General features: G+C 69.0%; 56 protein-coding genes and 1 pseudogene (1 of these 57 cut by a window edge). 22 read left to right on the top strand and 35 right to left on the bottom strand.

The genetic code is table 11. The features are described from left to right. Both AC0662_RS05885 and AC0662_RS05880 read left to right on the top strand, forming a co-directional pair. Positions 1–493 carry the 3' portion of an SDR family NAD(P)-dependent oxidoreductase gene (locus AC0662_RS05885; RefSeq protein ID WP_452202898.1) on the top strand. The gene continues 386 nt to the left of window position 1, outside the view, so only the last 493 of its 879 coding nucleotides appear in the window; its start codon lies beyond the left edge, outside the window; the stop codon is at positions 491–493. Continuing rightward, on the top strand, positions 490–2,091 hold the full coding sequence (locus tag AC0662_RS05880; protein ID WP_452202900.1) for an AMP-binding protein: 1,602 nt from the start codon (positions 490–492) through the stop codon (positions 2,089–2,091). Before AC0662_RS05885 ends, AC0662_RS05880 begins: the two co-directional genes overlap by 4 nt. Here the strand turns inward: AC0662_RS05880 and AC0662_RS05875 are convergent. From AC0662_RS05875 to AC0662_RS05860, 4 genes are read right to left on the bottom strand one after another with little or no spacing between them, the layout of a single operon-like run. Then, positions 2,078–2,860, bottom strand: coding sequence for a TIGR03619 family F420-dependent LLM class oxidoreductase (locus AC0662_RS05875; protein ID WP_478298818.1), 783 nt, complete (start codon positions 2,858–2,860; stop codon positions 2,078–2,080). The genes AC0662_RS05880 and AC0662_RS05875 overlap by 14 nt on opposite strands. A gap of 17 nt (positions 2,861–2,877) precedes the next feature. Beyond that, the gene (locus AC0662_RS05870) at positions 2,878–3,657 is read right to left on the bottom strand and encodes a citryl-CoA lyase (protein ID WP_452202903.1); all 780 of its coding nucleotides are present in this window, start codon (positions 3,655–3,657) and stop codon (positions 2,878–2,880) included. Then, on the bottom strand, positions 3,654–4,865 hold the full coding sequence (locus AC0662_RS05865) for a CaiB/BaiF CoA transferase family protein (protein ID WP_452202905.1): 1,212 nt from the start codon (positions 4,863–4,865) through the stop codon (positions 3,654–3,656). Before AC0662_RS05865 ends, AC0662_RS05870 begins: the two co-directional genes overlap by 4 nt. After that, positions 4,855–5,625: an IclR family transcriptional regulator gene (locus AC0662_RS05860; protein ID WP_478298816.1), complete on the bottom strand. Its 771-nt coding sequence runs from the start codon at positions 5,623–5,625 to the stop codon at positions 4,855–4,857. Before AC0662_RS05860 ends, AC0662_RS05865 begins: the two co-directional genes overlap by 11 nt. Before the next feature lie 117 nt (positions 5,626–5,742). Between AC0662_RS05860 and AC0662_RS05855 the strand changes: the two genes are divergently transcribed. The 5 genes from AC0662_RS05855 (at position 5,743) to hrpA (ending at position 13,539) form a co-directional block, all read left to right on the top strand. Then, positions 5,743–6,756: a Bug family tripartite tricarboxylate transporter substrate binding protein gene (locus AC0662_RS05855; protein ID WP_478298814.1), complete on the top strand. Its 1,014-nt coding sequence runs from the start codon at positions 5,743–5,745 to the stop codon at positions 6,754–6,756. After that, positions 6,753–7,259 carry a tripartite tricarboxylate transporter TctB family protein gene (locus AC0662_RS05850; protein ID WP_452202911.1) on the top strand — a complete coding sequence of 169 codons (507 nt, stop codon included), beginning with the start codon at positions 6,753–6,755 and terminating at the stop codon, positions 7,257–7,259. The genes AC0662_RS05855 and AC0662_RS05850 overlap by 4 nt, the downstream gene beginning before the upstream one ends. Then, a complete protein-coding gene (locus tag AC0662_RS05845; protein ID WP_478298812.1) occupies positions 7,256–8,818 on the top strand; it encodes a tripartite tricarboxylate transporter permease in 1,563 nt (520 codons plus the stop codon). The genes AC0662_RS05850 and AC0662_RS05845 overlap by 4 nt, the downstream gene beginning before the upstream one ends. A 113-nt stretch (positions 8,819–8,931) precedes the next feature. Next, entirely contained in the window at positions 8,932–9,336 is a 405-nt protein-coding gene (locus AC0662_RS05840; protein ID WP_452202915.1) for a universal stress protein, read from the top strand. A 138-nt stretch (positions 9,337–9,474) separates the two neighbouring features. Continuing rightward, positions 9,475–13,539, top strand: a complete 4,065-nt coding sequence (gene hrpA, locus AC0662_RS05835; RefSeq protein WP_478298810.1) for an ATP-dependent RNA helicase HrpA — start codon at positions 9,475–9,477, stop codon at positions 13,537–13,539. A gap of 1 nt (position 13,540) precedes the next feature. On the opposite strand, the gene AC0662_RS05830 is transcribed toward hrpA, so the two are convergent. The 5 genes from AC0662_RS05830 to AC0662_RS05810 are packed head-to-tail and all read right to left on the bottom strand — an operon-like array spanning position 13,541 to position 17,048. After that, entirely contained in the window at positions 13,541–14,161 is a 621-nt protein-coding gene (locus AC0662_RS05830; protein ID WP_478298808.1) for a response regulator, read from the bottom strand. Beyond that, the gene (locus tag AC0662_RS05825) at positions 14,161–15,294 is read right to left on the bottom strand and encodes a sensor histidine kinase (RefSeq protein ID WP_478298806.1); all 1,134 of its coding nucleotides are present in this window, start codon (positions 15,292–15,294) and stop codon (positions 14,161–14,163) included. The genes AC0662_RS05830 and AC0662_RS05825 overlap by 1 nt, the downstream gene beginning before the upstream one ends. Then, positions 15,291–15,731: an ABC transporter permease gene (locus tag AC0662_RS05820; RefSeq protein ID WP_478298804.1), complete on the bottom strand. Its 441-nt coding sequence runs from the start codon at positions 15,729–15,731 to the stop codon at positions 15,291–15,293. The genes AC0662_RS05825 and AC0662_RS05820 overlap by 4 nt, the downstream gene beginning before the upstream one ends. Continuing rightward, positions 15,617–16,054 (bottom strand): ATP-binding cassette domain-containing protein, encoded by a 438-nt coding sequence (locus AC0662_RS05815; RefSeq protein WP_478298802.1) that lies wholly within the window; start codon positions 16,052–16,054, stop codon positions 15,617–15,619. The genes AC0662_RS05820 and AC0662_RS05815 overlap by 115 nt, the downstream gene beginning before the upstream one ends. A gap of 52 nt (positions 16,055–16,106) precedes the next feature. Next, complete coding sequence (locus AC0662_RS05810) at positions 16,107–17,048, bottom strand: helix-turn-helix transcriptional regulator (protein ID WP_452202923.1); 942 nt, start codon at positions 17,046–17,048, stop codon at positions 16,107–16,109. A gap of 64 nt (positions 17,049–17,112) precedes the next feature. On the opposite strand from AC0662_RS05810, the gene AC0662_RS05805 reads away from it, so the two are divergent. Beyond that, positions 17,113–17,967 carry a DinB family protein gene (locus AC0662_RS05805; RefSeq protein ID WP_478298800.1) on the top strand — a complete coding sequence of 285 codons (855 nt, stop codon included), beginning with the start codon at positions 17,113–17,115 and terminating at the stop codon, positions 17,965–17,967. Here the strand turns inward: AC0662_RS05805 and AC0662_RS05800 are convergent. Next, positions 17,946–18,764 (bottom strand): helix-turn-helix transcriptional regulator, encoded by an 819-nt coding sequence (locus tag AC0662_RS05800; protein ID WP_452202927.1) that lies wholly within the window; start codon positions 18,762–18,764, stop codon positions 17,946–17,948. The genes AC0662_RS05805 and AC0662_RS05800 overlap by 22 nt on opposite strands. A gap of 70 nt (positions 18,765–18,834) precedes the next feature. On the opposite strand from AC0662_RS05800, the gene AC0662_RS05795 reads away from it, so the two are divergent. After that, positions 18,835–19,581, top strand: a complete 747-nt coding sequence (locus AC0662_RS05795) for a phytanoyl-CoA dioxygenase family protein (protein ID WP_452202929.1) — start codon at positions 18,835–18,837, stop codon at positions 19,579–19,581. A 59-nt stretch (positions 19,582–19,640) separates the two neighbouring features. Here the strand turns inward: AC0662_RS05795 and AC0662_RS05790 are convergent, their stop codons facing one another. Continuing rightward, positions 19,641–20,057 carry a VOC family protein gene (locus AC0662_RS05790; protein ID WP_452202931.1) on the bottom strand — a complete coding sequence of 139 codons (417 nt, stop codon included), beginning with the start codon at positions 20,055–20,057 and terminating at the stop codon, positions 19,641–19,643. 180 nt (positions 20,058–20,237) lie between these two features. Beyond that, complete coding sequence (locus AC0662_RS05785) at positions 20,238–20,912, bottom strand: CGNR zinc finger domain-containing protein (protein WP_452202933.1); 675 nt, start codon at positions 20,910–20,912, stop codon at positions 20,238–20,240. Between the two features lie 48 nt (positions 20,913–20,960). On the opposite strand from AC0662_RS05785, the gene AC0662_RS05780 reads away from it, so the two are divergent. Further along, positions 20,961–22,181, top strand: coding sequence for an MFS transporter (locus AC0662_RS05780; protein ID WP_452202934.1), 1,221 nt, complete (start codon positions 20,961–20,963; stop codon positions 22,179–22,181). Here AC0662_RS05780 and AC0662_RS05775 read toward each other — a convergent pair. Further along, positions 22,174–23,607, bottom strand: a complete 1,434-nt coding sequence (locus tag AC0662_RS05775; protein WP_478298797.1) for an MFS transporter — start codon at positions 23,605–23,607, stop codon at positions 22,174–22,176. The two genes, AC0662_RS05780 and AC0662_RS05775, sit on opposite strands and share 8 nt — an antisense overlap. Before the next feature lie 110 nt (positions 23,608–23,717). On the opposite strand from AC0662_RS05775, the gene AC0662_RS05770 reads away from it, so the two are divergent. From AC0662_RS05770 to AC0662_RS05760, 3 genes and pseudogenes are all read left to right on the top strand, one after another. Beyond that, entirely contained in the window at positions 23,718–24,287 is a 570-nt protein-coding gene (locus tag AC0662_RS05770; protein WP_452202938.1) for a TetR/AcrR family transcriptional regulator, read from the top strand. Next, positions 24,284–24,805, top strand: a pseudogene (locus tag AC0662_RS05765) (fructosamine kinase family protein); the annotation flags it as partial. The gene AC0662_RS05770 and the pseudogene AC0662_RS05765, both read left to right, overlap by 4 nt. Positions 24,806–24,872: 67 nt before the next feature. Continuing rightward, positions 24,873–25,697 carry a family 20 glycosylhydrolase gene (locus tag AC0662_RS05760; protein ID WP_478298795.1) on the top strand — a complete coding sequence of 275 codons (825 nt, stop codon included), beginning with the start codon at positions 24,873–24,875 and terminating at the stop codon, positions 25,695–25,697. Here AC0662_RS05760 and AC0662_RS05755 read toward each other — a convergent pair. After that, positions 25,694–25,969 carry a protealysin inhibitor emfourin gene (locus tag AC0662_RS05755; RefSeq protein WP_452202943.1) on the bottom strand — a complete coding sequence of 92 codons (276 nt, stop codon included), beginning with the start codon at positions 25,967–25,969 and terminating at the stop codon, positions 25,694–25,696. The two genes, AC0662_RS05760 and AC0662_RS05755, sit on opposite strands and share 4 nt — an antisense overlap. A 421-nt stretch (positions 25,970–26,390) precedes the next feature. Between AC0662_RS05755 and AC0662_RS05750 the strand changes: the two genes are divergently transcribed. Further along, positions 26,391–26,600 (top strand): cold-shock protein, encoded by a 210-nt coding sequence (locus tag AC0662_RS05750; RefSeq protein ID WP_130385526.1) that lies wholly within the window; start codon positions 26,391–26,393, stop codon positions 26,598–26,600. A gap of 87 nt (positions 26,601–26,687) precedes the next feature. Beyond that, on the top strand, positions 26,688–27,176 hold the full coding sequence (locus AC0662_RS05745) for a DUF6328 family protein (protein ID WP_478298792.1): 489 nt from the start codon (positions 26,688–26,690) through the stop codon (positions 27,174–27,176). Here AC0662_RS05745 and AC0662_RS05740 read toward each other — a convergent pair. Continuing rightward, on the bottom strand, positions 27,157–28,011 hold the full coding sequence (locus AC0662_RS05740) for an LLM class flavin-dependent oxidoreductase (protein ID WP_452204802.1): 855 nt from the start codon (positions 28,009–28,011) through the stop codon (positions 27,157–27,159). The genes AC0662_RS05745 and AC0662_RS05740 overlap by 20 nt on opposite strands. Before the next feature lie 241 nt (positions 28,012–28,252). Between AC0662_RS05740 and AC0662_RS05735 the strand changes: the two genes are divergently transcribed. Then, entirely contained in the window at positions 28,253–29,881 is a 1,629-nt protein-coding gene (locus AC0662_RS05735) for a BCCT family transporter (protein ID WP_478298790.1), read from the top strand. On the opposite strand, the gene AC0662_RS05730 is transcribed toward AC0662_RS05735, so the two are convergent. The 8 genes from AC0662_RS05730 to whiA all read right to left on the bottom strand — a co-directional run bounded on the left by AC0662_RS05730 (position 29,871) and on the right by whiA (position 36,308). Beyond that, entirely contained in the window at positions 29,871–30,851 is a 981-nt protein-coding gene (locus AC0662_RS05730) for an SMP-30/gluconolactonase/LRE family protein (RefSeq protein WP_452204804.1), read from the bottom strand. The genes AC0662_RS05735 and AC0662_RS05730 overlap by 11 nt on opposite strands. A gap of 99 nt (positions 30,852–30,950) precedes the next feature. Further along, positions 30,951–31,310, bottom strand: a complete 360-nt coding sequence (locus AC0662_RS05725; protein ID WP_387779667.1) for an RNA polymerase-binding protein RbpA — start codon at positions 31,308–31,310, stop codon at positions 30,951–30,953. Between the two features lie 16 nt (positions 31,311–31,326). Then, on the bottom strand, positions 31,327–31,560 hold the full coding sequence (secG, locus tag AC0662_RS05720; protein ID WP_130448352.1) for a preprotein translocase subunit SecG: 234 nt from the start codon (positions 31,558–31,560) through the stop codon (positions 31,327–31,329). After that, a complete protein-coding gene (gene tpiA, locus AC0662_RS05715; RefSeq protein ID WP_452204805.1) occupies positions 31,557–32,372 on the bottom strand; it encodes a triose-phosphate isomerase in 816 nt (271 codons plus the stop codon). Before tpiA ends, secG begins: the two co-directional genes overlap by 4 nt. A gap of 5 nt (positions 32,373–32,377) precedes the next feature. Continuing rightward, positions 32,378–33,580, bottom strand: a complete 1,203-nt coding sequence (locus tag AC0662_RS05710) for a phosphoglycerate kinase (RefSeq protein WP_478298786.1) — start codon at positions 33,578–33,580, stop codon at positions 32,378–32,380. A gap of 94 nt (positions 33,581–33,674) precedes the next feature. After that, positions 33,675–34,679: a type I glyceraldehyde-3-phosphate dehydrogenase gene (gene gap / locus AC0662_RS05705; protein WP_452204807.1), complete on the bottom strand. Its 1,005-nt coding sequence runs from the start codon at positions 34,677–34,679 to the stop codon at positions 33,675–33,677. Between the two features lie 249 nt (positions 34,680–34,928). Next, entirely contained in the window at positions 34,929–35,321 is a 393-nt protein-coding gene (locus tag AC0662_RS05700) for a hypothetical protein (RefSeq protein WP_452204808.1), read from the bottom strand. Between the two features lie 3 nt (positions 35,322–35,324). Beyond that, positions 35,325–36,308: a DNA-binding protein WhiA gene (whiA, locus tag AC0662_RS05695; protein ID WP_452204809.1), complete on the bottom strand. Its 984-nt coding sequence runs from the start codon at positions 36,306–36,308 to the stop codon at positions 35,325–35,327. Positions 36,309–36,446: 138 nt separating this feature from the next. Between whiA and AC0662_RS05690 the strand changes: the two genes are divergently transcribed. Together AC0662_RS05690 and AC0662_RS05685 are read left to right on the top strand one after the other, a co-directional pair. Continuing rightward, positions 36,447–36,944: a SigE family RNA polymerase sigma factor gene (locus AC0662_RS05690; RefSeq protein ID WP_452204810.1), complete on the top strand. Its 498-nt coding sequence runs from the start codon at positions 36,447–36,449 to the stop codon at positions 36,942–36,944. Continuing rightward, positions 36,941–37,690, top strand: a complete 750-nt coding sequence (locus AC0662_RS05685; protein WP_452204811.1) for a hypothetical protein — start codon at positions 36,941–36,943, stop codon at positions 37,688–37,690. The genes AC0662_RS05690 and AC0662_RS05685 overlap by 4 nt, the downstream gene beginning before the upstream one ends. On the opposite strand, the gene AC0662_RS05680 is transcribed toward AC0662_RS05685, so the two are convergent. Genes AC0662_RS05680 through uvrC form a run of 3 tightly spaced genes read right to left on the bottom strand, consistent with a single transcriptional unit; the run spans position 37,683 to position 41,541 of the window. After that, positions 37,683–38,624 carry a gluconeogenesis factor YvcK family protein gene (locus AC0662_RS05680; protein WP_452204812.1) on the bottom strand — a complete coding sequence of 314 codons (942 nt, stop codon included), beginning with the start codon at positions 38,622–38,624 and terminating at the stop codon, positions 37,683–37,685. The two genes, AC0662_RS05685 and AC0662_RS05680, sit on opposite strands and share 8 nt — an antisense overlap. Next, positions 38,621–39,487 (bottom strand): RNase adapter RapZ, encoded by an 867-nt coding sequence (gene rapZ / locus AC0662_RS05675; RefSeq protein WP_452204813.1) that lies wholly within the window; start codon positions 39,485–39,487, stop codon positions 38,621–38,623. Before rapZ ends, AC0662_RS05680 begins: the two co-directional genes overlap by 4 nt. Beyond that, a complete protein-coding gene (gene uvrC, locus AC0662_RS05670; protein ID WP_452204815.1) occupies positions 39,487–41,541 on the bottom strand; it encodes an excinuclease ABC subunit UvrC in 2,055 nt (684 codons plus the stop codon). Before uvrC ends, rapZ begins: the two co-directional genes overlap by 1 nt. An 82-nt stretch (positions 41,542–41,623) precedes the next feature. Between uvrC and AC0662_RS05665 the strand changes: the two genes are divergently transcribed. Together AC0662_RS05665 and AC0662_RS05660 are read left to right on the top strand one after the other, a co-directional pair. Next, positions 41,624–42,079 carry a DUF6194 family protein gene (locus tag AC0662_RS05665; RefSeq protein WP_478298782.1) on the top strand — a complete coding sequence of 152 codons (456 nt, stop codon included), beginning with the start codon at positions 41,624–41,626 and terminating at the stop codon, positions 42,077–42,079. A gap of 194 nt (positions 42,080–42,273) precedes the next feature. Beyond that, entirely contained in the window at positions 42,274–43,461 is a 1,188-nt protein-coding gene (locus AC0662_RS05660; protein WP_452204818.1) for a S8 family peptidase, read from the top strand. Between the two features lie 85 nt (positions 43,462–43,546). On the opposite strand, the gene AC0662_RS05655 is transcribed toward AC0662_RS05660, so the two are convergent. The 6 genes from AC0662_RS05655 to eccCa all read right to left on the bottom strand — a co-directional run bounded on the left by AC0662_RS05655 (position 43,547) and on the right by eccCa (position 52,619). After that, positions 43,547–44,101 carry a Rieske (2Fe-2S) protein gene (locus AC0662_RS05655; RefSeq protein ID WP_478298779.1) on the bottom strand — a complete coding sequence of 185 codons (555 nt, stop codon included), beginning with the start codon at positions 44,099–44,101 and terminating at the stop codon, positions 43,547–43,549. Between the two features lie 126 nt (positions 44,102–44,227). After that, positions 44,228–45,754, bottom strand: coding sequence for a MinD/ParA family ATP-binding protein (locus AC0662_RS05650; protein ID WP_478298777.1), 1,527 nt, complete (start codon positions 45,752–45,754; stop codon positions 44,228–44,230). A 12-nt stretch (positions 45,755–45,766) separates the two neighbouring features. Further along, positions 45,767–47,089: a type VII secretion integral membrane protein EccD gene (gene eccD, locus AC0662_RS05645; RefSeq protein WP_478298775.1), complete on the bottom strand. Its 1,323-nt coding sequence runs from the start codon at positions 47,087–47,089 to the stop codon at positions 45,767–45,769. Positions 47,090–47,117: 28 nt separating this feature from the next. After that, the gene (locus AC0662_RS05640; RefSeq protein ID WP_452198604.1) at positions 47,118–48,170 is read right to left on the bottom strand and encodes a DUF6177 family protein; all 1,053 of its coding nucleotides are present in this window, start codon (positions 48,168–48,170) and stop codon (positions 47,118–47,120) included. Between the two features lies 1 nt (position 48,171). Then, positions 48,172–48,576 carry a hypothetical protein gene (locus tag AC0662_RS05635; RefSeq protein WP_452198603.1) on the bottom strand — a complete coding sequence of 135 codons (405 nt, stop codon included), beginning with the start codon at positions 48,574–48,576 and terminating at the stop codon, positions 48,172–48,174. Then, entirely contained in the window at positions 48,573–52,619 is a 4,047-nt protein-coding gene (gene eccCa / locus AC0662_RS05630) for a type VII secretion protein EccCa (protein WP_478298773.1), read from the bottom strand. The genes AC0662_RS05635 and eccCa overlap by 4 nt, the downstream gene beginning before the upstream one ends. 101 nt (positions 52,620–52,720) lie before the next feature. Between eccCa and AC0662_RS05625 the strand changes: the two genes are divergently transcribed. Then, a complete protein-coding gene (locus AC0662_RS05625; protein ID WP_478298771.1) occupies positions 52,721–53,629 on the top strand; it encodes a hypothetical protein in 909 nt (302 codons plus the stop codon). Between the two features lies 1 nt (position 53,630). On the opposite strand, the gene AC0662_RS05620 is transcribed toward AC0662_RS05625, so the two are convergent. From AC0662_RS05620 to AC0662_RS05610, 3 genes are read right to left on the bottom strand one after another with little or no spacing between them, the layout of a single operon-like run. Then, the gene (locus tag AC0662_RS05620) at positions 53,631–53,906 is read right to left on the bottom strand and encodes a hypothetical protein (protein ID WP_452198597.1); all 276 of its coding nucleotides are present in this window, start codon (positions 53,904–53,906) and stop codon (positions 53,631–53,633) included. Next, positions 53,907–54,380, bottom strand: a complete 474-nt coding sequence (locus tag AC0662_RS05615; protein ID WP_478298769.1) for a hypothetical protein — start codon at positions 54,378–54,380, stop codon at positions 53,907–53,909. It lies immediately after the preceding gene. Beyond that, positions 54,380–54,787 carry a hypothetical protein gene (locus AC0662_RS05610; protein WP_478298767.1) on the bottom strand — a complete coding sequence of 136 codons (408 nt, stop codon included), beginning with the start codon at positions 54,785–54,787 and terminating at the stop codon, positions 54,380–54,382. The genes AC0662_RS05615 and AC0662_RS05610 overlap by 1 nt, the downstream gene beginning before the upstream one ends. Positions 54,788–56,038: 1,251 nt before the next feature. On the opposite strand from AC0662_RS05610, the gene AC0662_RS05605 reads away from it, so the two are divergent. Further along, positions 56,039–56,660, top strand: a 622-nt coding sequence (locus AC0662_RS05605; protein WP_478298765.1) for a hypothetical protein, incomplete at its 3' end; no start/stop codon positions are given.

The raw sequence follows: 56,660 nt of genomic DNA, 5'->3' as shown, positions 1-56,660 counted from the left end.
CACCTACCAGCGGTTCCACGACATCGAGCGGACCAACGCGGTGAACTATCTGGGCCCCGCGAAGCTCGTGCTCGAGTTACTCCCGTCGATGCGGGAGCACCGGTCCGGTCACATCGTGAACGTGTCGACGGCCGGCGTCCGGACTCCCCCGATGGCGCGCTGGTCGGCGTACCTGGCGTCGAAGAGCGCGTTCGACGTGTGGCTACGTTGCGTGGCGCAGGAGGTGCGCGGCGACGGGGTCACCACCTCGACTGTCTACATGGGGCTGGTACACACGCGGATGAGCGAGCCGACACCACTGCTGAACAAGATGCCCGGGCTGTCGCCTGAGCAGGCCGCCGACCAGGTGTGTACGGCGGTGGCGGAGCGGCCGCACAACATCACGCCACCCTTCGTCCGGCCGGCTGATGCGCTGGGCAATCTGTTGCGCGTCCCGACAGACCGGTTGCTCGAGCAGTACTTCCGGCGTACCGGAGGTGGGAAGAAGCGATGAGGACGATCCGCCCGATCGGGCCGATCCGCCCGCCCGAGTGGTTGGTACAGGGCGCGGCAGAGGTCGCCGGGTTGTCGGTCGCGCTGGTCAAGTCCGGGGTCTGGCGGTCGGCGAGTCCGGCGCAGCTGATCCGGATCGAACGCGCGCTGCGCACCTGGGGTCAGTCGATGGCCGCGCTCGGCGCGATCGCCGCGATCCGCTACCCGGAGCGCGCGGCCGTCATCACCGGCGAGGACTCGATCACGTACGCCGAGCTCGATCGCCGGTGCGAGCGGATCGCGGCCGGGATGCAGGCGCGGTACGGGATCGTTGCCGGGAGCAAGGTCGCGGTGTTGTGCCGGAACCACCGCGGGTTCCTGGAGGCGACGCTCGCGGCATCGCGGATCGGCGCCGACGTGTTGTTCGTGAACACGGAGTTCGCCGCACCGCAGTTGCAGGCCGTGCTCGAACGTCACCGTCCCGACCTGCTGATCCACGACTCCGAGTTCACCCCGCCGAAGGACATCCCCGCCGTCCAGACATTGGACGAGCTGGCCGCGAGCGAGGCGCCTGGGGCCGCGGCGCCCGCGACGACCGGCCACATCACGGTCCTCACCTCGGGGACGACGGGCACGCCGAAGGCGGCGCCCCGGGTGCCGACCGCGCTCGGGCTGGCCGGGCTGACCGGGAGCGCGCTCAACCGTTTCGGGCTGCGGTCGGGTGAGCCGATGATCATCTGCCCGCCGCTGTTCCACGGGCTCGGGCTGCTCACCTCGATGCTCGCACTCTTCCTCGGCTCGCCGCTCGTACTGCGGCAGCGGTTCGACCCGGCCGCCGTGCTCGCGGATGTCGAGGCGACCCGCGCCGGCGCGATCGTCGCCGTACCGGTGATGCTGCGGCGGATGCTCGACCTCGGTCCGACGGCGATCGCGGAGTACGACCTGCGCTCGCTGCGGGCGGTGATCTCCGGGGCGTCGCAGCTCGGCGCGCCACTGGCCGAGCGGTTCATCGAGCGCTTCGGGCCGGTGCTGGCCGACGCGTACGGGTCGAGCGAGGTCGGGATCGCCACGATCGCGACGTCCGCCGACCTGCTCGCCGCGCCCGGGACCGTCGGGCGTCCGTGTTTGGGCAGCTCGCTTCGGATCCTCGACGACCAGGACCGCGAGGTGCCGACGGGATCGACCGGCCGGATCTTCGCCGGCGGCGGGCTGGTGTTCGGCGGGTACTCCGACGGTTCCAGCAAGACCGTGGTCGACGGCCGGATGAGCACCGGCGATCTCGGCCACCTGGACGCGGCCGGTCGCCTGTTCGTCGACGGTCGCGAGGACGACATGATCGTCTCCGGTGGCGAGAACGTGTACCCGGTCGAGGTCGAACAGTGCCTGGCCGCGCATCCAGCCGTCGCCGAGGCGGTCGTCACCGGCGTACCCGATGACGAGTTCGGCCAGCGCCTGGTCGCGTACGTCGTGTTGCGCGAGCCCGCCACCGGGGACGAGTTGATCGAGCACGTGAAGGCGAATCTGGCCCGCTACAAGACGCCGCGGCAGATCGTAATTCTCGACGAGTTCCCGCGGAACGCGACCGGCAAGGTGCTGCGCGGCAAACTCACCCCGCCGTGAACAACCCGTGGAACCGCGTCATCCGCTCCAGCGCGGCACTCTCGTCACCGAAGGACACCGCGACCGTCTCGGCGCCGGCCTCGGCGAGTTCGTGAGCCATTGCCACCACCGGTTCGGGATCGCCACTCGACCAGCCGAGCCTGGTCCCGACCTTGACCGGCCGATCGCCGTACGACCGCAGCTTCGCGACGGCCGCCGCGAACCCGGCGCCGTCCAGGTTCAGGCCCTGCCACTCGTCCCCGAACCGAGCCGCCCGGCGCAGCGCGGGAACCGTCATACCACCGATCATGATCGGCAGCGGCGCGCGCGGCCGCGGCTCGAACACGCCGCCGCGATCCCGGCCCTCGAAGAGGTCGCGGATGATTCCGAGCGACTCGTCCGTCCGCCGCCCGCGCTCCTCGAACACCGCACCGACCGCCGCGAACTCGGCGGCCGCCCATCCCGCTCCGACACCGAGGACGACGCGCTCACCCGAGAGCCGATGCAGTGTCGCGGCTTGTTTCGCGACGACGTACGGGCTCCGCATCGGCAGCACGAGGACCGAGGTACCGAACCTGATCCGGGTCGTGCGCGCGGCGAGGTACCCGATCGTCACGAGCGGCTCGTACACACCGCCGTACGTCGGGCCGAACTCACCCGGCGGCAACAGGTGATCGGGCAACCACGCCGTACCGTAGCCCAGCTCCTCGGCGGCGATCGCCAGCTCGACCAGGCGCTCGGGCGGCATCGACGGCGATTCGTCCGGGAGGACAACCTGCAGCTCGACCATGCGCCGACCCTAACCCGTCAGAGTGAGCGTGGCGGGTGGCCGGTGTACGTCGGGATCACGGACTTGGGCAGCGGACCTTTGATCCGGGTCGGCTCCTGCTGCTGCTCGTGCGCATGCGCGAGCAGGCCGACGGAGCGGGAGAGGATGAACAGGCCACGGGCGAGCTCAGGAGGCAGGCCGAGCTCGGCGTAAATGGTGGCAGTCGCGCCGTCGACGTTCATCGGGATCGGGGCGAGCGCCGCCTCGAGGGCGAGTGCGACTTCGAGATGCTGCCCCTGAATGGTGCCATCGGCAACCGCCTGCTGAGCGGCCGAGATCAGCGGATCGCGCCGCGGGTCCCGCGGATGGAACCGGTGACCGAAACCGGGGACGTACGCCTTACGAGCCTTGTACGACGCGACAAGATCTCGCGCCGCGGTTTCCGGATCGCCCCCTGCGTCGACCAGCTGATACAGCACCTCCAAGCATTGCTGGCCCGCGCCACCGTGCACGTCACCGAGGAGGTTGACGCCCGTCGCGATCGCGTTGTTGAGCGCCAGCCCGCAGGAGGCCGCCATCCGGGCCGCGGCGATCGACGGAGCCTGCGGGCCGTGATCGACCGCGGCGACCAGCGTCTGTTCGAGGAGCTGCGCCTCCCCCGCCGTCGGCAGCTCGCCGCGGATCATCAGCCAGATCATCTGCGGGAAGCTGACTGCCCCGATCAGCTCCTCGATCGGATACCCGTGGAAGCGGATCACCCCCGGCTCGATGTCGGAGATCCCGGTGGCCCACCAGTCCGCAGCCTCGTCCGTCGTCACGTCCCGCCCTCCCGCCGTAGCGTGTCGATCTCGTCCTCGGTGTACCCGAGCTCGCTGAGAATCTCCTCGGTGTGCTCGCCCAGCCGCGGTGGTCGCGACGACGGGCCGACCGAATGACCGTCCACGTGCACGCTGCTCCCGAGCACCCGCAGCTCACGATCCCGCCCGTCCGGCATCTCGACCGTGTGCAACAGCTCCCGCTCCGCCAACTGCGGCATCGTCAGCGCCTGCTCGACCGTCAGCACCGGAGCCACAGGTACGCCGGAATCGGCCAGCAGCTCGTCCCAATGCGCGGCCGGCTGCTGCTCGAGGGTTTTCTCCAGCTCGGCCTTCAACTCCAGCCGGTGCGCCTTCCGCGCCTCCCGCGAGACGAACCGCTCGTCCACGATCAGCTCAGGACGTCCCAGTCGCCGGCACAACTCGACGTACTGCTCCTGTTTGTTGGCCGCGATGTTCAGGCCACCGTCGGCGGTGCGGAACATCCCGGACGGCGCCGACGTCGCGTTCTCGTTGCCGATGGCACCGGGTTTGCGACCGCCGACCAGGTAGTCCGAGACCACCCAGCCCATCGCCGCAACCGCCGTCTCCAGCATCGAGACATCGAGGAAACTTCCCGCCCCGGTGCGGGCCCGCTTGACTAGCGCCGCCGAGATCGCGAACGCCGCGGCGTACCCACCGAGCGTGTCCGCGATCGGGAACCCGGTGCGGATCGGCGCGGTCTCCGGGGTACCGGTGACGCTCATGATGCCCGACAGCCCCTGGATGATCTGGTCGTACGCCGGCCGGCCGCGCATCGGACCGGTCTGGCCGAAGCCCGACACCGCGCAGTACACCAGGCCCGGATTCAGCGACCGCAAGGCGTCGGCCGGGAACCCGAGCCGCTCGAGCACCCCCGGCCGGAAGTTCTCCAGCAGTACGTCGGCCTCGCGCACCAGCCGCTCGAACACCTCGCGGCCGCGCGCGTTCTTCAGGTCCAGCGTGATCGAGCGCTTCCCGCTGTTCTGCGCGAGGAACGAGATGCCCAGACCGTCCTTCGACAGCTCCGGATCACCGCCGAGGTTCCGCGCCAGGTCACCCGACCCGGGCACCTCGACCTTGATCACGTCCGCGCCCATCAACGCCAACTGGTAGCCGGCGAACGGTCCCGCGAGCACGTTGGTGAGGTCCAGCACCCGCACACCGGCGAGCAGATCCGCGTCAGGACGCACTGAACCCGCTCCACCCCGTCCGGACGATCGTCTCCGCGCACCGACGTACGGCGGTGATGTACGACGGCAACCGGTCGTCGCTGAACCGTGTCGTCGGACCGCCGATCGCGATCGCCGCCACGACCCGCCCGTCGGTACGCCGTACCGGGGCCGCGACACCCGAGGCGCCGAGCTCGCGCTCACCGTGACTGACCGCGAACCCGCGCGCTGCCGTGTCGGTCACCGCGGCGCGCAGCGTCTTCGCGTAGCCGGCCTGTCGCGGGGCCTCCAGCGCGAGCTCCTCGATCAGCGACGGGTCGACGTCGAGAACCGGCGGATCCGTGAGCAGCACCTTCGACGCGGCACCGCCCCACAGCGGCATCGAGGACCCGACGACCACCATGTGCCGAACGCTCAGCGAGCCGGGCGCCTGCGCGAGACAAACGCGCGTACGGCCGACGCGGATATAGAGGTTCGCCGTCTCTCCCGTGTCGGCGGCGAGCTTGCCCATCGACGCCCGCACGGCCGGCGGGATCTCCATCGTCGCGCTACTCAGCCGGGACCAGCGCAGGAAGCCCGGACCGATCGAGTACTTGCCCGGGCCGATCGCCGCGACCAGACCGCGCTGCTCGAGGGTCGTGACGAGCCGGAGCACCGTCGTCTTCGGCAGGCCGCTCGCGTTCGTCAACTCGGCCAGCGACCAGGTCGGATGCTCGTCGTCGAACCGCTCGAGCAGGTCCAGCGCCCGGTGCACACTCCGTACTCCGTCACCTTCACTCATGCCCCGACTCTAGCCGTGCGTGCCACAGAACGGAATCTCTGTACCTCCTGGTGGAATGCTGCTACGGTCGCCGGAATTGACCCTGAACTGACTCCGCGCCCACAGGAGGTAGTACTCATGTCGCGACCCCGCTCGGCGCTGGTCGCCGCGGGACTCGCCGGCAGTCTGCTGATCAGCGGCTGCTCGGCACTGGAGAAGACCCTCGACGGGGGCAGCGTCGCCGGCGACTTCCCGAGTCGCAACGTCGAGATCATGGTGCCCGCCGCGCCTGGTGGTGGCTGGGACCTGACCGCTCGGCAGTTCCAGCACGTGATCCAGGAGAAGAAGCTGCTCGGCGAACGAGCGGTCTCGGTGCTGAACGTGACCGGCGCCGGCGGTGCCGTCGGCATCTCCAAGCTCGCCACGAAGAACCGCAAGGACCCGCACACGCTGATGATCACCGGCCTGGTGATGGTCGGCGCGCTGACCCTGAACCAGTCCCAGGTCACCGTCACCGACACCACCTCGATCGCGACCATCACCGCCGAGCAAGAGGTGCTGGTGGTGAAGGCGGACTCGCCGATCAAGTCCCTGAAGGACCTGGTCGACATGTACAAGTCCGACCCGTCGAAGGTCAGCTGGGGCGGCGGCACGATCGGCGGCACCGACCACATCACGGCCGGCACGCTGGTCAAGGCGGCCGGCTCGGACCCGTCGAAAGTGAAGTACATCAGCTACTCCGGCGGCGGTGAGGCGACCGCGGCGATCCTGTCCGGCGACGTGACCGTCGGCATCTCGGGACTCAGCGAGTTCGAGGAGCAGATCAGCGCCGGCAAGATGCGCGTCCTCGCCACCTCCGGCACCGAGCCGATCACGCTGAACGGCAAGCAACTCCCGACGCTGAAGTCCGAGGGGTACGACGCCGAGGTCCAGAACTGGCGCGCGATCGTGGCCCCGCCCGACATCCCGGCCGCCGACCGGCAACGCCTCATCGACTTCGTCACCCAGGTGAACAAGTCCCCGGAGTGGGCCGAGATCCGCAAGAAGAACGGCTGGACCGAGTTCTTCAAGACCGGCGACGACGCCACCAAGTTCATCACCGAGGAAACCACCCGAGTCCAGGCCCTCGAGAAAGAACTGGGAATCCTATGAGTGCCACGGAACAAGAGGCCACCGAGGTCAAGGCCTCGGATGTCGAGGTCGAGGCGTCGCGGACGGTAAGAATCGTTGCCGCGGTCGTCCTGGTCGTGTTGAGTGCGACGTTCCTGGTCGGGGTGTTCGACATCCGGAGTCCGAAGGGGCTCGATCCGGCGGGGCCGCGGTTCTTCCCGCTGCTGGTGACGGTCGCGTGGCTCGTGCTCTCGATCGCGTACCTGATCGAAGGGCTGCGGTCGCCGCGCACCGCTCGGACCAGCGATCGCAGCTGGTTCGAACCGGTAGCCGTGTCCGCGCTACTCGTCCTCTACGCGCTGCTCGTCGTGCCCCTCGGGTACGTCGTCTCGACCGCGTTGCTGTTCTTCGCGGCGGCTCGCGTGCTCGGTAGCCGCCAGTTGGTGCGGGACATCGTCGTGGCCGTCGTGCTCGCGGTCGCCGTCTACGTGGCGTTCACGCAGTTCCTCGACATCTCGCTGCCGGGAGGGGTGCTGGGCCTGTGATCACTCTCAGCGTCTTCGGCGAACTCCTGCACGGGTTCGGCACCGTCCTCGACCCGATGAACCTGCTGTGGGCGGTCCTCGGCGTCACCCTCGGCATGCTCGTCGGCATCCTGCCCGGCATCGGCCCCGCGCTGACGATCGCGCTGCTGCTGCCGATCACCTTCAACTTCTCCGACCCGATCGGCGCCTTCATCATGTTCGCCGGGATCTACTACGGCGCCATGTACGGCGGTTCGACCACGTCGATCCTGATCAACACCCCCGGTGAGTCGGCGTCGGTCGCGACCGCGATCGAGGGCCACAAGATGGCGCTCAACGGACGTGCCCGGGCGGCCCTGGCGACCGCCGCGATCGGCTCGTTCGTCGCCGGCACCATCTCGACCGTCCTGCTGACCTTCGTCGCGAAACCGATCGGCACGCTGGCCGGCCATTTCCAGGCGACCGACTACTTCGCGATCACGCTGCTCGCGATGGTGGCGGTGACCGCGATCGTCGGGCACTCGATGGTCCGCGGTCTGCTCTCACTGGTGGTCGGACTGTTCATCGGGCTGATTGGTCTGGACAGTCTGTCCGGTGCGCCGCGGTACACGTTCGGCACGCTCCGGCTGCTCGATGGGATCGATGTGGTGATCGTCATCGTCGGGCTGTTCGCGATCGGCGAGACGTTGCACGTGGCATCCAAACTCCGGTCGACGCCCGAGCGTCCCGCCGTACTGGAGAAGGGGCGGCTGCGGACCGGGTACCTGAACAAGTCGGACTGGGGTCGGTCGTGGAAGCCCTGGTTGCGGGGTACCGCGCTCGGGTTCCCGTTCGGGGCGATCCCGTCGGGCGGGGCCGAAGTACCGACGTTCCTGTCGTACTCGATCGAGCGGCGGCAGGCGCGGAAGAAGGGCCGGGACGAGTTCGGGGACGGCGCGATCGAGGGCGTCGCCGGACCCGAGGCGGCGAACAACGCGTCGTTCTCCGGCGTGCTCGTGCCGCTGCTCACACTCGGCCTGCCGACCTCCGCGACCGCCGCGGTGATGCTGGCGGCGTTCCAGATCTTCAACGTGCAACCCGGACCGCAGCTGTTCGAGGAGCAGAGCACGCTGGTCTGGACGCTGATCGCCTCGCTGTACATCGGCAACCTGATCCTGCTGATCATGAACCTGCCGCTGATCCAGATCTGGGTCCAGGTCCTCAAGGTCCCGCGCCCGCTGCTGTACTCCGGGATTCTCGTGTTCGCGTGCCTCGGGGTGTATTCGTTGTCCGGCTCCGGGTACGAGGTACTGATGGCGCTGGTGATCGGAGTAGTCGGCTTCTTCATGCGGAAGCTCGACTTCCCGATCGCGCCGGTGATCCTCGGGGTGATTCTCGGGCCGACGATGGAGGAGCAGTTCCGCCGGTCGCTGGTGATCTCCAACGGGGACGCGAGCGTGTTCGTCACCCGCCCGCTGAGCCTGGTGATCATCGTGCTGACCGTGCTCGCGCTGTTCGTGCCGTACCTGCCGCGCATCGTCGCCCGGATCCGGGGTACCGAGCCGGCCCGGGAGCGCCTCAGCTTCGGAGAGGACGACTGAGGCGGACGTGCACCACTCACCAACGGGCCATTCGAGCGCTCGCCCGGGCGGCGACTGGGCGGGGATCGCGTGGTTGGTGAGTGGTGCACGTCCGCCCATGGGAGAGTGAGGCCGTGAAGATTCTCGTCGGATACGTACCAACGCCCGAAGGTGAGGCGGCGCTGACCGCGGCGGCGGCCGAGGCCGAGTTGCGCGGGGCCACGGTGCTGCTGCTGAACACCAGTCGCGGCGACTCCTACATCGACGCCCGCTACGCCAACGCCGACGAGTTGGCGGCCGCCGAGGCGAAGCTCCGCGAGCACGGCGTCGACGTCGTGGTCCAGCAGGCCGTCTCCGAGGGTGACGTGGCCGGCGCGCTCCTGAAGGCGGCCGCGGCAGACGACGTCACGCTGATCGTCCTCGGTCTGCGCCGCCGCAGCCCGGTCGGCAAGCTCATCCTCGGCAGCACCGCGCAGCGCGTCTTGTTGGAGTCCCCGGTGCCGGTGCTCGCGGTGAAGGTGCCGTCGCTCCACGACTGACGGACCTCCAGGCCATCACAATCCGGGTCTGCGGCGCGGCTCCCGCGTGCGCCGAGCGTGACGGAGCGATTGTGATGGCCTGGGCGTTCGGGTAATCCGGGTGAGGTGCTGGTGTCGGCCGCCTAAACTGGTCGGGTTATGCCTGATGCCCGGACCGAGTCCCCGAGTCCCTCCCCCGTCCCCTCCCAGGACCAAGCGCCGCCGCGACGCCGGCGCCGCGGCGGGAAGGGCCGAAAAGCCACCAACCCGCCGGCCGCTCCCCCTGCCGAGTCCTCCGAGGGCGAGCTGAGTCTGTCCGACGTGGCCGCGCGGCTCGAGGATCTGACGGCGTACGATCGGCAGCAGTTGGGCCGCCGGCTGGAGCGGGTTCGGCGGACGGCCGACGCGAAGCGGGGTGCTGAGCTCCGCGGGGTGATCGGCGCGGTCGAGCAGGCCGAGCGACGGGTCGAGGTACGCCGGAACGCCGTACCGGAGATCATCTACCCGGAAGAGTTGCCGGTCAGCCAGCTCAAGGACGAGATCGCCGACGCGATCCGCGAGCACCAGGTCGTGGTCGTCGCGGGTGAGACCGGCTCCGGCAAGACCACGCAGATCCCGAAGATCTGTCTCGAGCTCGGTCGCGGGATCCACGGCATGATCGGCCACACCCAGCCCCGACGGCTCGCCGCGCGCACCGTCGCGGAGCGGATCGCCGAGGAGCTCGGGACCGAGCTGGGCGAGACGATCGGGTTCGCGGTCCGGTTCACCGACAAGGTCAGCGAGCGGTCGCTGGTCAAGTTGATGACCGACGGCATCCTGCTCAACGAGCTGCAGCGCGACCGCGACCTGTCCCGCTACGACACGCTGATCATCGACGAGGCGCACGAGCGCAGCCTGAACATCGACTTCATCCTCGGTTACCTCAAGCGCCTGCTCCCCCGCCGCCCCGACCTCAAGGTGATCATCACCTCGGCCACCATCGACCCGGAGCGCTTCGCGGCGCACTTCGCCGCCGCCGACGGCACGCCGGCGCCGATCGTCGAGGTCTCCGGCCGCACCTACCCGGTCGAGGTCCGGTACCGCCCGGTCAACGACCCCGACGATCCTTCGACCATTGACCGCGACCAGACGCAGGCGATCCTGGACGCCGTCGACGAGCTCGAGTACGAGGCGTCCGGCGACGTACTCGTCTTCCTCAGCGGCGAGCGCGAGATCCGCGACACCGCCGACGCGCTCAACGACAAGTACGCCGCGCAGCGCGGCAAACCCGGCGCGGTCGAGGTCCTCCCGCTGTACGCGCGACTCTCGAACGCCGAGCAGCACCGCGTCTTCCAGCCGCACTCGAACCGCCGCATCGTGCTCGCCACCAACGTCGCCGAGACCTCGCTGACGGTCCCCGGCATCAAGTACGTCGTCGACCCCGGTACGGCGCGCATCTCGCGGTACTCGCACCGCACCAAGGTCCAGCACCTGCCGATCGAACCGGTCTCGCAGGCGAGCGCCAACCAGCGCAAGGGCCGCAGCGGCCGGACCAGCGACGGCATCTGCATCCGGCTGTACTCCGAGGAGGACTTCGAGAACCGCCCCGAGTTCACCGACCCGGAGATCCTCCGCACGAACCTCGCCTCGGTCATCCTGCAGATGACGGCGATCGGGCTCGGCGACATCGCGGCGTTCCCGTTCATCGACGAGCCGGACAAGCGCAGCATCACCGACGGTCTGCAGTTGCTGACCGAGCTCGGCGCGATCGAGTCGCCGAAGGGCGGTCGGCTGACCCCGATCGGGCGGCAGCTCGCACTGATCCCGCTCGACCCGCGGCTGGCCCGGATGGTCGTCGAGGCGGACAAGCACGGCTGCGTCCGCGAGGTGATGGTGATCGCGGCCGCGCTCTCGATCCAGGACCCGCGCGAACGGCCGACGGACGCCGAGGCGCAGGCGCAGCAGGCGCACGCTAGGTTCCGCGACCCGAACAGCGACTTCCTCGGGTACCTGAACCTCTGGGGCTACCTGAAGAAGCAGCAGAAGGAGCTGTCCGGTAACCAGTTCCGCCGGATGTGCCGCAGTGAGTACCTGAACTATCTCCGGGTCCGCGAGTGGCAGGACATCTACGCGCAACTGCGGCAGATCGCGACGCAGATCGGCGTACGGCTGAACAGTGGGGAGCCGGCCGATCCGCAGATCGTGCACGTCTCGCTGATGTCCGGTCTGCTCAGTCACCTGGGGATGAAGGACCCGTCGAACCAGCACCAGTACCTCGGGGCGCGCGGGACGAAGTTCGCGATCTTCCCGGGCTCCGGGCTGTTCAAGAAGCCGCCGCAGTTCGTGATGGCCGCCGAGCTGGTCGAGACGTCCAAACTGTGGGCTCGGGTGAACGCGAAGATCGAGCCCGAGTGGGCCGAGGAGCTCGCGCCGCACCTGATCAAACGGTCGTACTCCGAGCCGCACTGGGAACGCAAGGCCGGTGCCGTGATGGCGTACGAGAAGGTCACGCTGTACGGCGTACCGATCGTGGCGCAGCGCAAGGTGAACTACGGGAAGGTCGACCCGGAGGTGTCGCGCGAGCTGTTCATCCGGCACGCGCTGGTCGAGGGCGACTGGGACACCCACCACAAGTTCTTCCACGAGAACCGGAAGCTGATCGAAGAGGTCGAGGAGCTCGAGGAGCGGACGCGGCGGCGCGACCTGCTGGTCGACGACGAGACGCTGTTCGCGTTCTACAACGAGCGGATCGGCGCCGAGGTGGTCACCGGGCGGCACTTCGACACCTGGTGGAAGACGGCCCGGCAGCGCGACGCGGACCTGCTCGACTTCGAGCGGTCGCTGGTGGTGCGCGAGGGTGCGGAGGTCAAGGAGGACGAGTTCCCGCTGCACTGGGTGCAGAACGGGATGACGTTCGACCTCACGTACGCGTTCGAGCCGGGGACGGACGCCGACGGTGTCACCGTGCACATCCCGCTGCTCGTTCTCAACCAGGTCAGCGCGGACGGCTTCGAGTGGACCGTTCCCGGGTTCCGCGAGGAACTGGTCACGACGCTGATCAAGTCGTTGCCGAAGCACATCCGGCGGAACATCGTGCCGGCACCGGACCACGCGCGACAGATCCTCCCCCAGCTCGACCCGGCGTCCGGTGCGCTCACCGACGCGATGGCCCGCGCGCTGCGCGAGCTCCGCGGCGTCGTGATCGAGTCGAGCGACTGGGACTGGAGCCGGGTGCCCGAGCACCTGCGGATGACGTTCCGGGTCGAGGACGACAAGCGCAAGACCGTGGCCGAGGGCAAGGATCTTGCCGCGCTCAAGCAGAAACTGAAGCCGAAGACGACGGCCGCGATCTCGCAGGTCGCCTCCAAGGCGGTCAGCGGGCTGGAGAAGTCGGGTCTGACCGACTGGACCTTCGGCGACCTGCCGCGGAGCTTCTCCGAGCACCGTAACGGCCTGACGGTCGCCGGCTACCCGGCGCTCGTCGACGAGGGCAAGACGGTAGCGATCCGGCTCCAGGAGACCGAGCGCGACCAGGCCGCGGCGATGTGGGCCGGCACGCGACGGCTGCTGTTGCTGACGATGCCGTCGGTGATCGAGGTCGTCCAGCGTCACCTCACCTCTGCTCAGAAGCTGACGCTGCTGTCCGGACCGCACCGGAACGTCGGCGAGCTCCTCGACGACGCGATCTCGGCCGCGGTTGACCAGCTAATGGCTGGTGCGGGCGGTCCGGCGTGGAATCTGACCGCGTTCTCGATCCTGCGCGACGCCGTACGGTCGGAGCTCGCGGACACGGTGTTGACGATCCTGCGCCAAGTCGAGCAGGTCCTCGCGAATGTCCGGACCGTCGACAAGCAGATCTCCCGGGCCTCGAGCCCGACGCTGCTCGCCGCGCTCTCGGACGTCCGCGGTCAGCTCGAAGCGCTAGTCCACCCCGGGTTCATCACCGAGACGGGCGCCAAGCGACTGCCTGACCTGGTCCGGTACCTGCGGGGCATGGAACAGCGCCTCGACAAGATCGGCGCCAACGCGGCCCGCGACCGGTCGGGGATGGCGATCGTGCAGACGCTCACCGACGAGTACCAGAAACGCCTCCGCGCCGTCCCGACCGGCAAGTACCCGAGCCCGGAACTGCTCGAGGTCCGCTGGATGCTCGAAGAACTCCGCATCAGCCTCTTCGCCCAAACTCTGGGTACGCCGTACCCGATCTCGGAGAAGCGCATCCGCAAGGCCCTGGTCGACGCCTGAATCAACGCTGCAGCAAGCCGGCCTTGTATGCGGTGGCTACCGCGGCGGCACGGTCTTTCACATCGAGCTTCGTGTAGATGTGGATCAGGTGCGTCTTCACCGTGGCTTCGGTGATGAACAAGCGGGCGGCGACGTCGCGGTTGGTGGCGCCGCCAGCGATCAGGCCGAGGACTTCGAGTTCGCGCGGGCTGAGCGTGTCGCGCCGCTCGGGCCGCTTGGTCAGGACAGCTGCGACCGCGGGCGAGAGCACGGTCTCGCCCCGTGCCGCGGCTTGAACGGCGGTCCGCAGTTCGGCTCGTGGCGTGTCCTTCAGCAGATAGCCGATTGCTCCCTGCTCCAGCGCCGGCAGTACGTCGGCATCGTCGCCGAACGTGGTGAGGACGAGGACCCTGATCCCCGGCTGCTGTTCGCGCAATCGCCGGATGACCTCGGGCCCGGACAGTTTCGGCATCCGGAGATCCATCAGCACGACGTCCGGCGCGGTCTGTCGCGCCAGCGCCAGCGCCTCCGGACCGTCGCCCGCTTCGCCCACGACCTCGAACGCCTTGTCGCCGGCGAAGATCCCGAGCAGTCCGTCGCGCACCACTGGATGGTCGTCGACGATGATCAGCCGAACCGGCATCAGTCCTCCTGGTCTTCCGGTGCCGGGATCGCCGGGATCGTTGCCGAGATCCCGGTCCCTTCGCCGGGTGCGGTCTCGACCGCGAACGATCCCGCCAGCCGCGTGACCCGCTGCCGCATCGCGATCAGGCCGAAGCCTTCCGACGTACCTGGGCTGAAGCCCTTGCCGTCGTCGCGGACGTCGAGGGCGACCACGTCGTCGAGGTAGGACAGGGTGACTCCCACGCGCGTCGCGTCGGCATGCTTGGCCACGTTGTGCAGCGCCTCCTGAGCCACCCGGAGCAGCGTGTTCTCGACCTCAGGATGCAGCGGACGGGTGTCACCGGTGACCGCGACAGTCGTCTCGACCCCGGTCGTCGTCGCCCAGTCGCGGACGGCACGCTCCAAGGCCGAGGTGAAGGCGGCGGACGTCAGGGGTGCCGGGCGGAGCGCGTTCATCGAGCGGCGAGCCTCGTCGAGGCTGTCGCGGGCCAGCGTGCGGATCGTGTCGAGACGCTCGGGCTGCCGGTTCTCCTCGGCGGCTTCCACCTGCATGAGGATTCCGGTCAGGCCTTGCGCGATCGTGTCGTGGATCTCGCGCGCCATCCGCTGCCGTTCCTCCAGTACGCCGGCCCGCCGGGCGTTCTCGAGCAGGTCCGCCTGCAATTGGGCGTTCTCGTCGGTCAACTGCCGCAACCGTTCGACGAGCTGCCGGCGCTCCTCGCTCTGCCTGGAGATCGCAGAGAACAACAGACCCGTGACCGAGGCGATCAGGACGGCGACGGCGAAGGACGCCACGACCTCCCGCACGCTGCCGGTTGCCCGAGGCCGGGCGAGCACGATCACCGCCGCGGTCGCCGCGACTCCCGCGTACGCCTTCCAACCGCGCAGCAAGGCGAACATCTGCACGAACAGCCCGACGCCCGTGACGGAGAACAACGTGTCCTGATGGACGAGCGCGGCGAGGAGCGCGAGCATGCCGGCCAGGTAGAGCCAGGCGATCCGCGAGGACAGCGCCACCGTCCAGAGCAAGGTCACCATGACGAGCCCCAGGAGGTAGGGCCGCCAGTCCTCGATCAGGGCGAACGTCGCCGGCACGAGCAGAAAGAGGTACGGGAGGGCGGGCAGGACGCGTTCCCACCGGCCGGTGCTCACGCGCGGAAGACCTTCGCCGCGGCCGCCGTGACGAGGACGGTGATGAGCGCCATGACCGCAACAGTAGTGGCGGACAGGTCGTTCCCGGACCAAGCTGCGCGCAAGGTCGAGACTGCTGGTGCCACCGGGGTGAGATCCCCGATCGTTCGCATCACGCCGGACGTGAGCTCGCGCGGGACCATCGCACCGGACACGAAGACCATCGGGAAGAAGACGGACAGCCCGACCAGCGTCGCGCTCCGGCTGTTCGGCACGAGCGCCCCGATCAGCATCCCGAGCGCGCCCAGACTCAACGCACCGAGCAACCAGGCGACCGCGACCTTCAGCACGTTCGCCGGAGCGCCGAGCTCGAACCCGACCGCGCCGACGATGACGACGACCGCCGTACCTGACAACGCGAGCAGGAGATGCGCCACCCACTGAGCGCCGAGCAGCATGCCCTGTCGTCGTACAAGGAGGCGTAGAGCCGGAAGGCCTCGCCCACCCTGAGCGCGTCCGGGAGCGCGGACTCCTGCAGCTGCACCCCGATCCGCTGCTGCAACGCCCGGCGGTCGGTCTGCGGATCCATTCCGAGGACCCGCAGTACGCCGCTGTCGCGCCGCCGGAGGCCTGACGCGCATTCGACCAGAGTGGTCTTTCCGGCGCCGTTCGTACCGGCGATGCCGAGGATCTCGCCGCCGTCCACCGTCAGCGAGATGCCGTCCAGCGCTGTCCTCGACTTGTAGGTCTTGCGGAGGTTCTCGATCTCGATCACTGTCATGCTTCGAGAATCCCGGGCCGGAACGTCCCCGACATCAACCGATCGGTCGATGCTACGAGTCGAGGAGCCGGCGGGCGTGTTCGTGGACTGCTGTACGTAGCTCGGGTGGGCTCAGGATCTCGAAGGGCCAGTAGATACGGACGACTTGGGCGACCAGCGGGCCCAGGTCGTTGGCGGCGAAGCGGACCTCGCAGGTGGTGGCGTCGAGCGGTTCGACGATGCCTTGCGACGGTGGGATGTACTTCGCGACAGTGTCGGCCGGGGCGTGGACACGGAGCCGGGCGACGAGATCCCACGGTGCGACGCCGGTGCCCTCGGCAACTAGCGCGACCGGGTCGGGAGGGTCGTCGAAGCGGTAGCGCGAACCAGTCAGCTGCGGGTTGGTGATGCGGTCGACGCGGTACGTGCGCCACGCCTGACGATCACGGTCGCGCGCCACGAGGTACCAGCGGCGGCCGGTGTGGACGATCTGGAGCGGCTCGACGCTACGTTCGGACTCGGTGCCGTCGTGCGTGCGGTAGCCGAACCGGATCCCTTCGGTGTGCCGGCAGCCGACGGCGAGGGTGACCAGTACGCCGCCGTCGACCGCCGGCAGCTCGCCCTGCGGGAGTTGCGTAGTGTGCGCGCCGATCGCGTCGACCTGTTCCCGGAGCCGGGTCGGCAGCACCTGGTGGAGCTTGGCGAGTGCCGAGATCGCGGCCTCCTCGACGCCGGACACCGTCGTGGTCGTCGCGACCTGCAGCCCAACGGCGATCGCGACCGCTTCGGAGTCCTCGAGCAGAAGCGGTGGCAGGCGCCCGCCAGGCCCGAGCCGGTAGCCGCCGCCGATGCCGGCCGCGGCGTCGATCGGGTACCCGAGCTCGCGCAGGCGCGTGACGTCCCGGCGTACGGTCCGGGGCGTGATCTCGAGCCTCGCCGCGAGCTCGGCGCCGTCCCACTGGGGACGCGAGTGCAGCAAGGACAACAGGCGCAGGAGCCGGGTCGCGGTATCCATCTTGTTCCTATTGTCCCCGGAGCTGCGGACCGATCCTGTCCGCAGGTCGTTCTAGCGTGCAGACATGACAACGCTCACGCAGAACCTCCTGGATCTCTCTGACTTCGCCTGGCAGCGGCTGCGGCAGCGCGTGCAGGGGTTGACTGACGAGGAGTACTTCTGGGAACCGTTCGACGGTTGCTGGACGGTCCACAAGACCACCGACGGGTACGTCGCTGACGCGTCGCGGATTCCGCCCGCGCCGGCGCCGTTCACGACGCTGGCCTGGCGGATCACCCATATCGTCGACATCCTGCAGGCCGAGCGGACCGCGACGTGGTTCGGGCACGAGGCGACGGACGACGTACCCGGGGTGCCGGGCTCCGCCGCTGCCGCGTTGGACGCGCTCGACCACGCGTACGAGGTCTGGCGCCGGCGCCTCGCCGCGCTAACTCAAGAGGACCTCGACCGGCCGATGGGCGAGATCGCCGGCCCGTATGCCGAGAGCGACGGTACGTCGTTCGCGCTGCACATCCTCGACGAGCTCATCCACCACGGCGCCGAGGTCGGCACCGTCCGCGACTTCTACCGCGGCACCCACGCCGAGGACCCGTTCCCGGACGCGCTCGCCGGCAAGCTCACCCCAGCCACCCGACCCGGTCTCCTGGCCGAAGCCGCAGCAGCTCAACGCTGGAACCTGGTCCCGCAACTCGCCGACCTCGGGTTCGCCGTCGACGGACGCACGACCGACGGCTTCACCGCCGCGCACCTCGCCGCAGGCACCGGCACCCTGGACACCCTCAAGTTCCTGGTCGACCGCGGCGCCGACCTCTCCCTCACCGACCCGCGCTTCAACGCCGACGTCCACGGCTGGGCCACCTGGTTCAACCAGCCGGAGGTACTCGAGTACCTCGACGGTCAGGGGACGAAGGCGCGTTGAGAGCGGTGGCGGAACTCGGTTGGGGTGAGTTGGTGTGCCGTGGTGAAGCGGCGGGTGAAGTAGGACTGGCTGGTGAAGCCGCAGCGGGTGGCGATGGTGGCTATCGGGGTGTTGGTTGCTGCTAGCAAAGATGCGGCGTGTTCGAGGCGGAGGTCGGTGACGAAGGCGGTCGGGGTGACGCCGTAGGCGGCGCGCATCGAGCGGGACAGGTGGGCGGCGCTGACACCTGCGAGCTCGAGGAGGCGCGGTACGCCGCCGCGCAGGTTCTCCTCGGCGCGCATCGAGGTGCAGGCCTTCGCCAGCCAATCGGGTACGCCGGGTGCGCCCGGCTCCCCCGGTGTGAGCAGGTCGAGGAGATCGGTCCAGAAGCGCAGTAGGTCGTAGGTGCTGGGGTTGGTCTGGAAGCGGTCCAGCGCCTGCTCGAAGACGGGGACGGCCGCCGGCTCGTGGAAGCAGACCGGGCCGCGGGCGGACCAGTCGGCGGTGCGCGTCAGGTCGAGGAACCCCTGCCACAGCGAGCTCGGGAACGCGACGTTGAGGAACTCCAGACCGTCCGGTGCCGAACCGCGCACGGCGTGCCGATCGCTCGGGCGAACCAGGACCACGTCACCAGGACGCAGTACCTGCACGCCGCTCGTCAGCAGGTGTTCGCCGTTGCCGGAGACGACGCCCATGAACTCGTGGAAGTCGGCATGCGTGTGCAACTCGGTGTCGCGCGAACGAGCGGGGATCCGCACGCGAGCCGCGTGGTACGGGCGGCCGAACGCGTGCGCCTCGAACCGCAGGATCTGGTGCACATCAACACAGTACAAATTCTCGTTGCCCGGCTGCTAGTCCAGCGAGGTCGCGAACCCGCACGCTGAAGGCATGTATGAGACCGACGGCTATGTCATCTTCCGCGACGTCATCGACTCCGACCTGATCAAAGAAGTGAACGACCATGTCGAGTGGCTGCAGGCTCGGCATCCCGACGTACGGCCCGAGCAACTCGGGCACATCTATCTGCGCGACGACCCGTTCTGGGTCCGGTTGGTGAGCGACGAGCGGCTGGTCGACATCGCCGAGAAGTTCATCGGACCCGACATCGCGCTGTTCGCCTCGCACTACATCTCCAAGCCGCCGTACTCCGGTCAGCCGGTGCTCTGGCATCAGGACGCCGCGTTCTGGCCGCTCGACCCGATGGAGGTGGTGACGCTCTGGCTCGCGGTCGACCACTCGACGCCCGAGAACGGATGCGTCCGGCTGGTGCCGGGCAGTCATCGCGGCGGCGTGGCCGGGATGCGCGACAACACCGACGTCGAGAGCGTGCTCGGCAAGGAGATCGCGGTGGAGGTGGACGAGGCGAAGGCCGTCGACATGGTGCTCGCGCCGGGCGATGTCGAGGTGCACCACCCGAACATCGTGCACGGGAGCAACGCGAACACGTCCCCGAACCGACGCTGCGGGCTGACCATCCGGTACATCCCGACATCGACGCGGATCACGGACGCGGAGTCGCCGTACCCGAGTGCGTTCCACCTGCGCGGCGAGCCGGGGGTGAACAGCTACCAGCCACGGCCGGTGTACGACGAGGGCCGGCACTTCCCGTTCCGCGGCAGCAGCGCACTGACCTGAACTGGGCCTGACATGCGAAGAGCCCGTCCCAGCCGAACTGGGACGGGCTCTTCAGCGGCTCACTCGAGGCAGATCCGGAACGGGTGCCCCGCGGGGTCGGCGTAGATCCGCCAGCCGCGCGCGTTCTCCGCGGGCGGTGGGTCCAGCGGGTCGAGCGGCTCGGCTCCGAGGGCGACCACGGTGGCATGGCCGCTGGAGAGGTCCTCGACGATCAGGTCGAGATGGAGGTCCTGCGCTTCGGTGCCGGGCCAGGTGGCCGGCACGTACTCCTCCGAACGCCGGAAGGCCAGCGTCGAGAACCCCAACGACGAACCGGGGCCGGTCAGGCTCCGCCAGTCGTTGTCACCGCTCTCGTCGATGTCCAGCCCCAGCAGCGCCGAGTAGAACTGGGCGAGCTCGAGTGGGTCCTGGCAATCCAGCACCACCGAGCCGAGCCGCCCGGCAGTACTGCCCGGCTGCTCTGCCACCTGCGTCATCTGTCCTCCACTTTCTGTTGCGTCAGCCTGCTCCTTGTTCGGGGCAGGACAGGCCAGGCCCGTCTTGTCGGAAGGCCCGGCCGCCTACGATGACAGGTCGGGGGGACAGTTGGCACCTTTCGACACGCATTCTCGGCTCGTGAGCCGATCGCTGACAGTGAAGGTTCGACCGCGCTACCACTAAACAGCAGGTACGGCGGTAGCGCGGCGGCGCTCGCCGAGCTTGCGGATCTTCACCCGCGTCCCGCAGTCCTCCATCGCGCACCAGCGTCGCGACCCGTTCCGACTGCGGTCCAGGAACAGCCACCCGCAGCCGCCCTCGTCGACCGGGCAGGCCTTCAACTGGCGCAGGTCGACGGTCCGGACCAGCTCGACCGCGGCGACCACCAGCCGGTCCGGGACGAGCTGGGCCGGCGATGTCCCGACGACCAGCTCGGCGATCCCCTGATCCCGCTCAGCGTCCGGGATCAGCATCGACCGCGCGGCCGCCGCCGACCACCGCAACATCAAGCGCTCGAACGCGGATCCCTCGCTGCGCTTGACGCCGTCGACAGCGACGGCAGCCCCGTCCGCGCGCGGCGCGAGCACGTCGTACGTCGCCTCGCGGATCTCGAGCGTCGCACGCAGCGCCTTCGCGGCGAGCTCGGGCGCGGTCCGCCAGGTGCCCTCGACAGCACTGAAATCGCGGGTGTCGATGAGCTCGATCCGGCGGCTCCAGGCGAGCAGTTCGGCCGGCGATGTGAGGTAGTCGTGCTCGGCTTCACCGCCGCGCAACCGCGGGCTGACCGTGTTCACCAGATCGAGGGCCGGATGGCCGCCCACGATGCGGAATTCCGCGTGAGAACTGTCGGTCATAGGTGAGACGCTACCAGCATCAGACTTTTGACCGGGATCAGGTGAATCATGTCCCTCTCGTCCCGCCGGGCCAACGCCGCACTGGCGTTCCTCGGCGTCTCGACCTTCACGTTCGTCACCATCGAGGTGCTGCCGATCGGTCTGCTGACCGTGATGGCCGACGACCTCGGGCGCTCGCGCTCGCAGGTCGGTCTCCTCGTCACCGGGTACGCCGCCGTCGTCGTGCTCGCCTCCCTCCCGCTCGCGCGGCTCACGCACCATCTCCCCCGCCGCCTCGTCCTGGGAGGCACGCTCGGCGTCCTGACCGTCGCCACCGCGCTGTCGGCGGCCGCCCCGTCGTACGAGGTGCTGTTCGGTGGCCGGCTGGTCATCGCGCTCTCGCAGGCGCTGTTCTGGTCGATCGCGCCGCCGATCGCGACCAGCCTGTTCCCGCCGGAGCTGCGCGGCCGCGTCGTCGCCCGGCTCGCGATCGGCACCGCGCTGGCGCCGATCCTCGGCATCCCGTTGGGCACCTGGCTCGGCGAGCAGGCCGGCTGGCGGGTGCCGTTCGTGCTCATGGCCGGCCTCGGCGCCGCCGCCTGTGCCGGCATCGTGGCGCTGCTGCCACGCACCGAGGTCCAGGACAGCCCAGCCCGCCGCGGCACCACGCCAGACCTTCGCCGGTACGTCGTTCTGCTGGTCGCGTCAGCGATCGGTGTGACCGGGTTCCTGACCTTCAATACGTACGTCACACCGTTCCTGCTGGACATCACCGGCTTCTCCTCCGCCGCGCTGGGTCCGATGCTGCTCGCCAGTGGCGCGGGCGGATTCGCCGGCACCCTGATCGCCGGCCGGCTGCTCGACCGGTACCCCTGGGGCGCCGTCGCCGTCCCACTCGGCGTCATCACCGTTGGACTGCTCAGCCTGTACGCGCTCGGCACGGTGCCGGTGGCGACGGTCGCTCTGATCGCACTGATCGGGATGTCGTTCAGCGGGTTGGCAGTCGCCGTGCAGAGCCGCACGCTGCAGATCGCGCCGGGCAGCACCGACATCGCCTCGGCCGGGACCAGCTCGGCGTTCAACGTCGGTATCGCCGCTGGAGCGTTCGTCGGTGGCGCACTGATCGACACGACCACCGTCCGGAGCGTCGCACTCGTCGGCGGCTTGCTGACTGCGGTGGCGGCGCTGGTGATGCTGAGCGAACCCTTCCTCGGCCGACGCCGGGCAGTAGTGGAAGAGCGCGAGCTCGACCGTCCCGCGCCGCAGGTCTGCGAAGAGCCGGCTAGGTGAGATCAGCCGTCACTTCAGCAGCTGGCTGAGAAGGCTCTGGTGCGTTCGACCTTGCCAGCCAGAGACCCGTGAACACGGCGGTGACCAAAGTGACCGCCCCGGCAGCGAGGAAGGCGTTGTTGAGGCCGGTCTCGAAGGAGGCGCCGCCGGACTGCCGGGTGCGGACGATGGCTCCGAGTACCGCCACACCGAGCACCGCGCCGATCTGCCGAGTGGTGCTGCTGATCCCCGACGCGAGGCCGCCTTCCTGTGGAGCGACCGCGTGGATGGCGGCCCCCGTCAGTGGAGACATCGTCAGCGCGAAGCCGACGCCGACGACTCCCAGCCGCCACCACACGTTCCCGTAGCCGGTGTCGGCGTGCACGGTACCGAGCGCCAGCAGTCCCAGACCGGCCAGGGCCAGGCCGGCGGTCACCACGATGCGGAAGCCGTACCGGGCAGCGAGCCGGCCCGCGTACGGACTGACGATCACCATCGCGAGGGACCCCGGCAGGGTCTGCAGACCCGCGCGCAGGATCGAGCTGCCCTGGACGTACACGAAGAACTGGGAGAAGAAGAACGACGACCCCATGAGCGCGAACCCCACCACGACCATGGCGGTGTTGGACACGGTGAACAGTTGCTCCCGGAACAACCGCAGCGGCAACATCGGAGCGGTACGCCGTGCTTCGACGGCGACGAATGCGGCGAGCAGGATCACAGCGGCGGCGAAGCTGCCCAGGATCAGCGGCGACGTCCAGCCGCGGGCACCACCCTCGATCAGCCCGTAGGTCATCGCCCCCACCCCCAGAACGGACAGCACCGTGCCCGGGACATCGATCGCGGGGGCGCTCGGATTGCGCGTCTCTTCCAGGCTCCGCAGACCGACCAGGAGAAGGACCACACCGATCGGCAGGTTGACCAGGAAGATGGCGGGCCAGCCGAAGGCCTCCGTCAGTACGCCGCCCGCCACGGGGCCTGCGGCCAGACCGATTCCGCTGAATCCGGCCCACAGCCCGATCGCCTTGATGCGTTCCTGCGGCACCGGGAAGGCAGCGGCGAGCAGGGCCAGCGAGGCAGGGCTCAGCGCGGCGGCTCCGATGCCCTGCAGCACCCGGCCGACGACCAGCCAGCCAAGCGAAGGCGCGAAGCTGCACAGCACCGACGCCAAGGTGAACACGGCCACGCCGGTCAGATACACACGCTTGCGGCCGAACCGGTCGGCGAAGACACCGCCGGACAGCAACAGCATCGCGACCAGCAGGACGTAGGCGTCGACGATCCATTGCAGACCGGTCAGCCCGGTGTGCAACCGGTGCTGCATGTCGGGCAGCGCTGCTCCGACGATCGTGTTGTCGAGCAAGACCATGAATTGACCTAGGCAGGTCACGGTGAGCAGCACGGCCCGGCTGGGTCGACTGCCTACGGCCGCGGGCGATGCCGCCATGGGCGATTCCTCTCAAGGATCAGCACACTAACGCAGTTGTTGGCTGCGTTAGGAGACTCTACGGAGCGTCGACTCACAAACGCAAGTCCTGACTGCGTTAAGGTGAGGGTGTGAACGAGGACCAGCGAGCCCGGCGGCCCGGCGGGCGCAGTGCGCGCGTCGCCGCGCAGGCGCACCAGGCCGTCACCGAACTGATCAGTGAGCGCGGGTACGGCAACTTCACCGTCGGCGAGGTCGCAGCCCGCGCAGGCGTGGCCGACAGCAGCATCTACCGCCGGTGGGGCAGCCTGGAATCCTTGCTCGCGGACGCGGCGCTGGCTCGCCTCAACGCGCAGTCGCCGATGCCCGACACCGGCAGCCTGGCCGGCGACCTGCGCACCTATGCTGCCGCCGTGGCCCGCGAGATCACCGGACCCGACGGTCTGCTGGTGGTGCGCCTCGCCGTCGCCCTGACGAGTACCGGCGAGCAGGGTCTGCGGGCGGGTGACGACCTTCTGGCCGAGCGCACCCGGCAACTGCAGTCCATGCTCGATCGCGCCCACGACCGTGGCGAAGTCGAGCTCGACGCACTCGACGTGCTGGACCACGTCCTGGCCCCGCTGTATATCCGTGTCCTGTTCGGCATCGGGCTCACCCCGGAGTACGTCGACGGGCTGGTCGACCGAATGCTCCGAGCATGACCTCCGAGCGCCGCAAGTTTGTGAAGAGTCGGCCCGACGCGCCAAAGGGCTTCTTCGAGGTCGAGGCGGCCGGCCTGCGCTGGCTCGCCGTACCTGGTGGGGCGCCGATGGCCGAGCCGCTCGACGTCTCCTCTGATCAGCTGACGACGACCAGGCTGGACGCCGCCGAGCCAAAGGGTGCGGCAGCTGAGGAGTTCGGTCGGCGGTTGGCTGTCACGCATGACGCCGGCGCGCGGTACTTCGGCGTACCGCCGGATGGGTGGGACGGTGACGGATACATCGGGACGCTCCCATTGCCGCGCGCCGTCGACCCGGTGAAGTCGTGGGGTGAGTTCTACGCCAACCTGCGCCTCCGCCCGTACCTGCGTGCCGCGCGCGACCAGGGCATCCACCTGGACGGCTTCGGCCGCGTCCTCGCCCGGCTGGAGTCCGGCGCGTACGACGACCCGTCCGACGGACCGTCCCGGATCCACGGCGACCTGTGGTCGGGGAACGTGCTGTGGACTCCCGACGGCGTCCACCTGATCGACCCGGCCGCGCACGGCGGTCACCGGGTCGTACGGCAAGGCGGAGTACGCCGAGATCGTGCGGTACGCCGCGGAGCGGTTCGTGACCGTCGTACCGGAGATCGACACCCCGGGGCACACCAACGCCGCGCTGGCGTCGTACCCGGAGCTCAACGCGGACGGGGTCGCGCCGAAGCTGTACACCGAGACCGAGGTCGGGTTCAGCACGCTGACCGTTGCTCTGGACCGCACGTACGAGTTCCTGGACGACGTGTTCCGCGAGGTCGCCGAGCAGACGCCGGGTGACGTCGTACACCTGGGTGGGGACGAGGCGCACTCGACTCCGCACTCGGACTACCTGACCTTCGTACCGAAGGCGGCCGAGCTCGTGGTGAAGCAGGGCAAGACGGTGATGGGGTGGCACGAGATCGCCGACGGACCGCTGCCGGCCGGGACCGTCGTGCAGTACTGGGGCACGGAGGACGAGAAGGCGCAGGCGCTGGCGGTGAAGGCCGTGGAGCAGGGCGCGACGCTGGTGCTCTCCCCCGCGAACCGCGCGTACCTCGACATGAAGTACCACGCGGAGACGCCGCTCGGGCTCGACTGGGCCGGGCTCGTCAGCGTGGAGCAGGCCTACAGCTGGAACCCGGCGACGCTGATCCCGGGTGTGCCGGCGAGCGCGATCGACGGGGTCGAAGCGCCGCTGTGGACCGAGACGCTGGACGACCTGGAGAAGGTCGACTTCATGGTGTTCCCACGGCTGCCGGGGATCGCGGAGCTTGGGTGGTCGCAGGAGTCCGCGCTGGACTGGGCGACGTACAAGGACCGGCTGGCCGAGCAGGGGCCGCGCTGGGAGGTGCTCGGCGTCAACTTCTACCGAGCTCCTGAGATCGACTGGCGCTAGCGACTGAGGATGCGGTCGAGCAGCCAGGCTGTTGTCGCGTCCACGTCCTGTTCGGCGACTGTGTGTTGCATGGCGTCCGCGTCGTGGGCGTCACGCACCTCGAGCCGGTAGACGTACCGGTCCGGCTGCGGGCGGCCGGTGCCGAGGTCCTTGGCGGTCAGCGCGTGGACCGCCGCCTCCAGCCGATCGGCGTCGGGCTGGTCGCTGGTGTCCAGTTCGCCCTGCTTGGTCAGCCCGGCGAAACCGCCGCTCCGGGTCACGGTCACGATCACGGTGCCCTCCTCCAGTTGCGTTCCGCGCAATTCTCCACAGCCGCGCGACACGCCGAGAACTCTGATCAGAATTTTGCGCCCATCACCCGGCGTACCGGGCTCTGTCCTACGTTGCCATCGTGCCGGACCGGGCGGCCCGCCGCGAACCAGCAGGTCGGCGCCCGTTTTCGGGTTCCGGAGCGGCCTGTGGGAGCCCGATATCAGGCAGGTACGGAGAGTAGCGAGCCGCGACAATCAGCGACACGTGTTTCCGGTCACCCCTACCGTCAAGCCGCAGAACGGCTACAGTTATGGCGTTGCAGTTTTGGACTCCCTGACTTTGCTGTGCTGCATGGCCGGTCTGTCGTCTGGGGCCTTTCGGCGACGCGTGACCCATGAGGTGTGGGTCACGGATTGTTAATAGCCATCGAGGAGATAGACAATGGCTGTCGGTACTGTCAAGTGGTTCAACGCTGACAAGGGCTTCGGCTTCATCACCCCGGATGACGGTGGCGCGGACGTGTTCGCGCACTACTCGGCCATCCAGATGTCGGGCTTCCGCTCGCTGGACGAGAACCAGCGGGTCGAGTTCGAGATCACCCAGGGCCAGAAGGGTCTGCAGGCGGAGAACATCCGCGCGATCGGATCTTAAGGATCGCCCTTCTAGTACCAACGAAGGGGCCGCACACCATCCCTGGTGAGCGGCCCCTTCGCCGTTGTCGCGGCCTAATCTGAGGACGTGGCCGACAGTCCGCGGTACAGCCGGCCGGGCGAGGAACCCGGCGAGCGGCTCGACCGCCAGTTGAACGAACTGCTCCAGGAGCTCCGGCTCGCCCAGGCCGGCACTCAGATCCTGTTCGCCTTCCTGCTCGGCATCGCCTTCCAGAACCGCTTCCAGGAAGCCGACCGCTTCATCCACACCGTGTACGCCGCCACGCTGATCGCCGCCGCGCTCTCGGTCGGCCTGTTCGTGGCGCCGGTGTCCTTCCACCGCATCATCTACCGCCGGCAACTCCGGCACCGGATGCTCCCGATCGCCAGCCGGATGGCGATCGCGGGCCTGATGCTCGCGGTCCTCGCGCTCGCCGGCGGCCTGCTGATCGCCCTCGACGTCGTCCTCCGCCGCAACGTCGCGATCCTGGTCGTCGTCGTCGTCCTGGTCTGGTTCAGCATCATCTGGTTCGGCATCCCCGCCTGGGTCCGCCGCACTAGCGGAGACGAGGAATGACCTCGGTCGCGATCGTCTCCAGGGTGGATTCGGAGCCGGCGTAGATACCTTCGGCGCGGGGCCAGTGGGTGATGACGTCGGTGAAGCCGAGAGCGGCGGCCCGGCCCACCGCGTCCTCGAAGGCGCTGGGGCTGGACAGTGCGTAGAGCGCCGAGTCGAGCGACAGATAACGGTCGAGGTGCCGGCCCTCGAGGAGGTCGTCCAGCCGGTGGCTGAGGTCCGCAACGGAGGCGAACCAGCTGTCCTGGTCGTCGCCCGCCCCACCGGTCGTCATCCAGCCGTCGCCGTTCTGGGCAGCGAAGCGGAGTGACCGCGGTCCGTTACCGGCCAGGATGAACGGGACCCGGGGCTTCTGGACGCACCCGGGCAGCGTGCGGCCGTTGCGCGTCTCGAAGTACTCGCCCTTGAAGTCCACGCCGTCGGTGGTCAACAACGTGTCGAGGAGCTTCACGAACTCCTGGTAGCGGTCCTGCTTCTGTCGTGCGGTCAGGTCCGGGCCGCCCTGGATGGTCGCATCCAGGCTGCCGCCGGCGCCGATCCCGGCCAGGAACCGGCCGTCGGACACGTCGTCGATCGCCAGGATGTCACGGGTCAGCGACAGCGGGTGCCGGAAGTTCGGCGACGTCACGAAGGTGCCGAGCTTGATCGTCGACGTGACCAGCGCGGCGGCGGTCAGCGTCGGCGTCGTCCCGTACCACGGTGAGTCCTGCAGACCGCTCCAGGTCAGGTGGTCGTAGGTCCACGCGTGGTCGAACCCGTACTCCTCGGCCCGCCGCCACCGTGGCGCGGCGTCCGTCCAGCGGTACTCCGGCAGAATCGCGATCCCAAAACGCATGACCGCACCCTATCGAGTGTGGCCGAAACCACGATTGTTGCGTTTTGCCACGATCTCCGACACGGTCGGAAGGCACTTTTCCCCCTTTCACTGAACGGAGGCGCGCCCACAGCGAGGCGTGACATCACCTGTGGCGATCGATATCGACAGCCCGGCAGAGACTCCCGACCACGCATCACACCCCGCAATTGCGACACCACCACCTCCCGGCAGCCGAAGTCACGGTTCCGGACTCGACCGGGTGACCTTCGGCGTCACCGCGGTCATCGCCCTGGCCTTCGTGGCCTGGGGCATCGTCGACGCCACCGGTCTCGGTACGGCGTCCACCTCGGCCCTCGGATGGGTCGAGCAGAACACCGGCTGGCTGTTCGTGCTGCTGGCCTCCGGCTTCGTCGTCTACGTGATCTGGCTGGCCGCCGGCCGGTACGGGCGGATCCCGCTCGGGCGCGACGACGAGAAACCCGAGTTCAAGACCGTGTCCTGGGTGGCGATGATGTTCAGCGCCGGCATGGGCATCGGCCTGATGTTCTTCGGCGTGAGCGAGCCGCTCTCGCACTTCACCAGTCCCCCGCCCGGCACCGTCGAGGGCGGGTCGTCCAAGGCCCTCGAGACCGCGATGGCGACCACGCTGTTCCACTGGACGCTGCACCCGTGGGCGATCTACGCGGTCGTCGGGATCGCGATCGCGTACGGCACGTTCCGGCGTGGCCGGTCGCAGCTGATCAGCGCCGCGTTCGCGCCGTTGCTCGGACGCCGTACCGAAGGTCCGATCGGCAAGGTGATCGACGGGCTCGCGATCTTCGCGACGCTGTTCGGTTCCGCGGCGTCGCTCGGACTCGGAGCGCTGCAGATCGGGTCCGGTGTCCGGATCCTCGGCTGGCTGGACAAGACCGGTAACGGCGTCATGATCGGCGTCATCACCATCCTGACCGCGGCGTTCGTCGCGTCGGCGGTGTCCGGCGTCGCCAAGGGCATCCAGTGGCTCTCGAACATCAACATGGTGCTGGCCGTCGTGTTGGCCGTGTTCGTGTTCGTGGTCGGCCCGACCGTACTGATCCTGAACCTGGTGCCGACCGCGATCGGCGACTACTTCCGCGACCTGGCCGACATGGCGGCCCGGACGGAGGCGAGTGGCGGCGACGCGATGGCCAAGTGGCTGTCCGGCTGGACCGTCTTCTACTGGGCCTGGTGGATCTCGTGGACGCCGTTCGTCGGCATGTTCATCGCGCGGATCAGCCGCGGCCGGACGATCCGCCAGTTCGTCACCGGCGTCCTGCTGGTGCCGTCACTGGTCAGCCTGGTGTGGTTCTGCATCTTCGGCGGTACGGCGATCGACATCCAGCGTGGTGGCGCCGACATCGCCGGTGAGTCGACCACCGAGGGACAGCTGTTCGGCATGCTCGATCACATCCCGCTCACCTCGGTGACCACGATCCTGGTCGTCATGCTGGTCGCGATCTTCTTCGTGTCCGGAGCGGACGCGGCGTCGATCGTGATGGGCACGCTGTCCGAGCGTGGCGCGATCGAGCCGAAGAAGCCGCTGGTCATCTTCTGGGGCGTGCTGACCGGAGCAGTCGCCGCGGTCATGCTGCTCGCCGGCGGAGGCGGTGCGGACGCCTTGCAAGGCCTGCAGAACCTCACGATCGTCGCGGCGTTGCCGTTCGCGGTCGTGATGGTTGGACTAGCGGTCGCGCTTGCCAAGGACCTGCGTACCGATCCCTTGATGCTGCGGAGCGAGATCGGCTCGGAGGCGGTCGAGGCGGCGGTCATCGAAGGCGTCAGCAACCACGGCGAGGACTTCACACTTGTGGTCACCGGCAACGGTGAGACACAGGACGACGGAGCTGAGAAGGAAGTAGCTAAGAAGTAGGCGTCGGGAATGTGGCTAGGGAGCTGGTCCCGATGCTTCCTAGCCACACCTTCCCGTCGCGTTCGCGGACGCCTGTCGGCATGTGGAAGTCCGGGTGCTTGGCCCGCAGGTCGTGCACCAGCGCGCCGGTCTCGTCGTACGCCTGGATCTCGATGATGTCCGCGGCCTTCGGCTTCAAGGCATCCGGCAGCGCCCAGACGAGCTTGCGGAACACCGGCTGCTTCGGCAGCAGGAAATCCAGTACGGCGTTCCGCGGCGAGCCGACCGCGACCCAGATCAACCCGTCCGACCCGCGGGCGATGTTGTCGGGCAGCCCGGGGATCGCGGCGATCTGCACCGGCTCGGCACCCTCGGTCGTCACGTCGAGCTTGTAGAGGCCGTACGTCGCCGTCTCCGCCCAGAACACCGTCCGCTGGTCCGCGCTCAACGCCACGCCGTTCGGGAACCCCCGTCCGGTCGCGAGCCGCGTCACCTCCCCGTCCGGCGTACGGCGGTACACGCTGCCGGTCGTGGTGTGTTCGAGCAGGTCGGCCATCCAGTCGTCGATGCCGAACCGGGTCGAGGAGTCGGTGAAGTAGATCGTGCCGTCCTCGGTGACGTCCGCGTTGTTGCAGAACCGCATCGGGCGGCCGTCGATCTCCGACAGCAGGGTCGCGACCCGGTTGTCCTTGTCGAGCGTGAGCAGACCGCGGTTCGCGTCGCAGATCAGTACCTTGCCGTCCGGCAGCCATTCGAGGCCGAGCGGCCGGCCGCCGGTGTCGGCGAGCGTACTGATCGTCTTTCCGTCCGCGCTGACGCGCAGGATCCGGCCGTCGTACAGGCCGGTCAGGACGCTGCCGTCGCTGTCGATCAGCGTGTCCTCAGGGCCGGCGCCGGGCAACGCGACGACGTCCACGTCGACGTTCACCGGGTACCGGGTCGGCGGCGCGGGCGGCGGGGTCCAGCGGACGGGCGCGATCGACGACTTCATGCCGCCGACCTTAGCGCGCTGCGTCGATCCGCTCACACACGGCACACAACGGACCAGCCCGGGCCGACAAGAGTCGGTCCGGGCTGCGCCGTCGTACTGCTAGAAGATGATCTCGCCGCGGGCGCGGCGGGCGCGCAACTTCTCCAGGGCCTCGTCGAGGATCTCCTGGGCCTCCTGCTCGGAGCGGCGCTCCTTCACATAGGCCAGGTGCGTCTTGTAGGGCTCGATCTTCGGCGGCGGAGGCGGGTTGTTCACATCGGTGCTCGTCGGCAGACCACACCGTGGACAGTCCCACTCCTCCGGGATGGCCGCCTCGACCGCGAACCAGGTCGCGGTCTCGTGCCCGTTCGCACAGAAGAACACGATGCGCTGCCGGGGCGCGGTGTCGCCGCGCTCCGCCTCGCCCATCGGCCCGGCACCGACCCGGCTGCCACGAATCGCACTGCCACCACCAGCCACGGGAACCTACTCCCCCTCAGCCGAGCTTGTACAGCAGGCCGACCGCGACGATCGACGCGAACCAGATCAGTCCGACACCGATCGTGATCCGGTCCAGGTTCCGCTCGGCGACCGAGGAGCCGCCGAGGCTCGACGACACACCGCCGCCGAACAGGTCCGAGAGGCCGCCACCGCGGCCTTTGTGCAGCAGCACCAGCAGCGTCAGGAACAGGCTGCAGACGATCACGACGATCGAGAAAGCGAGAATCACGAGGAGTAGCCTAACTGAAGGTCCAGGTAACGGCAGATGCCGGCGAACTCGTCCACCTGGAGGCTTGCACCTCCGACCAGGCAGCCGTCGACATCCGGTTGGGCCATGATGCCACCTGCGCTGGCCATCTTCACCGATCCGCCGTAAAGAATCCGTACCGAGTCGGCGACCGAGGGTGAAATCGTCTCCTCGAGCCGGCCACGGATGGCGGCGATAACCTCCTGCGCGTCGTCCGGGGTCGCGACCTCGCCGGTGCCGATCGCCCAGACCGGCTCGTAGGCGATCACGAGCTTGCGGACGTCGTCCTGCTTCAGTCCGGCCAGCGCCGCGTCGATCTGCGTGAGGCAGTGGTCGACGTGACCGTCGGCCTTGCGGACCTCCAGGCCCTCACCCACACAGACGATCGGAATCAGCCCGGCCTCGAGGGCCTTCGTGGTCTTGGCGTTGACAACCGCGTCGGTCTCGTTGTGGTACTGCCGGCGCTCGGAGTGACCGGTGAGCACGTAGGTGCAGCCGAGCTTGGTCAGCATCGACGCCGAGATCTCGCCGGTGTACGCGCCGGAGTCGTGCGTGGACACGTCCTGGGCGCCGTACTTGATCTTCATCCGGTCACCGTCGATGAGCGTCTGCACGCTGCGGATGTCGGTGAACGGCGGCAGCACCGCCACCTCGACCCGCTCGAAGTCGTGCTTCTTGTCCTGCAGCGTCCAGCTCAGCTTCTGCAGCAGGTGCACGGCCTCGACATGGTTCAGGTTCATCTTCCAGTTGCCCGCCATCAACGGCGTACGGGCAGCTGCGCTCTCGGCGGCCATGGGTGTCAGTCCTCTTCCAGTACGGCGAGACCCGGGAGCTCCTTGCCCTCCAGGTATTCCAGCGACGCGCCACCACCGGTGGAGATGTGGCCGAACGCGTCGTCGGCGAAGCCTAGCTGCCGTACGGCGGCCGCGGAGTCACCGCCACCGACGACACTCAGCCCGTCCACCTCGGTCAACGCCTGCGCGACCGCCTTCGTTCCGCCGGCGAACGCGGCCATCTCGAAGACGCCCATCGGACCGTTCCAGAACACGGTCTTCGCGGCCGCGATCTCGGCGGCGAACGCCTTGCCGGAGTCCGGGCCGATGTCCAGACCGAGCTGGTCGGCGGGCATCGCGTCGGCGGCCACCACCGTGGCCGGGGAGTCGGCCTTGAACTCGGGCGCGACCACGATGTCGGTCGGCAGCACGATCTCGACACCCTTGGCCTGCGCGGTCTCCAGGTAGCCCTTGACCACGTCGAGCTGGTCGTCCTCGAGCAGGCTCTTGCCGACCTCGTGGCCCTGCGCCTTCAGGAAGGTGAAGACCATGCCGCCACCGATCAGCAGCTTGTCGGCCTTCGCGATCAGGTTGTCGATCACCGCGAGCTTGTCCGACACCTTCGCGCCGCCGAGCACGACGACGTACGGGCGGGCCGGCTCCTCGGTGAGCTTCTTCAGCACCTCGACCTCGGCGAGCACCAGGCCGCCGGCGGCGTGCGGGAGCTTCCGCGCGACGTCGTACACACTGGCCTGCTTGCGGTGCACGACACCGAAGCCGTCGCTGACGAACACATCGGCGAGCGCGGCGAGCTCCTCGGCCAGCGCGGCACGCTGCGCCTCGTCCTTGCTCTCCTCGCGCGGGTCGTAGCGCACGTTCTCCAGCAGGAGAACCTCACCCTCGTCCAGATCCTGTACGGCGGACTGCGCAGCGTCGCCCGTGACGTCGCCGGCGAAGTGCACCGTGATGCCCTCGGGCTGCAGCAGCTCGCCGAGCCGCTTGGCCACCGGGGCCAGCGTGTAGGCCGGGTTCGGCTCGCCCTTCGGACGGCCGAGGTGCGCGGTCACGATCACCTTGGCGCCGGCCTTGGCCAGCGTGATCAGCGTCGGCAGCGAGGCGCGGATGCGGCCGTCGTCGCCGATCACCTCGTCCTTGATCGGCACGTTCAGGTCGGACCGGACCAGCACCCGCAGGCCCGCCAGGTCACCCAGATCGTCGATGGTCTTCACAGGTCAGCTTTCCTCGAGATAGCGATGAGCCTGCGTCCGGTGGACACCAGGTCGGCCGGACGCAGGCTGCGATTCGTGAAGCTAAGGAACAGGATCAGAGCGAGGCGCCGACGTGGTTGACCAGGTCGACGAGGCGGTTCGAGTAGCCCCACTCGTTGTCGTACCAGCCGACGACCTTGACCTGGCTGCCGAGCACCTTGGTCAGGCCCGCGTCGAAGATGCAGGACGCCGGGTCGGTGACGATGTCGGTGGAGACGATCTCGTCCTCGGTGTACTTCAGGAAGCCCTTCAGCGGGCCCTCGGCGGCGGCCTTCACCGCGGCGTTGACCTCCTCGACCGAGGTCTCACGGCCGACGTTCACGGTCAGGTCGGTGGCCGAACCGGTCGGGGTCGGAACGCGCAGCGCGTAGCCGTCGAGCTTGCCCTTCAGCTCCGGCAGCACCAGGCCGATCGCCTTCGCGGCACCGGTGGAGGTCGGCACGATGTTCAGGGCCGCGGCGCGGGCGCGACGCAGGTCCTTGTGCGGGCCGTCCTGCAGGTTCTGGTCCTGGGTGTACGCGTGGATCGTGGTCATCAGACCCTGCTCGATCGTGAACGCGTCGTGGATCGCCTTCGCCATCGGGGCCAGGCAGTTCGTCGTGCAGGACGCGTTCGAGATCACGGTGTGCTTCTCGGCGTCGTACAGGTCGTGGTTCACACCCATCACGATGGTCAGGTCCTCGTTCTTCGCCGGGGCGGAGATGATGACCTTCTTGGCGCCGTTGTCGGCGTGCGTCTTGGCCTTGGTGGCGTCGGTGAAGAAACCGGTCGACTCGATCACCACGTCGGCGCCGACGTCCGACCACTTCAGGTTCGCGGGGTCGCGCTCGGCGAAGGCCTTGAAGCTCTTGCCGGCGACGGTGATGTCGTCATCGGTCGCGGACACCTCGCCCGGGAAGCGGCCCAGGATCGAGTCGTACTTCAGCAGGTGAGCGAGAGTCTGGTTGTCGGTCAAGTCGTTGACGGCGACGACCTCGATGTCGGCACCGGACGCCTGCACGGCGCGGAAGAAGTTACGGCCGATCCGGCCGAAGCCGTTGATACCTACGCGTACGGTCACGGGACTACGTCTCCTCAAACTAGCTGTCGAGCACTGCCGCTACAGCCCGAAGACTAGCCCAAGAGCCCACCCGATCAACTGGTAGCGTCCAGATGAGACCAGGTGCTCTTTTTCGATCCTTCAGACCAGACCACTTGCTGGTACGAAAAACGGCGATTTCCGGAGCATCTCTCCAGAAACCGCCGTTCCACTCCCCCGGAACACCTTGTTCACCTAGCCGCGCCGCCCAGTTCACCGCGCAGGCAGGTGTCAACGCCCGAAAGCCTGCGCCGTTCCTCGGGTCGGTGCGACAACACCCGGCCGGTCCTCCGCCGGCTCGGCCTTGTCGGCCACCGCGTCCGACGCCGGCGGCCGCCCGTCGTTCAGCAGCCGATGCACGAACGCGGCATCACCGGCCGCACCAACGCCCAGCGCACCCTTCACCCAGTCGAGCCGACCGGGAGCTTCCTGGAACCCGTCGTCCGGCCAGTTCGGCGCCGCCTGCTCCGGGTCCGCAACCATCTTGTTCTTGGCCGCTTCCTCGGCCTGCTTCCGACGGAGCTCGGCAAGTTCCGCTTGCTGCCGTGCGGTGTTCAGCAGGTTCTCGGTCTTCACGCGTTCGAGATCGTCGCGGGCCCTGGCCTCGTCGCTCGCGTCGCCCATCGGTCAGGCCGGGTCGAGCATGTCCGGGGTGAGGTTGGCTTCGGTGTTCGGGACGCCGAGGTCCGAGGCGCGCTTGTCGGCCATCGCGAGCAGGCGACGGATCCGGCCCGCTACCGCGTCCTTGGTGAGTGCCGGCTCATGCAACTGGCCGAGCTCCTCGAGGCTCGCCTGTTTGTGCTCCAGCCGCAGCTTGCCCGCGATCTGCAGGTGATCCGGTACGTCGTCGCCGAGAATCTCCAACGCACGCTCGACGCGGGCACCGGCCGCGACCGCGGCGCGCGCGGAGCGACGCAGGTTCGCGTCGTCGAAGTTCGCGAGCCGGTTCGCCGTCGCCCGTACTTCGCGACGCATCCGGCGCTCCTCCCACGCCAGCACCGATTCGTGCGCACCGAGCCGCGTCAGCAGGGCACCGATCGCGTCACCGTCGCGGATCACCACGCGGTCCACGTTCCGTACCTCGCGCGCCTTCGAACCGATCCCGAGCCGCCGAGCCGCGCCAACCAGCGCCAGCGCCGCCTCCGGACCGGGACAGGTCACCTCGAGCGACGACGAACGCCCCGGCTCGGTCAGCGAACCATGCGCGAGGAAAGCACCGCGCCAGGCCGCCACCGCATCGCAGGACGCACCCGAGACGACCGCCGGCGGCAGGCCGCGAACCGGACGGCCGCGGTTGTCCACCAGGCCGGTCTGCCGCGCCAGCGCGTCACCGTCACGAACGACGCGAACGACGTACTTCGTCTGCTTGCGGATCCCGGACGGGGAGATCACCACCACGTCCGACGGGTGTCCGAAGATCTCGGCGATGTCCTTGCGCAGCCGCCGTGCCGCGGCGCCACTGTCCAGCTCGGCCTCGACCACGATCCGGCCCGACACCAAATGCAGCCCGCCGGCGAACCGCAGGATCGACGAGACCTCGGCCTTACGGCAACACGGTTTCGTCACCTGAATACTGGTCAGCTCGGACTTCACCTGTGCTGTCATCGCCATAGAAAGCATCCTCCCACCCATGTCAAAGACCCTCGGACGACCAACGGGCGGCGGCCTTTCCGGTTACGGCGCTCGGATCGGTTGCAACCTTCCGCACCGATGCTCGCGTTACTCAGGCGACATCGTGGGAGGAGGGGCATGAAGGCATCGGACGAAGCCGAGTTCACCGAGTTCGCGAGCGGCATGATTCGGCGGTTGCGCAGAACGGCGTACCTGATGTGCGGCGACTGGCATCGGGCCGAGGACGCGGCCCAGGACGCGCTGGTCAAGGTGTACCAGCGCTGGCATCGGATCGACCGCGCCCAAGGTCTGAACAGCTACACGCACAAGTGCCTGGTCACAGCGGTCTTGAACCAGGCGCGCAGGCCGTGGCGCCGCGAGCGACTGGTCGACACCGACGATCCGATCGTCCCGGCTGATCCGCTCGGCACAGTCGACGACCGGATGCTCGTCGTCCAGGCACTCGCCGCACTGCCACCGAGCCAGCGGGCGTGCGTCGTCCTCCGGTACTACACCGACCTCAGCCTCGAACAGACCGCCGACGTTCTGGGCGTCGGCGTCGGCGGCGTGAAGAGTCAGACCTCCCGCGGCCTCACCCGCCTCCGCGAGATCCTCGGCGAAAGGACTCCATCATGACCACTGACCTCGAACGCCGCCTCGCCGAAGCTGCTGACGACACCGACCGGCCGCTGCACCTCTCGGTCGACGACATCGTCCGCCGCGGGCGCACGTCCGTACGGCGACGTCGCGTCGCAGCGATCGCATCCGCGGCCGTCGCCGTCGTGGCTGTCGCCGGCGCGGTCAACGCCTGGCCGATCCACCAGGCCGATCCGGCCCCGGTAGCAGGGACTCCGACCAGCACGGTGACCATCGACGTCAAGACCGGCAAGGTCCTCCAGCCCGCGCCGCCGATCAGCCCGCTGAGCGACGACGCCATCCGCCAACGGTGCGCAACTGCGGACCATACGCCCGCCTCCTGGGACAAGTCCGGTCCGATCGACGGCGCCTGGGACGTCGTCCTCAAGACGGGCGTCGGCGAGCGCTTCTACGCCGTACTCCTGTCCGCGGACCACAGTGTCGCCGCAGGCTGCGAACAGGAAGGCGGCGGCCACGTGTCAGCGGCGCGGCAAGACCTGGTGAATCGGCACGGCGACGACCTGCTCCCGCGGTGGACCGACTCGAGCCGCGGGCCGACGAGCCTCGTGACCGTTGTCGCCGACACCCCTGACGGCAGGGTGCGGGCCGGGCTGGTCGGCCGTGAAGGCTTCTTCGCGTTCGGCAGGCAGGGCTACGACCCGAGCGCCCCGAAGTCGCTGGTCCGCGGGTACGACGCCGCCGGTCGGCAGGTGCTGGAACGCAGACTCGTCCTTCCGGCTAGTTGAGGATCTCGCGGTAGACCTTCGCCAGTTTGTCCGGCGCGTGGTGCATGTCGCGGTCGTCGTCGGCGATGTCCGCGATCACCAGCTCGGCCCCGAGGGACTGCGCCGTACGGCGGAGTGACTCGGGGTCGGGCACGTGACCGGTATCGGCGAGGACAACGTCGACGCGGAGATCCGGCGCGTGCGCGGCCAGCACCTCCAGGTGCGTCTCCGGCGAGAAGCCGTCGGTCTCGCCCTTCTGCTCCCCCAGGTTCAACGTCAGGAGCCGGCGCGCGCTCGTCCGCTCCAGGCCGCGACTGAGCTCAGGGACCAGGAGATTCGGTATGACGGACGTGAACCACGACCCCGGACCCACCACGACCCAATCAGCTTCTGCAACAGCAACCAGAGCCTCGGGACAAGCCGGCGGGTCGGCCGGGTCGAGCGCGACGTCGACCACATGACCTTCGGTCGTCGCCACCTCGGCCTGACCCCGGATCTCCGTGATCGCCTCCGGGTGCTCCGGATCCAGCCCGAGCACCCGAGCGGTGATGTCCAGCGGTACGGCGGACATTGGCAGCACCCGGCCCTGCGCACCGAGCAGCCGGGCCACCCAGTCCAGTCCGTCGACCGCTTCGCCGAGCAGCTCCCACAACGCGACGATCAGCAGGTTGCCGACCGCGTGGTCGTGCAGTTCACCGTTGCTGCGGAAGCGATGTTGCAGGACGTCGGCCCACGTCCGCCCCCATTCGTCGTCGCGGCAGAGCGCGGCGAGCGCCATCCGCAGATCGCCCGGCGGCAGTACGCCGAGTTCCTGGCGCAACCGCCCCGACGAGCCGCCGTTGTCGGCGACCGTGACGACCGCGGTCAGCTGATCGGTGACATGACGCAGCGCGGACAGGGACGCGGCCAGGCCGTGTCCCCCACCCAGAGCAACTACTCGCGGAGCCCGCGTCACTCCCGCCCCAGATCTCGGTGTACCACCAACGTCGGTGAGCCCTTCTCGCGCAGCCTCCGGGCGATCTCTTCGGCCATCGCGACGCTGCGGTGCTTACCCCCGGTGCAGCCGATCGCGACGGTGACGAAGCGCTTGCCCTCGTTCAGGTAGCCGGTCCGCAGGGTGTCCAGCACGTCCACGTAGTTCTGCAGGAACTGCTGGGCCAGCGGATGGCCGAGCACGAAGTCTGACACAGGCTGGTCCTGCCCGGTCATCGGGCGCAGGTCGGGCTGCCAGTACGGGTTCGGGATGAAGCGCATGTCCGCGACCACGTCGGCGTCGACCGGGATGCCGTACTTGAACCCGAACGACACCACGGTCGCCCGGAGCTCGGCGTTCTCCTCGTCCCCGAAGGCGTTCACGATCTTCGCGGCGAGCTGGTGGATGTTCAGGCTCGAGGTGTCGATCACCAGGTCGGCGCCGGCCCGGATGTCGCCGAGCAGCTCCCGCTCGCGCTGGATACCGTCCAGCAGCCGACCCTCGCCTTGCAGCGGGTGCGGCCGCCGGACACTCTCCTGCCGGCGCACGATCACGTCGTCGGACGCCTCCAGGAACAGCGTCAGCGGGCGGAAGCCCTTCAGCCGCAGGTCGTGGATCGCCGAACTCAGCTCGTCGAAGAACAGGCCGGTCCGGACGTCGACGACGACCGCGAGCCGCGGTGCCGCGCCGGTCCCGACGACCTGCTCGACGATGGTGGTCAGGAACATCGGTGGCAGGTTGTCGACGACGAACCAGCCGAGGTCCTCCAGTACGTCGGCGACGGAGCTGCGTCCCGCGCCGGACATCCCGGACACGATGATCAGGTTGCCGTCCGTGTCGTCCATCAGTTCTCTGTTCTCCCTGGGTCCCCGTCGGGCGTCGCGGCCGGCGCCGGGACGTCGTCGTCCAGTATCTCGCCTGTGGCCGTGTTCACCGATGGCGCCCGGCCGGATTCCGCCTTCGTTGCGGCGACGTTCACCGCGAGTACGACGGACTCCGCCGTACGCCGCCCGAATCCGGGCAACGCCTCGACCTCGTCGATGGTGGCCGCGCGCAACTTCCGCAACGACCCGAAATGCCTCAGCAGTGTCTTCCGGCGGACCTCGCCCAGCCCCGGAACCTCGTCGAGAACGCTCTCCACCATGGACTTCGACCGCCGGTTGCGGTGGTGCGTGATGGCGAACCGGTGTGCCTCGTCACGGAGCCGCTGCAGCAGGTACAGCCCCTCAGAGGTGCGGGAGAAGATCACCGGATCCTCCTCGTCCGGCAGCCACACCTCCTCCAGCCGCTTGGCCAGACCGCACACCGGGATGTCACCGAGGCCGAGCTCGTCCATCGCCTGCCGCGCGGCCGCGACCTGCGGCGGACCACCGTCGACCACGACCAGACCGGGCGCGTACGAGAACTTCTTCGCCCGCCCGGTCTCCGGGTCGATCAGCGCCGCGGACGGGTCGTCCTCGCCCAGCCCGTCGCCCTGCTCACTGGCCTGCAACGTGGCCCGCTCGTCGAGCAGCCGCTTGAACCGCCGGGTCAGCACCTCGGCGATCGAGGCGACGTCGTTCTGCCCCTCGACGCCCTTGATCACGAACCGCCGGTACTCACTCTTGCGCGGCAGGCCGTCCTCGAAGACCACCATCGAGGCGACCACCTCGGTGCCCTGCAGGTTCGACACGTCGTAGCACTCGAGCCGCAGCGGCGCCTCGGGCAGGTCGAGCCCGGCCTGGATCTCCTCCAGCGCCTGGTTGCGGGTGGTCAGATCGCTGGCCCGCTTGGTCTTGTGCATCGTCAGCGTCTGCAGCGCGTTGCGCTCGACGGTCTCCATCAGCGCCTTCTTGTCGCCGCGCTGCGGGACCCGGATCGACACCCGCGCACCGCGGATGCCCTCGAGCCACTCGGTCAGCGCGTCGGCGTCGTCCGGCATCGTCGGAACCAGGATTTCCCGCGGGATCGCGTCGACGGAGTCGTCGGCGTACATCTGCTGGATGAAGCGGGAGACCAGGTCGGCGGTGGTCGCCGTACCGTCGGCCTTGTCGGCGATCCAGCCGCGTTCACCGCGGATCCGGCCGCCACGGACGTAGAAGATCTGCACGGCGACCTCGAGCGGGTCCTCGCTGAGCGCGATCACGTCCGTGTCGGTGCCGTCGCCGAGGACGACCGCGTTCTTGGCCAGCGCCTTCTCCAGGGCGGCCAGGTCGTCGCGGATCTTCGCGGCCCGCTCGTACTCCAGCTCGGCGGCCGCGGCCCTCATCTCCTTCTCCAGCCGGCGCACGTACGTCGCGGTCTGGCCGGACAAGAACGCCGCGAAGTCGTCGACGATCTGGCGGTGCTCCTCCTGGCTCACCTGACCGGTGCAGGGCGCGGCGCACTTGCCGATGTACCCGAGCAGGCAGGGCCGGCCGATCTGGCGGTGCCGGTTGAACACGCCCTTGCTGCACGAACGCATCGGGAACACCCGGAGCAGCAGGTCGACGGTCTCCCGGATCGCCCACGCGTGGCTGTACGGACCGAAGTATTTCACGCCCTTCTTCTTCTGGCCGCGGCCGACCATCACCCGCGGGTAGTCCTCGTTGAGGGTGATGGCGAGCCACGGGTACGACTTGTCGTCGCGGTACTTCACGTTGAAGCGCGGGTCGTACTCCTTGATCCAGGAGTACTCCAGCTGCAGCGACTCGACCTCGCTGCCGACGACGGTCCACTCGACCTTCGACGCGGTCGTCACCATCGCCTGCGTCCGGGGATGCAGGTTCACCAGGTCCTGGAAGTACGACGACAACCGGGCGCGCAGGTTCTTCGCCTTGCCGACGTAGATCACCCGGCCGGCGGAGTCGCTGAAGCGATAGACGCCGGGTGAGTCCGGGATCGATCCCGGAGCGGGACGGTAGGAGGACGGATCAGCCACCCAACCACCCTAGTTCGGGTCGCCGACAAATCCGGAATTCGGCCGAAGTCTCTATTGCAGCTTCAATGACAGACTTGAAGGTATGACCATCGAAGAACTGGATCGGATGTTCCGCTCGTACGACGGTGTCCGGGTGCTCGAGGCCCAGGACGACCTGTTCTACCTCTACGACCCCGCCGCCGACCTGCCACCGGAGCGGCAGCAACCGTTCGCCACCATCGTGACCGGCGACCACTACGAGAAGGTCTCCCGCCTCGACGAGCCCGGCGCCTTCCGGCTCAACCTCGGCCTGACCAAGGCGACGTACGTCGGCCTGTTCGGGCCGCCACCGACCGAGCGCGACACCGACTGGGTGCTCGACTCGGGCCACGACTACGCGGCGCGCGACACCCTGATGCCGCATCCGTTCTATGCCGCACAGCATTGGGTCGCGATCGTGAACCCCACCGGTCTGGACCAGCTGCAACCGTTGATCGAGGAGTCGTACGCCTTCGCGGCGCGGAGGTTCACCAACCAGCAGGCGCGCCAAACCCGGTGAAGATTGCGGTCGTGTTGCGGGTTGACTCATAAGCCTGGGTTGACCCCCGGCTGGGATGGGCGCGCTCCCTAGCGTGTGAACCAGGGTAGATGTGCAGGTCCTTTGCGTGAGGCAACAAGGCCCCGCGCTGACTCGAGGGAGTTCCGCCCATGTCCCCATTCCCCCGTGTACCACGCGCCGTGCTGTGTCGTTCTTTGGGCGCATTAGCCGCGTCCGCGCTAGCCGTCACCGGTGCGGTCGCCACCGCGGCCGGCAGTGACGCAGCCGAACCGGCACCGGTGTCGATCCGTGGCGCCGGCAACCCGAACGCGATCCCCGGCAGCTACATCGTCGTCCTGAAGGCGCAGCGCTCGCAGGCCCAGACCCGGGTCACCACGCAGGGCCTGGCCACCAGCTACGACGTGAAGGTCAAGGACCAGTACGAGTCCTCGATCAAGGGCTTCTCCGCCGCCATGAGTGAGGACCAGGCGAAGAAGCTGGCCGGTGACTCCCGTGTCGCCTATGTGCAGCAGAACCAGAAGATCAAGGTCAGCCAGGACAACCCGCCGTGGGGTCTGGACAGGGCCGACCAGCGCGACCTGCCGCTGGACAAGAAGTACGAGCCGTCGTCGGACGCGAAGAACGTCAACGTCTACGTGATCGACACCGGCATCTACGCCAAGCACAAGGACTTCGGTGACCGCGCCTCGGTCGGCACCGACACCGTCGGCGACGGCCAGAACGGCGTCGACTGCATGGGCCACGGCAGCCACGTGGCGGGCACCATCGCGGGCACGACGTACGGCCTGGCCAAGGGTGCGAAGATCATCGGTGTCCGGGTACTCGACTGCCAGGGCTCGGGTTCGACCGAGTCCGTGGTCGCCGGGATCGACTGGGTGACCAAGAACGCCAAGAAGCCCGCGGTGGCGAACATGAGCCTCGGCGGCGGCGCGGACGACGCGCTGGACGCGGCCGTCAAGGCCTCGGTCGGCGCCGGCGTCACCTACGCCGTTGCTGCGGGCAACGAAAGCGCGGACGCCTGCCAGGGCTCGCCGGCCCGGGAGCCCTCAGCGATCACCGTCGGCGCGACCGACAACCAGGACAAGCGCGCGGAGTTCTCGAACTTCGGCAAGTGCGTGGACCTGTTCGCGCCGGGTGTGGACATCACCTCGGTCGGGATCACCGACCCGGACTCGACGGCCAAGATGAGCGGTACGTCGATGGCCACGCCGCACGTCGCCGGTGGCGTCGCGCTGTACCTGGCCGACCACCCGGACGCCACGCCTGCCGACGTCGCGAAGGCGCTGGTCGCCAACGGGACGCCCGACAAGGTCGGCGACCCGGGCACGGGCTCGCCGAACAAACTGTTGTTCGTCGGCAAGGCCGACCCCGCGCAGTCCTGACGCCGGTCTGACAATCCCCTCACCCTGATGCGGAAGGGCCCGGCCCTGGCCGGGCCCTTTCGCGTGCCCCTACTAGGCGGCCGTACTAGGCGGACTGCACGATGTTGCTGCCCTGGACCGCCACGTTGACGCCCGGCAGCGGGGTCTGTGCCGGACCGCTGACCGGACTGCCGTCGGTGATGCTGAAATGGCTGTTGTGGAACGGGCAGACGATCTGGCCGCCCTCCACCGAGCCGACCGGGTTCCCCTGGTGCGTGCAGATCGCGGAGAACCCCTTGTACTGACCGGCCGTCGGCTGGGTCACCACGACCTTCGCGTCGGTGAACACCTTCCCGCCACCCACAGGTACGTCGGACACGGGGCCGAGGACCGTACCGCCGCCGGCCGGGGCGCTGCTGGACGGCGCGGACGAGGACGTGCCAGTGGTCGGCGCGGAGCTCGACCCGCTGGCGGAGGGCGACGTACCACCGCCGCCGGAGGCGTTGTCACTGCCGCCGCAGGCCGCGAGGATCGGCGCGCCGGCACCGACCAGGGCGGCCATCGCGGCGCAGCGGAGCACTGTCCGCCGGTCGCGCAGGCCGTCCTCCCCCGCGCTGGTCTGCTGCGGGGTGGTGTCCGGTGCCATCGTGTCATCGCTCATGAATCTGGACCTCCAAGAGCCTGCTGGTCGAAGTAGTTGAACGCTATGTACCGAGTCAAACGACCGGATCAGCCGAACGGTTCAAACGGGTTCGGATTGAACCGCTGTTTGAAGGTTTCCTGTGAATCAGCTGGCAGCGCGGGTGACGGTCTCGACCACGCGGGCGGCGAGCTCCAGCAGCGCCTGCCGGGTCTCGGACTGCAATTGCCCGGTCTGCAGCGGCCAGGCGGTCGCGATGTGGGCGTCGTACGGCATCACGACCGGCTCCATGCCGCGGCGCTGGAACTGCTCGACCAGCCAGTTCACGGAGCCCGGGTGCACGTTCTGGACGACGCTGATCACGATCACACCCCGGTTGAGCAGGATGTCCTGGCCTTCCGCGGGCAGCTGGTCGAGCTGCGCCAGGCAGTACTCCGCGACGTGCTGCGGGGACGGTACGACGAGCACCGCGCAGTGCCCGGACGAGGCCATCTCCGAGCCGATCTCGTCGAACATGCTGCCGGGGCAGTCGACGACCGCGAGGCCGACGTCTCGCGCTCCCTGGCCCTGGACCTCGGCGAGAGTCGCACGGAGCGCGTCAGCGGTGCCTTCGCTGCGGACCAGCGAGACACCCTCGATCGGGCCGGCGCCGAGGCTGGGCTCGAGTCGACGGGACAGCTCAGCGCCGCCCGGATCCGCGTCGACTGCGACGACCCGGTCGGAGCGCTGGACACTGAGGATCGTCGAGAGCAGTGCGGTGACTGTCGACGTACCGGCGTTGGTGACCGGGCTCAGCACGCCGATGCGGCGCATGATCGCGATCGGCCGGCGGATGCTGGCGATGCTGTCGACGTCGCGACGCAGACGGCCGGAGCCACCGACGAGATAGGCGGCCTCGGAGGCGATGCGACGGAAGCGCCGGAAGACCGAGTCACCGTCCGGCTCCTGCAGCGGCGTACCGGTCTGGTCGGACTGCGGCGACGGCGGAGTCGCCCAGCTGCCGCCGGCGGGTTGCTGGGGTGGCTGGTCGTAGAAGTCCTGGTGCGGCAGCTGCCCGGGGTTGTGCTGACCCTGCGGCGGATACTGCTCGTCCAACGGCGGCTGCTCGTACGGCGGGGCGTACTGCTGCTGATACCCCTGCTGCGGCGGATACTGCTTCTGGTACGGCGCCTGCTGCTGGTACTGCTGCTGCGGGTACTGCTCCGGCGGGTACGGCTGCTGCTGATACGGGTACTGCTCTTGGTACTGCTGCGGCGGGTAACCCTGCTGCTGCGGCGGCGGCCCTTGATACGGCTGCTGCTGGTACCCCTGCTGCTCATAGGGCTGCTGCTGATAGCCCTGCTGCTCGTACCCCTGCTGCGGATAAGGCTGCTGGTACGGCTGCTCTTGGTAGGGCTGCTGCTGGTACTGCTGCCCCTGGTACTGCTGCGGCGGATACGGCTGCTGCTCCTGGTAAGGCTGCTGAGGGTACGGCGCCTGCTGCTCGTACCCCTGCTGTCCCCACTGCCCAGGCTGCTCTGGCGGCGCCGCCTGTTGTGGCGGCACCACGGCGTCGCCCTGCCCGCCCGGTGCCGGGGGCGGCACCGGCTGGGTCTCGGGCCGGTCGGGCTGTTCGGCCGGTGACTGCTCCGCCATCTGGCGCAGCATGTCCCCCTGCCAGTTCGATTCAGTCATTCCATCCGAACGTCAGAACGCGTGCAGCAACTTGGAGTAGACGCCGAACACACCCAGCGCCAGCGGGACCGTCGCGATGATGGCCCCGACCTCAAGATAGTCGAGCAGTTGCGTGAGCCGTGCACGGACGTGCTCGGCCGGTGCGAAACTGAGACCGATCGCGCTGATCATCGCGACCAGGACGAGCAGCCCGAGCGCGATGAACGCACCACCCTGCCCGTTCACCGCGGCGATCAGCACGCACCCCGAGACGATCGTGAACGCGGACGCGAACAGCACCGCGACCTCGCTGACCAGCGGGTACATCCGGGACCGCGACGCCAGCAGGAACGCCAGTACGAGTGCCAGCGCCACCGCCCACGACCCGCCCGCGCGCAGCAGCATGATCCCGGCCACCGCCGTCGACACCGCGATCGGTACGGTCGCCAGCGCCAGCCCGAGGTGCGCTGCGTTCAGCGCACTCTGGACGTCGCCCCGCATGATCTCCCCGCCCGACGCGCGCTTGTCGTCCAGACCGGACAGCCCCGACAGCGCCAGCGCCATCCGCGGCAGCAGCCCGAGCAGGAGCACCGCCAGCAGTCCCGCCAGTGCACCGGCCCGGTCCATGGCGAGGTCGGTCCCAGCGCCGATCATCCACACCGCGACGAAGAGCACCGCCGTCGCACTCGCGACCACACCGCCGCCCGCTACCCCAGCAGCCGCGTAGAACATCGGCCCGAACGCCAGGCAGAGCGCACCGATCGTGATGACCAGCCCGATCTCCCAGCCCGCGTTCAACGCCCAGAAACCGACCGCCAGCGCGAGTACGACCGTCGCCACCGTGACCAGCGGGATCGCGACGAGCTTGTTGCCGCTGCGGCCGAGCGCGATGCCGATGAACCCGGCGATCACCGCGATCATCAGCAGGATCGCCGAGGTCACGCCGTGCGGAGCGGCCACCAGCAGCGAGATCGCGCCCGCGATGATCGAGAACACCAGACCGGCGCCGGCCAGGACCTGCCGGTGCTTCGGCTTGAACGCCGCGCCGCGGCGCTTCAGGTCCTCGACGGCTTCCTCGGTCACGTCGTACACGGTCGGTGGTGGCGGCAGTTCGCCTTCCGCCGCGAGCCGCAGTACCGCGCCGTCGATGATCTGCGCCGACGACAGCGTCCCCTCCGGCGGCACCAGGACGCCGGTCGCGGTGGTCAGGAACCGCCGCTGCGGGGTCTGCTGCATCGGCTCGTCCAGCATCCGCAACAGGTCCGGGAGCAGTACGCCGAGCGGCTCGTCCGCCGGCAACACCGCGTCCAGGCGCCGACGCTCGCCGATCACCGTCACCCGGCTGTAGGTGCTCATCCCTGACTGCTCCCGTTCTCGTCGTTCGTCACGCCTTGGCCACCGCCGCCGCGTCGGCGGGGATGAGACTCTTCATCAGCTCGGTGTAGATGTCCCAGTCGCCCGGGTCCCGGCCGTCGCCGATCGGGTACCAGATCGCCGGTGTGTGCGCCGGCCCGATCGCCAGCGCGCGCTCGCCGCCCTTCAGGCTCAGCATCTTGTCGAGCCCGTTGGCCTGGACGGCCTCGTTCCCGGCGGCCATCCCGATCGGGCTGCTCAGGCCGACGAAGCGCGGCCGGTACGTCCCGTCCGCTTCGCCGTACGCGCCGACCACCATCGCCGACACCAGCTCGAGGTTGTCGGCGACGTCGTCGATCCATTCGCCGACCAGGTTCATGTTCGGGAAGTCCATCCCGGGCTGGGCGACGGACAGCGTCAGCGTCTCGTCGACGCCGGACTTCACCCTGCGGACCTCCAGCGTGCCGACCGCGGGCTGGAACTCGGCACCCGGCTGCCCGGACACGACCAGCCAGGTCGGGCTCGGCGCTCGGTCCCGGCAATACTCCGTCAGCGCCTCCCGGCTCCACGGCTGGGTCACCGGCTCCGACGTCGACCAGCCGGCCGGACCGCTGCCGGTGGTCTTGGTGAACAGCCGGTCGGCGACCTCGCCGAGCACCAGGTTGTCGACCGGCTTGTGCCGGACCCGCACGGTGAGCTGCAGGTGACCGAAGAGGTCGTCCTCGACGACGTACTCCGGGTGCTGGTCCGACGTCGGCTGATCGGGCGTCGCCGGCGCCTCGGCGAGGAACTGGTCGCCGTTCCACGTCAGCCGGATGCCGTTCAGCCCGTCGTAGTACTCGCCGTCGCTGCCGGTCACGACCCAGCGCGAGAGGGCCCCTCGGAACAGCCCCGACCGCACCGGCCAGGTGAGCCGCGAGTGCTTCGGCGTGACCAGCTGGACGTCGCGCTCCTCGACCCGCGCCGACGTCAGCGCGTCGCTGAGCCAGGCCGACATGCCGATCACCGGGCGGTCCTGCATGACCACCGCGACTCTCTCGGTGATCAGGTCGACGCCCGGGCTGAAGATCAGTTCGTTCGGCATGTCAGTCGGTTCCCTCGTTCGTGCCCTGCGATTGCTCGTCCTCGGCGGTCCGAATGCCTTCGGACGTCCAGACCTTGCCGCCGAGCCGGTTGATCAGCGTCGTCGCGTACTTCTCGGCGAGCTCACGGGCGCCGTCCCGCGCCGTCGCGCGGATCTCCACCCACCACGCCGGTGTCTCCACTGCGCCGACCGACGTACCGAGCATCCGCTCGACCTCGCCCGGCACCTGGATCAGCAACGGCAGCTCGATCGACACCAGCGGCAGGTTGTCCTCGCCGCACAGCTGGACGACGGCGCCGCCGCTGACCGCGCGGACACCGAGCGTGTCGCCCGCCGCAGACAGCCCGGCCAGTACGTCGTCACTCGACGGCCGCCCGTCGACGAGTGCCACGAGGTCGTAGGTCATAGCGTTCCTCCACTGCTCTGGACCGGGTCTGCCGGCGCAGGATTCGCTGGTCCGGACGCGGCAGGGTCGGACATGGCCGTTTGCACCAGCTGCGGTCCGTCGCCGCGTCGTACGAACAGACCGCGTCCCGGCGGGTAGTCGCCCGGGTAGGCGCCGGTGAAGAGCTGCCCCTCGCTGCGGTCGCCGGACAGCACCAGACCGGCAGCTCCGGACTCCATCACCGCGGACAGGAACGGCTCGTACATCTGCCGCGACGCGCCCGAGGCACGCCGGGTCACGATGAAGTGCAGCTTGATGTCCCGGCCCGACGCGACGTACGGCAGGAACGCGTCCATCGGCGACTGCCCACCGGACGTCAGCAGGTCGTAGTCATCGGCCAGTACGACGATCCGCGGACCGCCCTGACCCGCCTCCGGGATCTGGCCGGTGTCGTCCGGCATCCGCTTCGCCAGCTCCTGCGACACCCCGTTGGCCAGGCCGGCAGCCATCCGGCCGGTCGGCGCGTAGCCGCCGGTGTACGCCTCCGGTACGAACTCCCGCAGGCCGCGCCTCGGGTCCATGACCGCGAACACGAGCTGGTCGGACGTGTGCCGCTCGATCAACTGCTGCGCGATCAGCCGCACGATGTTGGTCTTGCCCGAGCCGCTGTCGCCGAACACCACAAGGTTCGTGTCCCGGCCCTCGAGGTCGAGATACACCGGCGCCAGCGCCCGTTCGTCCACACCCATCGGTACGACGGCCGGCCGCCGGATGTCGTCGCCCACCTGGACCCGCGGCAGCTGCAGCGGCAGAATCCGCACCTGCGGAGCGCGCGGCCCCTGCCAGGTGGACCGGACGGTCAGCGCCTGCGCCTCGAGGATCTCGGACAGGTTCTCGTCGTCCAGTACGCCGTCGACCCGCGGCAGCGCGAACTGCCCGTACAGCTTGCTCCCCGGAACCAGCATCCGGCCCGGACCCGCCTTGCGCAGTACGTCCTGCAGCCGTCGGTCGATGTTGGAGTCCGACGGGTCGTTCAGCCGCAGCTCGACCATCGTGCCGAACATCGACTGGTTCTGCATCCGGACGTCGTTCCAGCGCATCATCGACGTCACCACGTGGATGCCGTAACTGCTGCCCCGCTGCAGGATGTCCGTGAGCGGCTCGTCCAGCTCGTCGAACGTGGTCCGGATCGCGCCGTAGTTGTCGATCACCAGCACCACGTCGGCCGTCGGGAGCTCCGGGATCGCGCCAGCCGCGTGGTCCTTGCGGAGCGCGTCCATGGTGTCGATCGAGTGGTTGCGGTACACCCGCTCGCGCTGATCGATCATCCCACGGATCTCCTCGACCGTCCGCCGGATCCGCTCCCGGTCGGTACGGAGCGCGACGCCGCCGACGTGCGGCAGCTCGGACAGCGCCTGCATACCGCCGCCGGCCAGGTCGAGCGCGTAGATCGCGACCTCCTGCGGCGTGTGCGTGTGCGCCAGCGAGGTCACCAGCGTCCGCAGCGCGGTCGTCTTGCCGGACGCCGGTCCGCCGACGATCGCGGCGTGACCGCCGGCCCGGGTCAGGTCCAGGCGGAAGACTTCCTGGCGCTGGTTCGCCGGATCGTCCACGACACCTACCGGCGGCATCATCTGCGGCGACCGGACCGCCAGCTGCAGGCCACGGCCGTTCACGAAGTCGGCTCGGCCACCCAGACCGTCCAGCGTGCAGGCGGCCGGCAGCGGCGGCAGCCAGATCTTCAGGACCTGCTGTGCGGCCTTGCGGACCTGGTCGACGAACACGTTCAGCTCGGTCGGCCCCGTCGTACGCTCCGTGGCCTTCATCTCGGCCGGCTTGGCCGCGTCCAGCTCCGCCTCGGACAGCTGGTACGGCGGGAGCTCGTACGGGCGGGCGTCTTCGTGGTCCTCTTCCAGGACCTCGTCGTTCGGCGGCACGTAGGCACCGGACACGTACGCCGCGCGGAACCGCTGGTACACGCTCGTGTCGACCTTCAGGAACCCGAAGCCCGGCAGCGGCGGCAGGTGGAACGCGTCGGTGGTGTCCAGCACGGTGCGGCTCTCCTCCTCGGAGAACGTCCGCAGACCGAGCCGGTACGACAGGTAGGTCTCCAGACCGCGCAGCTTGCCCGACTCGACCCGCTGGCTGGACAGCAGCAGGTGCACACCGATCGATCGACCGATCCGGCCGATCGACAGGAACAGGTCGATGAAGTCCGGCCGCTCGTTCAGCAGCTCACCGAACTCGTCGATGATCACGAACAGGTGCGGCAGCGGCGCCATCTCCGGCCGCTGCTGCCGGAGCAGCCGGTAGTCGGTGATGTTCGCGATGTTGCCGGCGTCCTTCAGCACCTGCTGACGGCGCTGCACCTCACCCTCGAGGCTCTTGTACGCCCGCTCGATCAGGCTGGCGTCGTCCCGCAGGTTGGTGATGATGCCCGCAACGTGCGGCACCCGCTCGAACGGCGCGAACGACGCACCACCCTTGAAGTCGACCAGCACGAACGACAGGTCCTCGGGACTGTGCGTGGCCATCAACGCCATCACCATCGTCCGCAGTACTTCGGACTTTCCGGAACCGGTCGCACCGACGCAGAGACCGTGCGGACCCATACCGAGCTGGGCGGACTCCTTCAGGTCGACCTGGACGACCTCGCCGCTGTCGTCCACGCCGAGCGGGACCCGGAGGAACATCCGGTCCGAGCGCGCCTGCCACAGATGATTGAAGTCCAGCCGGGCCACGTCGTTGATGCCGATCAGGCCCATGAAGTCGACGTCGTCGTGCTGACCGTCCTCCTCCAGCGACTCCGCCGACAGCCGCACCGGTGCGAGCTCCCGGGCGATGCCCTCGGCGATCGCCGCCTCGGTCTTGTCCACCTGACCGCTCGCGGCCATCGGGTACGGCCCGCGAAGGTCCTCGATCCGGACCTGGTCGCCGAACACCGTGATCCGCATCGTGACCGAGCTCGGCTCCTGCAGCCGGTCGGCGACCAGGTGCAGCACGGTCACGCCGAGCTCACCCGGGACGATCGAGTCGTCGGCCTGCGGGCGGACCTCGGCGGAGACATCGCCGTACGTGTCGTGCAGCACGAGCAGGCGGCGGGTCAGCTTGCGGCGGTCCTCGAAGTCCACGGACCCGCGACGCGACTCGGTCGCCCACTGGACGCGCTCGCCGAGGTCGTCGGCGAGCAGCTGCGACAGCTCCGCCGGCGTCTCCGCGATCCGCCGGAACGGTGTCGGGCCCTGCCGGCGCTCGGCGTCCTGAGTGTGCGGGAGCCAATTCATCCACTGCCAGTCGGCCATCGCCTGCGGCGGGTAGGCCGCGCCCATCGACACGTCCTCCGGCGCGTGGAACACCGCTGCCTGGAGGAGCAGGGAGCGAGCCACCCGGACCACGCCCTCGCGGTCCCCCACGATGCTCACGTTGCCGACGTGGTCCAACGGGACGGTCAGCGGCATGTCGGGCATCTCGGTGAAACGCCGTACCAGCGCGTTCGCCTCGGCCATCATGAACTGGTCCGGCGGCTCCATCGCCGACCCACCCTGACCGACCATTGCCGGGACGACCGGGACCCGGCCGCTGCCACACCGCGGTTGCAGGAAGTCACTGTCCGTACGGCGGCGCTCCCAGAGCCGGGACACGTCCGCGACGCAGTCCAGCAGCGCGTCCGGCGGCGGGTTCAGCTCGAGTGCCTGCGCCCGCGCCGTACGCTCGGACTTCACGAAGTCGTCGCGCATCCGCTCCAGGTAGTCGAGGTATCGGGTGCGCTGGTTCTTGCGATCCTTGCCACCCCTGCCACGGGAGGTGATCATGCCGCCGACGGAGCCGAGCAGCGTCAGGGCGAGCAGGCCGACGCCCACCATCACCATCGGGCCGGAGCGGCCCATCGTCATCATCGCGACCGATCCGACGCTGCCCACCATCGGCAGCAGCATCTGCAAGGCGCCGCCGCCCCCTGCGCCGCCGCTGCCACCGAGGCTCGGTGCCGGCTCGATCACGCGCTGCTGCTGTCCGCCCGGGACAGGTGTACGCCGCGCCGGGCGGTGCACGATCCGGCTTGCCACTAGGGTTTTCCTCCGCTGGACCAGCCCGCGTTCGCGCGGGGGACTTCGTACTTCTTACGGACGGATGTGCGAGACACTGTAATGGTGGGTGAGGTCATCGGATGACAAGAACAGACGATTCCACCGTGGTCGAAATGATCGCGGACATGGCGCCGATCTGGTTGCCAGGCTGCGTTGTCGACGTCGAACAACGCACCGTCGAGGTGGGCTGGGGACGCGGCGCGTTGCAGATGTCCGCGGTGGTCGGGGTCGGTGAGATCGTAGATCGTTGCCTCCAGCTACCAACCGGCCGATGGCCGGAACAGATCGAGGCCTGGCTGCACGCGGTCGTTGCCGAGGGCGAGCTCGCGACCGAGGAACACCGCTTCGGCGATGTCGCGGAACGGCAACGCGCGGTGCTCGTCCAGCGGGGCTGGTCGGCCCGTACCGCGGGGCCTGTCGCCGACGCGCTGATCCCGTTCGGCGACCATTTCGAGGTCGTGGTGTTCGTGGGTACCGGCAACGAGTTCCGGCGACTGACCGTGGTCCGCCGATCGATGCTCGGGCTCGGCGATCCCGGCGTACCGTCGCCGGTGCAGCTGAGCCTCGCGGACATCTCCACGCTGGTAGCGCGCGACCAGGACGGGATCTCGGTCCTCCGCCGTACGGACGATCCGCTGGTGTCGATGGCGGTCGTCGACCGGGAGAACTTGTTGCCGCAGGCATCGACGGGCGCCGGCGTACTGATCGGCGTACCGCGGCTGAGCATGGTTGCCTACTGCCCCGCCGACGCCGGCCAGGAACGCGCGGACACGTTGGTGCGATGGATCGCCGACAGCTACCGCGACGCGCCCGACCAGTGCTCGCCGGACCTGTACTGGCTCCAAGGCGACCAGATGGTGCAGGTGCCGGTCACTCTCGGCACGCCCCCGACAGCTCTGCTGCCAGCCGCGCTCAAGCCCCAGCCGCGCCGGACCTGGCTGCGGTATCTGTTCGGTCGCCAGTCCGGTGACCTCGGTCGTTCGCACTGAGCTACTTCTTCGGCGACGGGCTGACCGGACCGGACGTCGTCGCGGCCGGAGCCGGCTGCTGCTGCTCCTTCTCCTTGGCCTGCGACGACTTGAAGTACGACACCCCGGCGCAGCCCGCACAGGCCAGCGCCGCGATCATCACGCTCGCGAGCACCCGCCCGGTCTGTTCGTTCAAGGTGTTCTTCGCCCGCTCGGCGCCGAACAGCCACGCCTCGCGCAGCCGCCGACGGCGTACCGCGACCGACTCGATGACCTGCGTTCCGTATGCCCCGGACACTCAGACCTCCTGACCCGCGACGACCCACGGCCGCCATTGCGCGGCGTCGGGAGCGTCCACCGTCGTACCCGCCGGGAACTCGTGGACGCCCTGACCCGGCCGGTACGCCGCGACGAGAACGTCCAGGTCATGGCACAGCAGCATCGGCACGTCCGGACGGGCGGCGACCAGCCGGTCGAACACCAACCGCGCCTCGTGCCGCTGAACGGCCTCGTCGTTCCCGAGCCAGATCTCGATCTCGATCGGGTAGTGGTCGGTCGCCTGAGCGTCCTCCTCCACCACCAGGTCGTTCGGCTGCACGATGTAGCCGAGGACGCCGTCGACCGTCGCGGCCGGGCCGCGCAGTCCGAACTCGTCCGGCCCGGCACCCGACGAGTCCGGGATCGGCTCCAGTCCGAGGAGCTCCCGCAGCCTGGTCGCTTCCTCCTCAGCAGTCGCGGACGACTGCAGGAAGATGTTCTCCTGCTCGGACATCAGCCCCTCCTCTCATAAGTGATCATCCGGCCGTCGGCCAGGATCACGTGCAGTTTCGCAGGCCGGCGATCGTTCAGCCGCTCGTGACTCGCGTACGCCCGGTCGACCATCTCCTCGGTCAACCCCACGTTGCGGCCGTCGATCACCGCCTCGCCGTCCGCCTCCGGGACCTGCTTCGCGGCCTTCTTGATGTTCCGCCGGATCGCGCCCGGCTCGCCGCTCTCCAACGTCTTGAACTCGGTGATCAGACCGTCGTCGGCAGGATCCTTACGCACCATCGACTCAGGGTTGCGCATCTTCTGCTTCGAGTCGTCCTGCTTGCGGGCATCGACCCGCCAGCCCTCCTCCTCGAGCCGATCCGCGATCTCCCGCTCCTTCGGCTGGAACTGCCCGTCCGGATCATGCACACTCGGCGCCCACTGCTCCCCCAACGCCTTGTGATGGAACGCAGGATCAAACCCTTCCTTAGTACTAACCCCAAACTGCGCATCACTAGCCCGCCACTCCTGCCCGGCACCGGGCCCATCGGTCGCAGCCGCGCCTGGGCCTTCGGTCACACCCTCGCCCGGGCCATCCGTCGCGCCCGCGCCCGGCCCGTCACCCGGCGCCGCCGGCGACTCCGACTGCCCCTGCCCAGGACCCCGATCCCCCGGAGCCCCGCCGTACGACGCCTCGCCCTGCCCCGCACCACCGGCGGACTCACCCGCATGCGGCGCACCGCCATAACTCGGCTCGCCACCATGCGGAGAACCACCAGAGGTCGGCTCACCGGCATGGGGCGTACCGCCATAGCCCGGCTCACCGGCGTGCGGAGAACCTCCGTAGCTCGGCTCCCCGGCATGCGGCGTACCGCCAAAGCCCGGCTCGCCAGCGTGCGGCGCACCGCCGTACGGCTGCTGACTGCCGTACCTCGGCGGCTCATTCGGCGTGTGACGCCCAGACGGCCCAAAGCCCTGCGGGTCATACGCCTGCCGCGGATCGTAACCAGGCTGCCCCGGCTGTTGATGCGGTTGTCCAGGATGCTGGTACGGCTGACCTGGCTGCTGATACGGATCCGGTTGCCGCGGCGGGTACTGCTCCGACGGCCGCGGCTCGTACCACGGCTCCTGCCGCTGCCCCGGCGGCCCGTAATCCGGCTCAGGGTGATGCCCAGCCGGCCCAAACCCCGGCTGCTCACCCTGATGCCCGGTCGGCCCAAACCCACCCGGCTGGTTCGGGTACTCCGGCGTCTCCCGCGGCCCATACCCAGGCTGCTGCCGCTGGTCATACCCAGGCTGCCGCCGCTGGTCATACCCAGGCTGCCGCTGCGGGTCATACCCAGGCTGCCGCTGCGGGTCATACCCCGCCTGTTGACGCGGGTCATACCCCGGCTCCTGCCGCTGCCGCGGGTCATACCCGCGCTGCTGCGGCTGGTGTGGGTCATACCCCGGCTGCGGCTGACCCAACTGGTTCGGCTGTCGCGGGTCGTGCGCGGGCGGCCCGAACTGCCCAGGCTGCTGCGCCGGGTAGTTGCCCGGCTGCTGACTGCCCGGAGGACCGAACTGCCCCTCCGGCTGCCGACCCCCCGGACCGAAGTCATTCTGCGGGTGATACCCCGGGTGCTGAGGTCCGAACGAACCCTGCCCCGGCCCATACGGCTGCTGCGCCTGTCCAGGCGCATGCGGCTGACCCGGCTGACCCGGCCCGTACGGCTGACTCGGCTGACCCGGCCCGTACGGCTGACTCGGCTGACCCGGCCCGTACGGCTGACTCGGCTGACCCGGCCCATACGGCTGCTGCGCCTGTCCAGGCGCATGCGGCTGACCCGGCTGACCCGGCTGACCCGGCTGACCCGGCCCATACGGCTGCTGCGCCTGTCCAGGCGCATGCGGCTGACCCGGCTGACCCGGCCCGTACGACTGACTCGGCTGACCCGGCCCGTACGGCTGCTGCGGCTGCCCTGGACCGTGCGGCTGAGCAGGCTGTCCCGGACCGTATGGCTGCTGCGGCTGACCCGGAGCATGCGGCTGACCGGGCTGCCCCGGACCGTACGACTGACTCGGCTGACTCGGAGCGTGCGGCTGGTTCGGCTGCCCTGGGCTGTACGGCTGCTGCGCCTGGCCCGCTGCATGCGGCTGACCCGGCTGCCCCGGACTGTACGACTGACTCGGCTGCCCCGGACCGTAAGGCTGGTTCGGCTGTCCCGGGCTGTACGGCTGCTGCGGCTGACCCGGTGCGTGCGGCTGACCGGGCTGCCCGGGACCGTACGGCTGGTTCGGCTGACCCTGAGCATGCGGCTGA

The organism is Kribbella sp. NPDC043289 (assembly GCF_056436705.1).
This window is presented reverse-complemented; position numbering and strand designations above follow the sequence as displayed.

Coding starts and splice junctions, on each gene's coding strand:
- AC0662_RS05860 (WP_478298816.1), bottom strand. CDS start 5,625: ATGAGTGAAGGTGACGGAGTACGGAGTGTGCACCGGGCGCTGGACCTG.
- AC0662_RS05750 (WP_130385526.1), top strand. CDS start 26,391: ATGGCTGTCGGTACTGTCAAGTGGTTCAACGCTGACAAGGGCTTCGGC.
- AC0662_RS05690 (WP_452204810.1), top strand. CDS start 36,447: ATGAAGGCATCGGACGAAGCCGAGTTCACCGAGTTCGCGAGCGGCATG.
- AC0662_RS05685 (WP_452204811.1), top strand. CDS start 36,941: ATGACCACTGACCTCGAACGCCGCCTCGCCGAAGCTGCTGACGACACC.
- AC0662_RS05850 (WP_452202911.1), top strand. CDS start 6,753: ATGAGTGCCACGGAACAAGAGGCCACCGAGGTCAAGGCCTCGGATGTC.
- AC0662_RS05810 (WP_452202923.1), bottom strand. CDS start 17,048: ATGGATACCGCGACCCGGCTCCTGCGCCTGTTGTCCTTGCTGCACTCG.
- eccD (WP_478298775.1), bottom strand. CDS start 47,089: ATGAGCACCTACAGCCGGGTGACGGTGATCGGCGAGCGTCGGCGCCTG.
- AC0662_RS05640 (WP_452198604.1), bottom strand. CDS start 48,170: ATGCCGAACGAACTGATCTTCAGCCCGGGCGTCGACCTGATCACCGAG.
- AC0662_RS05665 (WP_478298782.1), top strand. CDS start 41,624: ATGACCATCGAAGAACTGGATCGGATGTTCCGCTCGTACGACGGTGTC.
- AC0662_RS05650 (WP_478298777.1), bottom strand. CDS start 45,754: ATGACTGAATCGAACTGGCAGGGGGACATGCTGCGCCAGATGGCGGAG.
- AC0662_RS05785 (WP_452202933.1), bottom strand. CDS start 20,912: ATGACCGACAGTTCTCACGCGGAATTCCGCATCGTGGGCGGCCATCCG.
- AC0662_RS05655 (WP_478298779.1), bottom strand. CDS start 44,101: ATGAGCGATGACACGATGGCACCGGACACCACCCCGCAGCAGACCAGC.
- AC0662_RS05815 (WP_478298802.1), bottom strand. CDS start 16,054: ATGACAGTGATCGAGATCGAGAACCTCCGCAAGACCTACAAGTCGAGG.
- AC0662_RS05820 (WP_478298804.1), bottom strand. CDS start 15,731: ATGCTGCTCGGCGCTCAGTGGGTGGCGCATCTCCTGCTCGCGTTGTCA.
- AC0662_RS05805 (WP_478298800.1), top strand. CDS start 17,113: ATGACAACGCTCACGCAGAACCTCCTGGATCTCTCTGACTTCGCCTGG.
- AC0662_RS05615 (WP_478298769.1), bottom strand. CDS start 54,380: ATGTCCGAGCAGGAGAACATCTTCCTGCAGTCGTCCGCGACTGCTGAG.
- AC0662_RS05625 (WP_478298771.1), top strand. CDS start 52,721: ATGACAAGAACAGACGATTCCACCGTGGTCGAAATGATCGCGGACATG.
- AC0662_RS05775 (WP_478298797.1), bottom strand. CDS start 23,607: ATGGCGGCATCGCCCGCGGCCGTAGGCAGTCGACCCAGCCGGGCCGTG.
- AC0662_RS05880 (WP_452202900.1), top strand. CDS start 490: ATGAGGACGATCCGCCCGATCGGGCCGATCCGCCCGCCCGAGTGGTTG.
- AC0662_RS05740 (WP_452204802.1), bottom strand. CDS start 28,011: ATGCGTTTTGGGATCGCGATTCTGCCGGAGTACCGCTGGACGGACGCC.
- AC0662_RS05635 (WP_452198603.1), bottom strand. CDS start 48,576: ATGACCTACGACCTCGTGGCACTCGTCGACGGGCGGCCGTCGAGTGAC.
- whiA (WP_452204809.1), bottom strand. CDS start 36,308: ATGGCGATGACAGCACAGGTGAAGTCCGAGCTGACCAGTATTCAGGTG.
- tpiA (WP_452204805.1), bottom strand. CDS start 32,372: ATGGCCGCCGAGAGCGCAGCTGCCCGTACGCCGTTGATGGCGGGCAAC.
- AC0662_RS05730 (WP_452204804.1), bottom strand. CDS start 30,851: ATGAAGTCGTCGATCGCGCCCGTCCGCTGGACCCCGCCGCCCGCGCCG.
- AC0662_RS05780 (WP_452202934.1), top strand. CDS start 20,961: ATGTCCCTCTCGTCCCGCCGGGCCAACGCCGCACTGGCGTTCCTCGGC.
- AC0662_RS05790 (WP_452202931.1), bottom strand. CDS start 20,057: ATGACGCAGGTGGCAGAGCAGCCGGGCAGTACTGCCGGGCGGCTCGGC.
- AC0662_RS05855 (WP_478298814.1), top strand. CDS start 5,743: ATGTCGCGACCCCGCTCGGCGCTGGTCGCCGCGGGACTCGCCGGCAGT.
- AC0662_RS05830 (WP_478298808.1), bottom strand. CDS start 14,161: ATGCCGGTTCGGCTGATCATCGTCGACGACCATCCAGTGGTGCGCGAC.
- AC0662_RS05700 (WP_452204808.1), bottom strand. CDS start 35,321: ATGGGCGACGCGAGCGACGAGGCCAGGGCCCGCGACGATCTCGAACGC.
- AC0662_RS05875 (WP_478298818.1), bottom strand. CDS start 2,860: ATGGTCGAGCTGCAGGTTGTCCTCCCGGACGAATCGCCGTCGATGCCG.
- AC0662_RS05795 (WP_452202929.1), top strand. CDS start 18,835: ATGTATGAGACCGACGGCTATGTCATCTTCCGCGACGTCATCGACTCC.
- hrpA (WP_478298810.1), top strand. CDS start 9,475: ATGCCTGATGCCCGGACCGAGTCCCCGAGTCCCTCCCCCGTCCCCTCC.
- rapZ (WP_452204813.1), bottom strand. CDS start 39,487: ATGGACGACACGGACGGCAACCTGATCATCGTGTCCGGGATGTCCGGC.